This is a genomic window from Saccharopolyspora montiporae, assembly GCF_015209505.1.
In the GTDB taxonomy this organism is placed as follows: domain Bacteria; phylum Actinomycetota; class Actinomycetes; order Mycobacteriales; family Pseudonocardiaceae; genus Saccharopolyspora; species Saccharopolyspora montiporae.
Genome location: NZ_JADEYC010000019.1, coordinates 112,421 through 169,350, shown reverse-complemented (window position 1 = coordinate 169,350; position 56,930 = coordinate 112,421). Strand labels below are relative to the sequence as shown.

53 protein-coding genes and 1 CRISPR repeat array (2 of these 54 running past the window's edge) are annotated in these 56,930 nt (G+C 71.6%); of the genes, 27 read left to right on the top strand and 26 right to left on the bottom strand.

What is annotated here, in order from left to right; genetic code table 11:
* The 4 genes from IQ251_RS12885 to IQ251_RS12870 all read left to right on the top strand — a co-directional run.
* A protein-coding gene (locus tag IQ251_RS12885; protein ID WP_193928771.1) for a hypothetical protein crosses the window boundary here: on the top strand, positions 1-96 show its final stretch. Its footprint begins 2,145 nt before the window's first position; 96 of the gene's 2,241 nt are visible here — the last part of the coding sequence; its start codon lies off the left edge, out of view; the stop codon is at positions 94-96.
* Positions 93-2,051 (top strand): PIG-L family deacetylase, encoded by a 1,959-nt coding sequence (locus IQ251_RS12880; protein ID WP_193928770.1) that lies wholly within the window; start codon positions 93-95, stop codon positions 2,049-2,051. Before IQ251_RS12885 ends, IQ251_RS12880 begins: the two co-directional genes overlap by 4 nt.
* Positions 2,052-2,144: 93 nt before the next feature.
* A complete protein-coding gene (locus IQ251_RS12875) occupies positions 2,145-2,681 on the top strand; it encodes a TrmH family RNA methyltransferase (protein WP_193928769.1) in 537 nt (178 codons plus the stop codon).
* Positions 2,682-2,966: 285 nt separating this feature from the next.
* Entirely contained in the window at positions 2,967-4,256 is a 1,290-nt protein-coding gene (locus tag IQ251_RS12870) for a cytochrome P450 (RefSeq protein WP_193928768.1), read from the top strand.
* Between the two features lie 9 nt (positions 4,257-4,265).
* On the opposite strand, the gene IQ251_RS12865 is transcribed toward IQ251_RS12870, so the two are convergent.
* Positions 4,266-8,174 carry a type I polyketide synthase gene (locus IQ251_RS12865; RefSeq protein WP_193928767.1) on the bottom strand — a complete coding sequence of 1,303 codons (3,909 nt, stop codon included), beginning with the start codon at positions 8,172-8,174 and terminating at the stop codon, positions 4,266-4,268.
* An 827-nt stretch (positions 8,175-9,001) separates the two neighbouring features.
* Here IQ251_RS12865 and IQ251_RS12860 point away from each other — a divergent pair.
* Positions 9,002-9,811, top strand: a complete 810-nt coding sequence (locus tag IQ251_RS12860; protein ID WP_193928766.1) for an SAM-dependent methyltransferase — start codon at positions 9,002-9,004, stop codon at positions 9,809-9,811.
* Between the two features lie 18 nt (positions 9,812-9,829).
* Here the strand turns inward: IQ251_RS12860 and IQ251_RS12855 are convergent, their stop codons facing one another.
* The gene (locus IQ251_RS12855; protein ID WP_193928765.1) at positions 9,830-10,195 is read right to left on the bottom strand and encodes a DUF779 domain-containing protein; all 366 of its coding nucleotides are present in this window, start codon (positions 10,193-10,195) and stop codon (positions 9,830-9,832) included.
* Complete coding sequence (gene exaC, locus IQ251_RS12850; protein WP_193928764.1) at positions 10,195-11,718, bottom strand: acetaldehyde dehydrogenase ExaC; 1,524 nt, start codon at positions 11,716-11,718, stop codon at positions 10,195-10,197. The genes IQ251_RS12855 and exaC overlap by 1 nt, the downstream gene beginning before the upstream one ends.
* A 79-nt stretch (positions 11,719-11,797) precedes the next feature.
* Between exaC and IQ251_RS12845 the strand changes: the two genes are divergently transcribed.
* From IQ251_RS12845 to IQ251_RS12835, 3 genes are all read left to right on the top strand, one after another.
* Complete coding sequence (locus IQ251_RS12845; RefSeq protein ID WP_370591371.1) at positions 11,798-13,366, top strand: GAF domain-containing protein; 1,569 nt, start codon at positions 11,798-11,800, stop codon at positions 13,364-13,366.
* A gap of 104 nt (positions 13,367-13,470) precedes the next feature.
* Positions 13,471-13,812, top strand: a complete 342-nt coding sequence (locus IQ251_RS12840) for a hypothetical protein (RefSeq protein ID WP_193928763.1) — start codon at positions 13,471-13,473, stop codon at positions 13,810-13,812.
* 97 nt (positions 13,813-13,909) lie between these two features.
* Positions 13,910-15,061, top strand: a complete 1,152-nt coding sequence (locus IQ251_RS12835) for a M20 family metallopeptidase (protein WP_193928762.1) — start codon at positions 13,910-13,912, stop codon at positions 15,059-15,061.
* Positions 15,062-15,113: 52 nt separating this feature from the next.
* Here the strand turns inward: IQ251_RS12835 and IQ251_RS12830 are convergent, their stop codons facing one another.
* From IQ251_RS12830 to IQ251_RS12820, 3 genes are all read right to left on the bottom strand, one after another.
* Positions 15,114-15,632, bottom strand: a complete 519-nt coding sequence (locus IQ251_RS12830; protein WP_193928761.1) for an RICIN domain-containing protein — start codon at positions 15,630-15,632, stop codon at positions 15,114-15,116.
* A gap of 207 nt (positions 15,633-15,839) precedes the next feature.
* Complete coding sequence (locus IQ251_RS12825) at positions 15,840-16,259, bottom strand: PPOX class F420-dependent oxidoreductase (protein ID WP_193928760.1); 420 nt, start codon at positions 16,257-16,259, stop codon at positions 15,840-15,842.
* A 351-nt stretch (positions 16,260-16,610) separates the two neighbouring features.
* Entirely contained in the window at positions 16,611-17,351 is a 741-nt protein-coding gene (locus IQ251_RS12820; RefSeq protein ID WP_193928759.1) for a triose-phosphate isomerase, read from the bottom strand.
* 161 nt (positions 17,352-17,512) lie between these two features.
* Between IQ251_RS12820 and IQ251_RS12815 the strand changes: the two genes are divergently transcribed.
* The 4 genes from IQ251_RS12815 (at position 17,513) to IQ251_RS12800 (ending at position 19,896) form a co-directional block, all read left to right on the top strand.
* A complete protein-coding gene (locus IQ251_RS12815; RefSeq protein ID WP_193928758.1) occupies positions 17,513-17,863 on the top strand; it encodes a cupin domain-containing protein in 351 nt (116 codons plus the stop codon).
* Between the two features lie 37 nt (positions 17,864-17,900).
* The gene (locus IQ251_RS12810) at positions 17,901-18,587 is read left to right on the top strand and encodes a nitroreductase family protein (RefSeq protein WP_193928757.1); all 687 of its coding nucleotides are present in this window, start codon (positions 17,901-17,903) and stop codon (positions 18,585-18,587) included.
* A 48-nt stretch (positions 18,588-18,635) separates the two neighbouring features.
* Positions 18,636-19,073 (top strand): NUDIX hydrolase, encoded by a 438-nt coding sequence (locus IQ251_RS12805; RefSeq protein WP_193928756.1) that lies wholly within the window; start codon positions 18,636-18,638, stop codon positions 19,071-19,073.
* Positions 19,074-19,152: 79 nt separating this feature from the next.
* Positions 19,153-19,896 (top strand): SDR family oxidoreductase, encoded by a 744-nt coding sequence (locus tag IQ251_RS12800; RefSeq protein WP_193928755.1) that lies wholly within the window; start codon positions 19,153-19,155, stop codon positions 19,894-19,896.
* A 3-nt stretch (positions 19,897-19,899) separates the two neighbouring features.
* On the opposite strand, the gene IQ251_RS12795 is transcribed toward IQ251_RS12800, so the two are convergent.
* Both IQ251_RS12795 and IQ251_RS12790 read right to left on the bottom strand, forming a co-directional pair.
* Positions 19,900-20,370 carry an adenylyltransferase/cytidyltransferase family protein gene (locus IQ251_RS12795; RefSeq protein WP_193928754.1) on the bottom strand — a complete coding sequence of 157 codons (471 nt, stop codon included), beginning with the start codon at positions 20,368-20,370 and terminating at the stop codon, positions 19,900-19,902.
* A gap of 69 nt (positions 20,371-20,439) precedes the next feature.
* Positions 20,440-21,600: a VanZ family protein gene (locus IQ251_RS12790; RefSeq protein ID WP_193928753.1), complete on the bottom strand. Its 1,161-nt coding sequence runs from the start codon at positions 21,598-21,600 to the stop codon at positions 20,440-20,442.
* A 337-nt stretch (positions 21,601-21,937) separates the two neighbouring features.
* Here IQ251_RS12790 and IQ251_RS12785 point away from each other — a divergent pair, with 337 nt between their 5' ends.
* From IQ251_RS12785 to IQ251_RS12775, 3 genes are all read left to right on the top strand, one after another.
* Positions 21,938-22,378 (top strand): STAS domain-containing protein, encoded by a 441-nt coding sequence (locus IQ251_RS12785; protein ID WP_193928752.1) that lies wholly within the window; start codon positions 21,938-21,940, stop codon positions 22,376-22,378.
* A gap of 172 nt (positions 22,379-22,550) precedes the next feature.
* Positions 22,551-23,348: an Rv0361 family membrane protein gene (locus IQ251_RS12780; RefSeq protein WP_193928751.1), complete on the top strand. Its 798-nt coding sequence runs from the start codon at positions 22,551-22,553 to the stop codon at positions 23,346-23,348.
* Positions 23,349-23,578: 230 nt separating this feature from the next.
* Positions 23,579-23,956 carry a hypothetical protein gene (locus tag IQ251_RS12775; RefSeq protein ID WP_193928750.1) on the top strand — a complete coding sequence of 126 codons (378 nt, stop codon included), beginning with the start codon at positions 23,579-23,581 and terminating at the stop codon, positions 23,954-23,956.
* On the opposite strand, the gene IQ251_RS12770 is transcribed toward IQ251_RS12775, so the two are convergent.
* The 5 genes from IQ251_RS12770 to IQ251_RS12750 form a co-directional block, all read right to left on the bottom strand.
* Positions 23,896-24,630, bottom strand: coding sequence for a DUF427 domain-containing protein (locus tag IQ251_RS12770; RefSeq protein WP_193928749.1), 735 nt, complete (start codon positions 24,628-24,630; stop codon positions 23,896-23,898). The genes IQ251_RS12775 and IQ251_RS12770 overlap by 61 nt on opposite strands.
* 154 nt (positions 24,631-24,784) lie before the next feature.
* Positions 24,785-25,474 (bottom strand): hypothetical protein, encoded by a 690-nt coding sequence (locus tag IQ251_RS12765; RefSeq protein WP_193928748.1) that lies wholly within the window; start codon positions 25,472-25,474, stop codon positions 24,785-24,787.
* The gene (locus IQ251_RS12760) at positions 25,471-26,373 is read right to left on the bottom strand and encodes an ABC transporter ATP-binding protein (protein WP_193928747.1); all 903 of its coding nucleotides are present in this window, start codon (positions 26,371-26,373) and stop codon (positions 25,471-25,473) included. The genes IQ251_RS12765 and IQ251_RS12760 overlap by 4 nt, the downstream gene beginning before the upstream one ends.
* Positions 26,370-26,729, bottom strand: coding sequence for a GntR family transcriptional regulator (locus IQ251_RS12755; RefSeq protein ID WP_193928746.1), 360 nt, complete (start codon positions 26,727-26,729; stop codon positions 26,370-26,372). Before IQ251_RS12755 ends, IQ251_RS12760 begins: the two co-directional genes overlap by 4 nt.
* A 522-nt stretch (positions 26,730-27,251) precedes the next feature.
* Positions 27,252-27,404, bottom strand: coding sequence for a hypothetical protein (locus tag IQ251_RS12750; protein ID WP_193928745.1), 153 nt, complete (start codon positions 27,402-27,404; stop codon positions 27,252-27,254).
* 134 nt (positions 27,405-27,538) lie between these two features.
* Here IQ251_RS12750 and IQ251_RS12745 point away from each other — a divergent pair, with 134 nt between their 5' ends.
* Positions 27,539-27,922, top strand: a complete 384-nt coding sequence (locus IQ251_RS12745; protein WP_193928744.1) for a DUF5313 family protein — start codon at positions 27,539-27,541, stop codon at positions 27,920-27,922.
* Positions 27,919-29,304 (top strand): NAD(P)/FAD-dependent oxidoreductase, encoded by a 1,386-nt coding sequence (locus IQ251_RS12740; protein WP_193928743.1) that lies wholly within the window; start codon positions 27,919-27,921, stop codon positions 29,302-29,304. The genes IQ251_RS12745 and IQ251_RS12740 overlap by 4 nt, the downstream gene beginning before the upstream one ends.
* Positions 29,305-29,307: 3 nt before the next feature.
* On the opposite strand, the gene IQ251_RS12735 is transcribed toward IQ251_RS12740, so the two are convergent.
* Both IQ251_RS12735 and IQ251_RS12730 read right to left on the bottom strand, forming a co-directional pair.
* Positions 29,308-29,691 carry a hypothetical protein gene (locus tag IQ251_RS12735; protein ID WP_193928742.1) on the bottom strand — a complete coding sequence of 128 codons (384 nt, stop codon included), beginning with the start codon at positions 29,689-29,691 and terminating at the stop codon, positions 29,308-29,310.
* A 70-nt stretch (positions 29,692-29,761) separates the two neighbouring features.
* A complete protein-coding gene (locus IQ251_RS12730) occupies positions 29,762-30,553 on the bottom strand; it encodes an SDR family NAD(P)-dependent oxidoreductase (protein ID WP_193928741.1) in 792 nt (263 codons plus the stop codon).
* A 223-nt stretch (positions 30,554-30,776) separates the two neighbouring features.
* On the opposite strand from IQ251_RS12730, the gene IQ251_RS12725 reads away from it, so the two are divergent.
* The 7 genes from IQ251_RS12725 to IQ251_RS12695 all read left to right on the top strand — a co-directional run bounded on the left by IQ251_RS12725 (position 30,777) and on the right by IQ251_RS12695 (position 37,596).
* A complete protein-coding gene (locus tag IQ251_RS12725; RefSeq protein WP_193928740.1) occupies positions 30,777-31,613 on the top strand; it encodes a nitrilase-related carbon-nitrogen hydrolase in 837 nt (278 codons plus the stop codon).
* A 61-nt stretch (positions 31,614-31,674) separates the two neighbouring features.
* Positions 31,675-33,057 (top strand): dihydropyrimidinase, encoded by a 1,383-nt coding sequence (hydA, locus tag IQ251_RS12720; RefSeq protein WP_193928818.1) that lies wholly within the window; start codon positions 31,675-31,677, stop codon positions 33,055-33,057.
* 42 nt (positions 33,058-33,099) lie between these two features.
* A complete protein-coding gene (locus IQ251_RS12715; protein ID WP_193928739.1) occupies positions 33,100-34,119 on the top strand; it encodes a TIGR03842 family LLM class F420-dependent oxidoreductase in 1,020 nt (339 codons plus the stop codon).
* A gap of 87 nt (positions 34,120-34,206) precedes the next feature.
* Complete coding sequence (locus tag IQ251_RS12710) at positions 34,207-35,550, top strand: uracil-xanthine permease family protein (RefSeq protein WP_193928738.1); 1,344 nt, start codon at positions 34,207-34,209, stop codon at positions 35,548-35,550.
* Between the two features lie 51 nt (positions 35,551-35,601).
* Positions 35,602-36,408 carry an SAM-dependent methyltransferase gene (locus IQ251_RS12705; protein WP_193928737.1) on the top strand — a complete coding sequence of 269 codons (807 nt, stop codon included), beginning with the start codon at positions 35,602-35,604 and terminating at the stop codon, positions 36,406-36,408.
* Between the two features lie 212 nt (positions 36,409-36,620).
* Positions 36,621-36,770 carry a hypothetical protein gene (locus IQ251_RS12700; RefSeq protein ID WP_193928736.1) on the top strand — a complete coding sequence of 50 codons (150 nt, stop codon included), beginning with the start codon at positions 36,621-36,623 and terminating at the stop codon, positions 36,768-36,770.
* Positions 36,771-37,041: 271 nt separating this feature from the next.
* Positions 37,042-37,596, top strand: coding sequence for a class I SAM-dependent methyltransferase (locus tag IQ251_RS12695; protein ID WP_370591374.1), 555 nt, complete (start codon positions 37,042-37,044; stop codon positions 37,594-37,596).
* A gap of 6 nt (positions 37,597-37,602) precedes the next feature.
* On the opposite strand, the gene IQ251_RS12690 is transcribed toward IQ251_RS12695, so the two are convergent.
* On the bottom strand, positions 37,603-38,499 hold the full coding sequence (locus IQ251_RS12690) for an alpha/beta hydrolase (RefSeq protein ID WP_193928735.1): 897 nt from the start codon (positions 38,497-38,499) through the stop codon (positions 37,603-37,605).
* A gap of 599 nt (positions 38,500-39,098) precedes the next feature.
* Here IQ251_RS12690 and IQ251_RS12685 point away from each other — a divergent pair.
* Positions 39,099-41,264 carry a beta-glucosidase family protein gene (locus IQ251_RS12685; protein ID WP_370591370.1) on the top strand — a complete coding sequence of 722 codons (2,166 nt, stop codon included), beginning with the start codon at positions 39,099-39,101 and terminating at the stop codon, positions 41,262-41,264.
* A 1,268-nt stretch (positions 41,265-42,532) separates the two neighbouring features.
* On the opposite strand, the gene IQ251_RS12680 is transcribed toward IQ251_RS12685, so the two are convergent.
* Entirely contained in the window at positions 42,533-43,396 is an 864-nt protein-coding gene (locus IQ251_RS12680) for a DEAD/DEAH box helicase (RefSeq protein WP_193928734.1), read from the bottom strand.
* 28 nt (positions 43,397-43,424) lie between these two features.
* On the opposite strand from IQ251_RS12680, the gene IQ251_RS12675 reads away from it, so the two are divergent.
* Together IQ251_RS12675 and IQ251_RS12670 are read left to right on the top strand one after the other, a co-directional pair.
* On the top strand, positions 43,425-43,799 hold the full coding sequence (locus IQ251_RS12675) for a hypothetical protein (protein WP_193928733.1): 375 nt from the start codon (positions 43,425-43,427) through the stop codon (positions 43,797-43,799).
* A gap of 281 nt (positions 43,800-44,080) precedes the next feature.
* A CRISPR array of direct repeats spans positions 44,081-44,560; the repeat unit is 36 nt; unit sequence GCCGCAATGGGGACCGGCTCGGGGAGCCGGTGAGAC.
* Between the two features lie 757 nt (positions 44,561-45,317).
* Positions 45,318-46,544 carry a hypothetical protein gene (locus tag IQ251_RS12670; RefSeq protein WP_193928732.1) on the top strand — a complete coding sequence of 409 codons (1,227 nt, stop codon included), beginning with the start codon at positions 45,318-45,320 and terminating at the stop codon, positions 46,542-46,544.
* On the opposite strand, the gene IQ251_RS12665 is transcribed toward IQ251_RS12670, so the two are convergent.
* The 9 genes from IQ251_RS12665 to IQ251_RS12625 all read right to left on the bottom strand — a co-directional run.
* Positions 46,528-47,004 (bottom strand): hypothetical protein, encoded by a 477-nt coding sequence (locus IQ251_RS12665; protein WP_193928731.1) that lies wholly within the window; start codon positions 47,002-47,004, stop codon positions 46,528-46,530. The two genes, IQ251_RS12670 and IQ251_RS12665, sit on opposite strands and share 17 nt — an antisense overlap.
* Complete coding sequence (locus IQ251_RS12660; RefSeq protein WP_193928730.1) at positions 47,001-48,257, bottom strand: RAMP superfamily CRISPR-associated protein; 1,257 nt, start codon at positions 48,255-48,257, stop codon at positions 47,001-47,003. The genes IQ251_RS12665 and IQ251_RS12660 overlap by 4 nt, the downstream gene beginning before the upstream one ends.
* Positions 48,242-49,471, bottom strand: a complete 1,230-nt coding sequence (locus IQ251_RS12655) for a type III-B CRISPR module-associated Cmr3 family protein (protein ID WP_193928729.1) — start codon at positions 49,469-49,471, stop codon at positions 48,242-48,244. Before IQ251_RS12655 ends, IQ251_RS12660 begins: the two co-directional genes overlap by 16 nt.
* Positions 49,468-50,025, bottom strand: a complete 558-nt coding sequence (locus IQ251_RS12650; protein WP_193928728.1) for an RAMP superfamily CRISPR-associated protein — start codon at positions 50,023-50,025, stop codon at positions 49,468-49,470. The genes IQ251_RS12655 and IQ251_RS12650 overlap by 4 nt, the downstream gene beginning before the upstream one ends.
* Positions 50,022-51,425: a Cas10/Cmr2 second palm domain-containing protein gene (locus IQ251_RS12645; RefSeq protein WP_193928727.1), complete on the bottom strand. Its 1,404-nt coding sequence runs from the start codon at positions 51,423-51,425 to the stop codon at positions 50,022-50,024. Before IQ251_RS12645 ends, IQ251_RS12650 begins: the two co-directional genes overlap by 4 nt.
* On the bottom strand, positions 51,422-53,485 hold the full coding sequence (locus IQ251_RS12640; protein ID WP_193928726.1) for a TIGR03986 family type III CRISPR-associated RAMP protein: 2,064 nt from the start codon (positions 53,483-53,485) through the stop codon (positions 51,422-51,424). The genes IQ251_RS12645 and IQ251_RS12640 overlap by 4 nt, the downstream gene beginning before the upstream one ends.
* Before the next feature lie 1,521 nt (positions 53,486-55,006).
* Positions 55,007-55,648, bottom strand: coding sequence for a hypothetical protein (locus tag IQ251_RS12635; protein WP_370591369.1), 642 nt, complete (start codon positions 55,646-55,648; stop codon positions 55,007-55,009).
* Positions 55,635-56,795 (bottom strand): MAB_1171c family putative transporter, encoded by a 1,161-nt coding sequence (locus IQ251_RS12630; protein ID WP_193928725.1) that lies wholly within the window; start codon positions 56,793-56,795, stop codon positions 55,635-55,637. The genes IQ251_RS12635 and IQ251_RS12630 overlap by 14 nt, the downstream gene beginning before the upstream one ends.
* A gap of 25 nt (positions 56,796-56,820) precedes the next feature.
* Positions 56,821-56,930 carry the 3' end of a hypothetical protein gene (locus IQ251_RS12625; protein ID WP_193928724.1) on the bottom strand. Its footprint extends 430 nt past the window's final position, so only the last 110 of its 540 coding nucleotides appear in the window; its start codon lies beyond the right edge, outside the window; it ends in the stop codon at positions 56,821-56,823.

Sequence of the window (56,930 nt, the reverse complement as noted above, 5' to 3'; positions counted from 1 at the left end):
GCAGCCGCCTGCGGTGCGCTGCTGGCCGCAGGGGTGGGTCTACAGCAGATCCGGGCGCGCCGCCGGGACGGCATCGCCAGCGGGGCACCGCGATGAGCAGGGCGGTCGCGCTCGTCATCGCCGCGGTCGCGGTCCTGGCCTCCTGCCAGGCACCGCCGCCGCGCGAGCCCGTGCCGCGCCCGCCCGAACCTCCGCCGGAAGCCCGCTACGTGCAGGTGGTGGCCCATCCCGACGACGACATCCTGTTCATGAACCCCGACCTGGCCGAAGGGCTGCGCGCCGGACGGCCGAACACCGCGATCTACCTCACCGGCGGGGAGAGCGATGTGGCCGAACCCGCCCGCTACAGCGCCGAGCGCCAGGAAGGCACCCGCGCCAGCTACGCGCAGATGGCCGCGGCGCCGAACGACTGGCTGCGCAGCACGATCCCGGTGGGGGAGGGCCGGGTCGCCGAGCTGAACACGCTGCGCGCGGACCCCGAGATCAAGCTGGTGTTCCTCAACCTTCCCGACGACGCGAACACGCGGTTCGGTGAGCACGCGCTGACCCGGCTGGCCCGGGACCGGCAGGGGTCGCTCACCGTGAACAGCACCGTGCCGCTCAACGGCACCGTGCAGCACCCGCAGCCCTACGACCGCCGCGCGGTGGTCGATGCGCTCACCACGCTGTTCGACACGTTCCGGCCGACCGTGGTGCGCCTGCAGGACGACCAGCCCGACCAGCGCTACCAGCGCGACTGGGTCGGGGTGCACAACCATCCCGACCACGTGGAAGGCGCCGAGCTGACCAAGGAGGCCTTGGGCGCGCACCGCGCGGACGGTCTGCCGCCGACGGTGCTGACCTACCGCGACTACAACGTGGCCGACGTGCCCGGCGGACTGTCCGATCAGGACAAACGCACCACGCGGGACGCGTTCGCGGCGTATTCCGCGCACGACGTGCTCACCTCCACCGGGGACGTCTACGGCACCTGGAGCGATCGCAGCGCCTATCGGTGGCCGCGCCGCGGTGCCTGGGCGGTGCAGGACGCGCGCGGCGGCGTGCAGGCGTTCTCCGTGCAAGCCCGTTCCCTCGCGCACTGGACGCGCACCGCCGAAGGGGCCTGGCGCGGTCCCGAGCTGGCGCCGGTGCCCGAACCGATGCGTCCGCAGCTCTCCGTCCTGGGCGAAGGGCGCGGCCAGCCCGTGCTGGTGGGGCAGAGCGAAGACGGATCCCGGCTGCTGGTCAAGCGGCAGGACCGCATGGGCGTCTGGCCCCCGCAGTGGCAGGTCCTGGACACGCCGCCCGGGACCGATCCGACCCAGACGGGCCCGCCGGCGGGAACCGTCGACGACGACGGCCGGTTGGTGCTCGCGCTGAAGAACGCCGCCGGCGGGGTCAGCGTCCGCCGGGAGAGCACGCCGGGGACCTTGCAGTGGCAGCCGTGGACCGACCTCGGGGGCACCGACATCCAGGACGGCACTTCCGTGGTGCCCGGGCAGGACGGCGCGGTGCACGTCTTCGCCACCGACCGCGCCCGGGTGCTGCACTGGGCGGTGCCGCGCGCCGGCGCAGCCCGCGCCGAGGACGTGCCGATCGGACCGGGCAAGCCCGCCGGGGCGCCGGTGGCCGAGCAGGCCCGGGACGGCGGAGTCCGGGTGCTGGTGCGCACCGACCGCGGCGGGGAGTTCGTCGAGCGCTCGCTGACGCCGCAGGGGCGGTGGGACGCGCAGCACGCGCTGCCGGGGCCCGGCGGGATCGGCGATCCGGTGCTGACGGCGCCCGGTCCGCACACGCGGGCCGATCTGATCCGGGTGACCCGGGACGGCGCCGGGTCCGTGCACGTGGCCGAACGGATCGGTCCGCGGGCGCACTGGTCCGACCTGGGCGGTGCGGTCACCGACCAGCCGGCCGCGGTCGCCGAACCGGACGGCACGATCACGCTCATCGGGCTCGGCGACGACGGGCGGCTCCTGGTCAACACCGGCTCCCAGGGCGCGTCCGAACTGGCCTTCACCGGCTGGCACCCCGCGGTGACCGCCCCACCGGGATCCGTCGAGCAGGCCGGCTGAACCCGGCCCGGTGGCCGCCGCGGCGAAGCGGCTATCCTCGCCGACCGGGTGCGCACCCGGCGCACCGGACCGGTCAGCTGGAGGTGCGAGCGCGTGGAGCCCGACGGCGGCGAACCGGCCCGCGAGAACAGCCCGGGGCGCAGCATCGTCGTGGTGGCGCACAACATCCGTTCCACGCACAACGTGGGATCGCTGCTGCGCACCGGTTCGGTGTTCGCGATCGACCACGTGCACGTGACCGGATTCACCCCATACCCGGCCTACGAGCAGGATCCGCGCGATCCCAAGCTGCGCGACCTGCAGACCCGGCGGCTGGCCAAGGCCGCGGCGGGAGCCGAGCGCACCATGCCGTTCACCCGGCACGAGGACGTGGTCGCGCTGCTGGACGCGCTGCGCGCCGACGGGTACGCGGTCGCTGGTCTGGAGATCGACCCGGCGGCCGTGCCGCTCGGCGAGCACACACCGGGTGGCAAGGTGGCGCTGCTGCTCGGCGACGAGGTGCGCGGGATCGAACCGGAGATGCGCGAGCGCTGCGACGTGCTGCTGCAGATCCCCATGTTCGGCCACAAGGATTCGCTCAACGTCAGCGTCGCCGCGGGGATCGCGCTGTACTCGTTGCGCACGTCCTGAACCCGCGTCCATCGGACGAGTGGAGATCGTCGGCTACGTCCCGTCGACGTCCGGCCACCCGCACGGGGTTGCCGCTTGCGCGGCGGAGTGATCTGCGGTGACCGTCCGTCGTCCGTGCGGCGTGTCAGCCCGGCAAGCAGCGGGCGTTTCCGGCGACCGGGTGGGTGCGCGCACCGCGGGGTCCTATCCGGACGCCGTTGACACCCGATGCGGCCTCGGACAACCTCTCGCCGGTGTGCGGCGGGCCTGCGCCCGACCGGAACGCCGATCAGGAGGGGGACGGGCGTGCTCGCGTCCACATCGGCCATCGAGGACCTGCCGACCGCTCCCGGACGTCTTCCGGGGCTCGGGCACGCCGCGGCGCTGCTGCGGTCCCGGCTGCGGTTCCTGGACTCGCTGCACCGCTGCGGGCCGCTCGTCCGCGTGGACCTGCCCGGCCTGCGCTGCTGGGCGGTGACCAGCCCCGAGCTCGTGCACGAGATCGCCGCGGACGCGGACTCGTTCGGCAGGGGCGTGAGCCTCGCCGAGGAGGAACGCGTCGCCGGGCGGCGCGCGACCGCGGTGCACGGCCGGACCCGCACCGCCTGGTCCGACCCGGCGGCGAGCGGGTGGCTGGACGCGGTGCGCGAGGCGGGCGCGGACATCGCGCGGCGCTGGGCGGACGCACCGCGAGTGGATGTGCTGCGCGCGATGGACGAACTCGTGCTGTCCGCGATCGACCGGGCTGTGCTGGCGGGCAGGCTCGGCCAGCGCGACACCGCCGAGATCCACCGTCTGCTGCCGGACATCCGCCGGGACGCGGTGCTGCGCACCCTGCTGCCGGAGGGGCTCGCGCGGCTGCCGACCGCCACCCACCGCCGGGTCGCGCGCGCGGGCCGGGACCTGCAGTCCCTCGTGGACGATGTGCTGTGCCGCGCGCCCGCCCGGGGCTCGGCGGATCCGATCGCCGCGCTCACCCGCGGCCGGGCGCGCGGCGGTCCGGCGGACCTGCGCCGGGACATCGTGGACACCGTGTTCGCCACCACCTCCGGGACCGCGGCGACGCTGGCTTGGACGTTGCACGAGCTCGCCCGGCGTCCCGAGCTGCAGGACCGGTTGCACCGCGAGCTGGACGAGGTGCTGGACGGCGGGCCCGCGACCGCGGACGTGCTGGATTCGCTCGTGCGCACCCGCCGGATCCTCACCGAGGTGCTGCGCCTGTACGCGGTCCCGCTCGTCGCGCGCCGGTGCCGCCGCGAGGTCGTGCTCGGCGGGGTGCGCTTCCCCGAGGGCAGCGAGCTGTTGTGCAGCCCGCACGCGGTGCACCGCGACCCCGAGCACTACCTGCGTCCCGATCTGTTCGACCCCGACCGGTGGCTGGCCGGGGGAGCCCCGGTCGACGGGGCGTTCCTCCCGTTCGGCACGGGCGGGCAGCGCTGCTCCGGTGACCAGGTGGTGTACCGGGAATGTCTGGTGGCCCTGGCCGCACTGCTGGCGCGCCGACGCGTGGTTCCCGCGGCCGGTGCCCGGGTGCGCACCACGGCGGGCGGCAGCGTCGTGCCCAGCGGGCTCCGGCTCGCGGTGCTGCCCCGCTGAGCGCATCGGTCAGCGCCTGTCGGGCGCGGTGGACCGGGCGCGGATCCGGTCGGCGAGCCTGCGCAGTTGCGCGGAATTCCCGCCGGTGGCCGGGAACGAGTCCCCGAACGTTTCCCAATCGGGGCCGAGGACGGCGCGGCGGACCCGGCGGATCCGGTCGGCGGCGTGGTCGCGGCCGATGTCCTGCTCGCCGCCATCCTCGTCGTCGAGGAGCTCGCCGGTGCGCCGCACCTCGACCCGGGCGCCGAGCCGGGTGAGTTCGGCCAGTCGCCGTTCGCGCTCGGTGTGCGGCCGCGCGAGCAGCACGCTGTGCGCGCCGGAGGTCGTTCCGGTCGCAGAGCTGAACACCTCGTGGTCGGGCACCGCCTCCGCCAGGGCGCTTGCCCACCGGTTCCGCTCCGCCGAACCGGCTGCGGCGCTCGGTTCGGCGCGCAGACCCGCCAGCACGCGCAGTGCGAGCGGGATCGAGTCGGTGTGCACCGCGGTGAGCACACCGCCCGGTGTCAGCAGCCGCGTCGCGCCGCGGATCGTGGCGAGCGGGTCGGCCGCGTGCGGGAGGACGTCGCAGAGGACGACCACATCGGACAGTCGTCCTGATTCGGTTGGTGATTCCGATGTGGAGGGAAGTCCGATTCCGGAATCCCGTAGTACCCGGCCTGTCTCGGCGACCGTGCAGTGCGCACCGGGCACGCCGTGCAGGTGTGCGGCCACGGCGTCGCGGAACCGGTCGGCTCCGGTGGACATGCACAGCACGCGCAGCGGTCGCGGTGCGCGCCGCGCCAGGCCGAGCACCGCCGTCCCGAGCAGCCGCGCCGCGAAGTCCGCGCCGGCCCGGTCCAACACCGCCGCCTCGGCGCGCCCACCGGTACCGCGGGCCTCGGCCGGGCCGGGATCGTGCCCGGACAGCGATCGGTGCACCCGCTGCGCGCCGTCTTCGAGCACATCGACGATCTCCGCCTCCGCCGGGTGGTCGCGGATGATCTCGCGCGCCGCGCGGTCGATATCCTCCCGGCCTCCGGGTGCGCTGCGGAACCGCAGCGCGGAATCCGGTTCCTCGGTGAGCGTTCCTCCGGCGACGAGGAAGGCGAGAACATCGTCCACGCAGGACCGAAGTGCCGGGGTGGCGTCGAGCAGCCGGTGCGCGTCCGCCCGGTGGAACGAGTCCCCGACGGCGGTGCCGAGCCCGGCTGCGCGCAGCAGTTCGCAGACGTGCCGGACCGCGATCCCGTCGAGCGCTCGAAGCAGTGCGCGCTCCCCGCGCAGCACGGGTGCCGCCGCGGTGAGCTCACCGCAGATCTCGCGGAAGTCCTCCGGCCGCACAGCGGGTTCGGTGGGCGCCTCCTCGGCGATGGTGATCCGGCACCGGCGGCTGCGTGCGAGGCGCAGCGTCGTGGGATAGACCGCCGGGTCGAGCCCTTCGGGCACGATCCACGTCGGTTCGGGCGGCTCGGCTTCCGCGAGCCAGTGGCTCGCCGGATCCAGCGGATGCCCGGGCAGCGGGACGCGCACGGCCTCTGGCGGTTCGGGCGCGGACACGTCGGCCCCCCGGCACCACAGAGCGCCGAGCGCGGTGAGGAAGGTGGTTTCGGCCCGGTCCGGCTGCCGCGGATCGGGCGCTGCCGCCACCACGGGGACACCGGGGCCGAGCTGCGCCCGGGCGAATCCGGCGGTGCGCGGCGCGGTGGCCACGAGCACCGGTGTCCCGTCCCGGGAGAGCTCGTCGTGCGCCGTGGTCAGGCACGCGTCGAACCGGACCGGGCGGGCGCAGAGCTCGATCCAGTGCTGCGCGGTGGTGATCTCGGCACCCGCGCGCTGCGCTGTCCGCCCGGACAGCACCGGGATCTCCGGCTCGCGCAGGTGCACGCCCGCGAAGCATTCGGCGAGCTCGTCCAGCACGGGCCGCAGGACATCGGAGTGCGGTGCCGCCGAGATCGGCACCCTGCGGTGCCGCACCCCGGACGCGGCGAGCCGGTGCTCCAGGGCCACGACGTCGTCCGCACGTCCCGCGACCGTGCACGAATCCGGCGCGTTACGGCAGGACAGTGCGAGCGAACCGGTCAGCTGCCCGGTCAGCTCGTCGGGTGCCTGCGCGATCTCGACGGTGGCACCGCCGATCGCGGTGGCCAGCTCTTCGCAGCGCACCACCAGCGGCAGCACGTCGTCGAGGCTGATCACCCCGGCCAGGCAGGCTGCGGTGAACTCGCCCAGCGAATGCCCGAGCAGCAGGCGCGGACGCACTCCGCGGTCCAGCAGTGCGCGGCCGAGCGCGTACTGGGTGGCCACCGCGGCCGCGAACCGCCACGGGCGCTCGCTGTCCCCGCCTTCGTCGAGGATCCAGCGCAGGTCGGTGCCCAGGACCGGGTGCAGGATCCCGGCGGCGCGGTCCAGTTCGGCCCGGTAGGTCGGGTAGCAGCGGGACATCCCGGCGGCGATGCCTTCGTGGTGCTCGCCGGGACCGGAGAACAGCAGCGCCACCGCCGGCTCGCCGCCGCAGTGCACCGGTTCGGCGGTGTGGCGCAGCGCCGATACCGCGTCCTGCGTGCCGGCGGCCACGAGGCTGCGCCGGTACCGCATGCCGGGTCGTCCCGCGCGCAACGTGTGCGCGACATCGCCCAGGTCCGCACCCGGGTGCCGTTCGAGGTGATCGGCCAGCTCAATCCCGCTGCGGTGCAACGCATCGCCGGTGCGCGCGGAGAGCTGCAGCAGGTGCGGACCGGCTGCGGGCTCGCGCGCGGGAGTCGGTGGAGCCTGCTCGACGACGAGGTGCGCGTTCGTCCCGCCGGCGCCCGGGCAGGACACGGCGGCTCGCCGCGGGAACCCGGGCACCGGCCAGTCCACCAGCTCGTGGTTGACGAAGAACGGCCCGGCCGACGGGTCCTCCTCCGGTAGGCGCAGCCGGTTGTCCGCGGGCGGGACGGTCCCGGTGCGTACGGCGAGCACCGCCTTGATCAGGCCTGCGATTCCGGCGGCGGCTTCCAGATGGCCGGTCGGCGGGCGCGCCGTACCCAATGCGCAGTACCCGCGCAGCTCGGTTCCGTCCCGGTACGCGGCGGCCAGCGCGGCGAGCTCGCTCGGGTCGTCCGGTGCCGTTCCGCATCCGTGCGCCTCGACCAGCCCGATGCTTTCCGGCGGCACGCCCGCATCGGCCAACGCGCGCAGCACCACGTCGGACTGGCCGCGGGAGCTCGGTGCCGCGAACCCGGACTTGCGGTGGCCGTCGTTGTTGACCGCCGAACCGCCGATCACCGCCCAGATGGTGTCGCGGTCCTCCAGGGCGTCCTCCAGCCGTTTGAGCAGGATCGCACCTGCACCGCTGCCTGCCGCCGAGCGGTCTTCCCGGTGGCGACCGCGGGGCCGCGGCGGGCTCAGCGAGGCGCCCCCGGCGAGGGCGGCGTCGCAGCGGTGCTCGCGCAGGTCCTGGCAGGCGTAGTGCACGGCGACCAGTGAGGTCGACGAGCCGGTGTGCAGCGAGACGGCCGGACCGGTGAGGTCGAGCTGGTAGGCGGTGCGCGCGGCCAGGGTGGCCGGACTGCAACCCAGGACGCCCGAGAGCCCGTCGACGGGGAGGTGCCCGCTGCGCAGGCGTGGGGCCACGTGGAACGCGAGGTACTCGCTGTGCGCGGCGCCGCCGTAGACGCCGACCGCGCCCGGGAAGCGGGCCGGGTCGCAGCCGGCGTGTTCCAGCGCGCGGTAGCAGCACTCCAGGAAGCGCCGGTGCTGCGGGTCGAGCACTTCGGCTTCGGGGGGACTGATCCCGAAGAAGGCCGCGTCGAACAGCTCCGCGCCGTCATCGGCCGCGGTGTGCGGTGAGCCGCTTCCGGCCAGCAGGGTGGCCCAATAGCCCTCCGGGTCAGGTGCTCCGGGGAACCGGCACGCCATCCCCACCACGGCGATGCGGTCGCGCAGCGGGCCGGTCATCGCGGTGCCCGGCTTTCCGTTTCGGCGGCGGGCGGCGGGGCGGGGGAGCGCGGCGGCCGGTGCTGGGGATCCGCGGGTGGCCCACCCGCGCGGCGGGGACGGTCGGGCATCGGCTCCTTCTTCGTGATCCTGGCGCGGTGCCGGACGTCCGCCCGGAGGAGGGCGGACCGGCATACCTTGGCTGGATCGGCTGCGTGGCGTCAAAACCTTCACCCGGGCGAGTGGCAAGATCAACTTCACCCGCACGGAGACGCCGCAGCACCGCCGGGGGAGCGCTCGCCGGCGGATCCGTCACTCGCCGTCCGCCAATGAGACCGAAATCGCCGCCGCACGAGGGATTTTGGTTCGCGGCGGCCATCCCGGAGCGGAGTTCGGGCCAGGTCGGGGCGGTGGACGAAGCCTCCCCGGTGCGCCCTCCGGTGCTGCTAGCGTGCCGGGCCGACTCCGCACCACGACCGACGAGGAAGCCCGGCTGTGACCAGACGACCGCATGCCGCCCCCGTGCCGCGGGCGCCTGTGCCCAAGCGGCCGCCGAGCCCCGTGGTGCTGGGACGCGGCCGCGGACGGCCCGCACCGGGTCGGTCCACCGATCGCGCGCCGAACCGCAACGACGTCCGAAGTGGATGGAGACCGGTCCTGGTGCCCGCCGCGTGATCTCCGGAGCGGCCCGAACCCATCCGGCCGCTCCTCGGAATTCCCCCGCATTCCCGAACATCTCCGCGCGCCCGTCGGTCGCCGGTCGCCGGGTGGCCCCGTGCGGTCCGTCGAACCAGAGCGCCCGCCGCGCGTCCCGTTGGTGCGCCCGGCCACGTCCCGAGGAGTCCGAGTTGACCGATGAAGCCGTCGAGGGTGCCGACACCGCCGCGCATGTGCGCGTCCTGGCGACAGGGGGCCGCGCCGCGCACCACGGGTGGTTCGACGCGCCCGGCGATCCGCCGACCCTGGCCGAGGCGCAGGACCGGCTGACCGCCGAGGTCGCCCGGCGGCTCGGCATCGGACCGTCCGGGGTGCTGCTGGACGTGGGCTGCGGCGACGGCCGGCCGGCGCTGCTGGTGGCCGCCGAGACCGGCTGCACCGTGCTCGGGCTGGACCTGCGTGAATCCGCGGCGGATGCGGCCCGGGCCGCCGCTGAGGAGTCCGGGCTCAGCGGACAGGCGTCGTTCCACGCGCTGGACATCCACCGCGCGTCGTTCCCGGAATCCTGCGCCGACGCGGTCCTGCTGCTGGAAGCACTGCCCGATCTCGGGGGCGGTGCGCAGGTGCTCGCCCGGCTGCACCACGCCCTGCGCCCCGGCGGGCGGCTGGTGGTGGCCGACCTGTTCGACGATCCCGGGGCGCACGGCGCGGAGTGGTACGAGCGGTTCGCGGCGGTGCGGCCCGGTGCCGTGCCGATGGGCCTGCACGAGCTGCTCCCGCAGCTGCGCCGGTGCGGTTTCGGACTGCTCGACATCGAGGACGCCCAGGAGCGCACCGGCCCGACCCTGGCCGCGCAGGCGCGGGCGCTCGACGACCAGGCGGACCGGATCGCCGCGGAGTCCGGCCCGGCGGCCCTGGCCGATCTGCGCTCCCGGCAGCGCACGCTCGCCGAGGTGCTGGCCGGGCACATGCACTACGCGGTGGTCACCGCCGTCAAATGACCCGGCGGTCCGCGAACGTCAACCCGTCGCGCGGTCGGCTTCGGTCAGCAGCCGCGACCGCACCAGGAACCGGACGCCGTCCGGGGCTTCGAGCGAGAACCCGCCGCCGCGGCCGGGAACCAGGTCGATCGTGAGGTGCGTGTGCTCCCAGTACTCGAACTGGGCGCGCGACATCCACACCGGAACCGGTTCGTCGACGCCGTCCACTGCCAGATCGCCCAGGTGCACATCGGCGTCGCCGGTGAGGAACTCGTCGGCGGGATAGCACATCGGCGAGCTGCCGTCGCAGCACCCACCGGACTGGTGGAACATCAGCGGACCGTGCCGCTGCCGGAGGCGGCGCAGCAGCTGCGCCGCCTCCTCGGTGACCGCGACCCGACCCATCAGAACAGTCCCTGGGCGCTTTCGGAGTAGCTCACCAGCAGGTTCTTCGTCTGCTGGTAGTGGTCGAGCATCATCTTGTGCGTCTCGCGCCCGATGCCGGACTGCTTGTACCCCCCGAACGCCGCGTGCGCCGGGTAGGCGTGATAGTTGTTCACCCACACCCGGCCCGCCTGGATGTCGCGGCCCGCCTTGTGCGCGGTGTTCGCGTTGCGCGACCACACGCCCGCACCGAGGCCGTAGAGCGTGTCGTTGGCGGTCTTGATCGCGTCGGCGTAGTCGTCGAACCGTGCCACGGACACCACCGGCCCGAAGATCTCCTCCTGGAAGACCCGCTGCTTGTTGTGGCCTTCGAAGATCGTGGGTTCCACGTAGTACCCGCCGGACAGCTCGCCGCCGAGGTCGACGCGGTTGCCGCCGGTGACGACCCGCGCGCCCTCCTGCACGCCGATGTCGAGGTAGGACAGGATCTTCTCCAGCTGATCGTTGCTGGCCTGCGCCCCGACCTGGGTGGCGGTGTCCAGCGGATGCCCCTGCACCAGCTGCTGCGTGCGCTGCACCCCGGCCTGCAGGAAGTCGTCGTAGACCCCGGACTGGATCAGCGCCCGGGACGGGCAGGTGCACACTTCGCCCTGGTTGAGGGCGAACATGGTGAAGCCCTCCACGGCCTTGTCGTAGAAGCCGTCCCGTTCGGCGGCGACGTCGTCGAAGAAGATGTTCGGGCTCTTGCCGCCGAGCTCGACGGTGACCGGCACGATGTTCGCGCTGGCGTACTGCAGGATCAGCCGGCCCGTCGTGGTCTCCCCGGTGAAGGCGACCTTGCGCACCCGCGAACTCGACGCCAGCGGTTTGCCCGCCTCGGCGCCGAACCCGTTGACCACGTTGAGCACGCCCGCGGGCAGCAGGTCGGCGATCAGCTCCACGAGCACGTGGATCGACGCGGGCGTCTGCTCGGCCGGCTTGAGCACCACCGCGTTGCCGCCTGCCAGTGCGGGGGCGAGCTTCCAGGTGGCCATCAGCAGCGGGAAGTTCCACGGGATGATCTGGGCGACGACGCCGAGCGGTTCGTGGAAGTGGTAGGCGACCGTGTCCTCGTCGATCTGGGACAGGGTGCCCTCCTGCGCGCGCAGCGCCCCCGCGAAGTACCGGAAGTGGTCCACGGCCAGTGGGATGTCGGCGGCCAGCGCTTCGCGCACCGGTTTGCCGTTCTCCCAGCTCTCGGCCACGGCCAGCTTCTCCAAGTTGGCTTCCATCCGGTCGGCGATGCGCAGCAGGACGGCGGCGCGCTCGGCGGGCGGGGTGCGCCCCCAGGCCGGCGCAGCGCCCTCGGCGGCGTCCAGCGCCCGCTCGACGTCGTCGGCGGTGCCGCGCGCGATCTCGGTGAAGGTCTTGCCGGTGACCGGGGTCGGATTCTCGAAGTACTCGCCGCCGGCCGGGGCGAGGTAGTCCCCGCCGATGAAGTGGTCGTAGCGCGGGCGGTACTCGACGACCGAATCGGCTGCACCCGGCGCTGCGTACAGAGTCATCTTCGACCTCCTGGTGTGCTCGGTTCCCGTCGTGCTCGGCGGGACGGTACGCAGCCGGGGGTTGCATCCGCGTTGCACGATGGCCGGCGGACTGTTGCCCGGCGGGCACCGCGGGTTGGAGGATGTGCGCGTCGGCGTGACCACGGCGCGCACCCGGTCGGTGACGATGAGGCAGAGCCCACCCGGATCAGCGGATCCGCTCGAACAGGCCAGGATGCTGGAGCGCGTGCATGGCGCGGTGCTGTCCGGTGAACCGACGCGGCACCGCCCGCGCGCGGTCGTCTTCGAGTCCTGGCGCCGGTCGCTGCGCGCCCGTGTCGACCCGGACGGCGGCTGCCCACCGGTCTCGGTCGACGGCCGCGCGCTGGACGGGCTGCGCGACACCCATCCGCTCCGCCCGTGGGTGCCGCTGCTGCAACGCACGCTGCTGGACGCGGCCGACGGCGCTGCGCAGATCATGATCATCACCGATGCGGCGGGCAACATCCTGTGGCGGCACGGGGATCCGCACGTGTGCCGGGACGCCGACCGGGTATGCCTGGCCGAGGGGACCCGGTGGGCCGAAGAGGTGATCGGTACCAACGCGATGGGCACCGCGCTGGCCACCGGCGGTCCGGTGCAGATCCACTCGGCGGAACACCTGGTGCGCACCTACCACTCGTGGACCTGCGCGGCCTGCCCGGTGCACGATCCCGAAACCGGCGCGCTGCTGGGTACCGTCGACCTCAGCGGCCCGCTGCGCACCATGCATCCGGCGTTGCCCGCGCTGGTCGCCGCCGCGGCGCGGCTCGTCGAAGGCGAACTGCGGCTGCGCGCGGCCGAACAGGACCGGGCGCTGCGCGAACGTAGCGGCCATCACCTGTCGTCGGCAGTACCGGGAGCGCTGCTGAGCCCGTCCGGCCGCGTGGTGCAGTCGCTCCCGGGCAGTGCGCTGTCCGCCGGCGACCGGGTGGACCTGGACGACCCGGCCGCGGCCACCGGTAGCCCGGACCGCACGGAACTCGACGAGCTGCCCGGCGGATATCTGCTGCGCGTTCGCGGACCCGGGTCCGCGCGGCACGGAGCGCGGCGGCTGGAACTGGGCCTGCTCGGCGAGAATCCGCCCACCGCGCGGATCGGCGGGCGGACGCACCGGCTGAGTCTGCGGCACGCGGAGATCCTCACGGTGCTGGCGCTGCATCCCGGCGGGCTCGACGCCCGGCACCTTGCCTTGTTGCTGCACGGCGAACGGGGAAATCCGGTCACCGTCCGCGCCGAAGTGCACCGGTTGCGCGGCGTGTTGGGCGCCGACGTGCTGCGCACCCGCCCCTACCGGTTGCAGGTGGAGCTGGACAGCGATCTGGCCCGCGCGCGAGGCGCACTGGACCGCGGGCAGGTGGGCACCGCGCTGCGGCTGCGCGCGGGAGATCTGCTGCCGGACTCGGAATCCCCGGCGGTGCGCGACGAACGCGATGAGCTGCGTGCCTGCCTGCGCAGCGCGGTGCTGGACCACGACGTCGTGCAGGACCTCTGGGAGTTCGCGCACAGCACCGCCGGACATGCCGACATCGAGGTGCTGGAGCGGTTGGCCGCGCTGCTCCCGCCGGGATCCGCGCGGCTGGCCCGGGTGCGCAGCAAGCTCGACCGGCTGGTCGATGAGGACCGCTGACCTGCGGACCGGGTGCGCGGCGTGTGGCAGGCTCGGTGGCGAGAACCAGCCGGATCACCCGTCAGGCGCAGTCACTCCTGCTCTGCGGACCGTAAGCTGCTGGGGTGCACTTCGATCGCCGCGGTAACCCCATCGACGAGGACCAGTGGGAAAAGCTCGCCATGGCACCGGGGAACCAGCAGTACCGACGCGTGGCGCGCACCCGCGTCACGGATCCGCGCCGACCGGGGTGGGTGGCGCGCGTCAACACCGACTGGATAGGAATCGACTGCGGTTTCGGGGCCGCACCGCGCCCGCTGATCTTTGAGACGCAGGTCGACGAGTACGACGAGCGCGGGGTCATCGGGCACTGGCCGGACGAGGGGACGGCCGCCGCGGCGCACCGGGCCCAGGTGCAGCGGATCGCCGCGCGCATCCCCGGCGCTGTCGTTGTGGACCTGGAGTGATGCTGCCGACCGGTCCGGCGACGTTCCTGCGCGGCTGCGGCCGAAAGCGCCGGTACGGTGATCCACCGGAGCGAACGAGCGGAAGGGTCCGGGTCTGGTGAAGCCTGCCGAAGCGGTCCGCAAGAGTGCGCAGCAGCAGCTGCCGGAGGTGCTCGCCGATCTGCGGCGGCTCGTCGAATGTGAGACGCCCAGCGGGGACAAGGCCGCGTTGAGCGCCGGTCTGGCCGAGATCGAGCGGTGGCTGGGCGAGCGGCTCGGCGAACCCGCGGTCCGGCACTGCCACGACGGCGGTTCGCGGGGCGATGTGCTCGACCTGACCTACCCGGGGACCGAGCCGGGCGCGGTGCTGCTGCTGTGCCACTACGACACGGTCTGGCCGGTGGGCACGATCGCGGAGTGGCCGCTGGTCGAGGACGGCGACAGGTTGACCGGGCCGGGCTGCCTGGACATGAAACTCGGTGCGGTGCAGGGGGTGTGGGCGCTGCGCCTGCTGCGCGAGCTCGGCATCCCGCACCCGTCGGTGCGGTTGCTGCTCACCGGCGACGAGGAGACCGGCAGTCACGCCTCCCGGCAGCACATCGAACGGGCGTGTGCCGAGGTGCTGGCCACGCTGGTGCTGGAACCGAGCAGGGCGGGCATGGTCAAGACCGGGCGCAAGGGGTTGGGCCTGTTCGACCTGGTGGCGCGCGGTGTCGAGTCGCACGCGGGCCTGGATCCGGAGGCCGGTGCCAGTGCGCTGCACGCCCTGGCGGAGCTCGTCCCGCAGGTGTGCGCCCTGGCCGCGCCGGAGCGCGGGACCACGCTCAACGTCGGCGTGCTCAGCGGTGGGACCGGTCGCAATGTCGTCGCCGGGCGCGCCTCCTGCGAGGTCGACGTCCGGGTGCAGGATCCGGCCGAGATGGCGCGCGTGGAGGCCGGTCTGGCCGCACTGCGCCCCGCCGACGCCCGAGTCGGGCTGGAGTTGTCCGGATCGTGGAACCGGCCGCCGATGAATCCGGGCGGGGCTTCGCAGGTGCTGTTCGAGCGGGCTGAGGAGGTGGCCGCCGATCTCGGCCGCGAACTGGCGGAGACCTCGGTGGGCGGGGTCAGCGACGCGAACTTCGTGTCCGCGCTGGGATTCGGCGTGCTCGACGGGATCGGTGCCGTGGGCGCGGGACCGCACTCGCGCGACGAGCACGTGCTCCCCGCGGAGTCGCCCGCGCAGATCGCGCTGCTGGCGGGGCTGGTCAGCCGGCTGGGCGGCGCCTGACCGAGCCGCAGCGGGCAGAACGCGGCGGCCCGGAGGGGACCGCCGCTGCCGGTCAGCGCCCCGAGGTGAACTCGAAGACACTGTCCGGCGAGTTCTGCACCTGGCTGCGGTCCTTGAGTACCAGCCAGCTGTACCCGGCGGGGTTGAGCTCGGTGACCGTGATGGCCAGGTCCGGGTCGTTCTTGGGCGAGATGACGCCCGCCTCGCTGATGTTCCACTTCTGCATGTCGTCGTGCCGGTCGCAAGGGCGGACCTGCACGTACGCGTCCGGGTTGACCAGGTCGGGCTTGGCGCAGCGGTCGGTCTTGGCGTTCTTGATGGTGACGTAACCGTGGTCCCGGGCCGAGGCCACGATCCACCGGCTGCTGGTGTAGTGCTCGTAGGTACCCGGCCGGACGTTGTCGATGAGCGTTCCGGAGTCGCCGTCCAGCACCCAGCGGGTGTCGTCGTAGGCGTTGGAGATCTGACCGCGGAACAGGATCTTGCCCTGCGCGGCGGCGACCGGTGCTGCCACCAGACTCGTGATCGCCGCGAAAACCGCTGCGATCAGGGAGATGCGGGATGTGTTCATGTCCGTCCTCTTCTGCGAACCGCGTGCTGGGAGGTGATCGAGATCGATCCAGCGGTTTCCTACCAGAGCGAGGACGGCGCAGGACCGGCTTCCACCGCAACGGGTGATCGGGGGACCCGGGGTCAATGCCCCGTTCGCGGGGCGGACGGCGGTCCCGGCGGCGCCGTCCGCCGGGAGACCACCGTCCGCAGTAGACGGATGCGGGTGTCAGCCGGGCTGCTCGTTGTCCTTGAGCGATCCCCACCCGTGCCACCGGTCGACCTCGATCAGCGCGCTGACCCGCGCGCGATCGCGCTGCGGGTACCGGTCGCCGAGGTAGTGGTGTGCGAGCCGGTCGATGTCGGCCAGGCCCGGATCGTCGCGCAGCTCGGTCACCCGGCCGATGATGCTGATGTGCGTGTACCAGTCGCCGTCGTCCAGCACGGTGAGCGTGACGCGCGGGTCGGCCCGCACGTGCTGCACCCGCTTGCGCCCCTCGTCCATGTTGACCAGCACCCGGTCGTCCGCCCAGAGGTACCAGGTGGCCGTGGATACCGGCTGGCCGTCGGAGCGCAGCGTGGTGATGACGGCCGGATTGGGTTTGCGCAGCATCGCGCGCGCCGGCTCGGGCAGCGGTGGTTTCGACATGCGTCCTCCTCGTCGCTGGGTGTGCACGGCGCCCTGATCAGGGACGACCGCGCGGGCACGGCCGCACACTGCCACATCCGCGTCGGACGCGGCCCGGTCGGGGAGTCCACATGCGACGCGCGGAGCCGGCCGCCGGACCGCCCGAGTGCGATGTCGGTCGACATGGCACCTGTTCGGCTGATACCCGCGGCGGGCGGTTCTGCCAACCTCCGAGGCGAGAATCCCGCGCCCCCGACCCGAACCTCCCGACCGGCCGTCCCGTCGCGGGCGGCGGTCCCTGCACGGGCGACCCGGTGCTGATCCGCGGCTGCGGCCGCGCTGGGTCCGGCGCCGCACCGGCTCGCCGGACGCTCACCCCCGGTCGAGCACTTCGCGGAGCACCGCCCGCCGACCCGCGGGGTCGTGCACCACCCGGCCCAGCCCGACCCCGTCCAGCTCCGCTTCGGTGTGCAGCGGGCCGAAGACGCCGGGTGCGACGGCGCCGCCGTAGATCACGCGCAGCGATCCGGATCGTCCGCGCGCGGTGTCCCGCACCGCGCGCACCGCCGCGGCCACGCGCCCGGGATCGGCCGGAGCGCCCGCGCCGACCGTCCACGCGGGTTCGTACATGACCACCAGCGGCGCCCCCTCGTCGAGCCGCTCCAGGACGGCGGCGGTCTGCTCCGCCGCGGTCCGGGCCGCGGCGGCCGGTTCGGTGCGCTCGGCCTCACCCGCGCACAGCAGCGGGACCAGTCCGCAGGAGGCGGCGGCCGCCGCCTTCTCCGCGATGAGGGCGTCGGTCTCGCCGAACAGCGCGCGCCGCTCCTGATGGCCGATCATGACGTGCGTGCAGCCGATCTCGGCGAGCACCTGCGCGGAGGTCTCCCCGGTCGCGTGCCCGCGCGCGACCGGCCAGACATCCTGGGCGCCGAGCGCGATCCCCGTCCCGCGCAGCATCCGCGCCGACCGCTCCAGCAGCGCGGTGGGCAGGAATGCGACGAAACCGGCGCGTGCGGCCAGATCCGCGTCCGCGGCGAGCTCGCGCAGCAGGACCGACAGCTCCTCGGTGCCCAGCTGCGTCTTCGTGTTGGTGCACGTGATGGTCCCGTTCATCGTTTCGCCCTTCTGTCGGCAGTGGTCTTGGTATAAGACAATGCCGGTCATGACAGCGGATTGGCCGATGGTCTTCCGAAAGCTGTTACCGTGTAGGTAGTTTCGAGTTCGAGTCAACTGGAGGCAAGCACGGCGGCGTTGTCGGAGGGGGAACCGTGCACGTGACCAGAGCAGCCGAGGTCGATCGGGAACAGCGGCCCAACGGCCGCGTGGTGACCCCGCTGTCCGACCGGCAGGTGCCGGGCCTGGGTCGGGTCGCCCACCTGCTGGCCACCCACCACCCGCATTTCGCGGAGGACCGGCACTTCCACCGCTGGATGTGCGAGACCTTCTACTTCCTCGACGACGCCGCGTACTGGATCGACGGTCGGACCGAGCACGTCGCGGCCGGTGACCTGGTGGTGATCGAGCCGGGCGAACCGCACGGCGCGCTGCCCGTCCCGCACCAGGTGCGGATCCTCGTGCACCAACTCCCCAAGGTCGACGGGGACAAGCACCCCTGGTCCGGCTGACGCGGGCCGCACCCGATTCGCGGAGGAGCTCACCACCATGGACGGACCGGCGCCCGCAGACGGCGGCGGGTTGACCTGCCGGCAGCTGCTGACCACCACGCGCTCCGTGCGCCGCCGGCTCGACCTGCGGACCCCGGTGGACCTGGATCTGGTGCGGGACAGCCTGCGGATCAGCGCGCAGGCCCCGAACGGCTCCAACGATCAGCCCTGGCACTGGGTGCTGGTCACCGATCCGGACACCCGCCGTGCCCTCGCCGAGTGCTACCGCTCGGCCGCGCGCCCGTACCTGGACGTCATGGCCGAGCAGGCGCGGTCCGATCCCGCCCGCACCGGCGTGTGGCAGGCGTCCGAGCACCTGGCCGAGCACCTGCACGAGGTTCCGGTGCTGCTGGTCCCGTGCTTGGTGGTCGCGCCGGAGGACTTCGCGGATCGCTTCCGCGCCCTCGGCTATCCCGAGCCGGTCGAGCACGCGGCGCACTCGGTGTACTACGGCTCGATCTGGCCGGCGATCTGGAGCGCGATGCTCGCGCTGCGCAGCAACGGCCTGGCCTCGTCGGTGACCTCGTTGCACCTCAACCGCAGCGACGAGGCCGCCGAGGTGCTCGGTCTGCCCGACCACGTGCGCCAAGCCGCCCTGCTGGCCGTGGCCCACCCGCTGGGCAGCCGGTTCCACCCGGCGCCGCGGCGGCCGATCGAGGACGTGCTGCACCACGACCGCTGGTGAGGCGCACCGCGTCCACTCGGTAACCTGCCCTCGGCCGAAGGGGGACGGGTGATCGACCGGCACATCGTCGACGTGCACGTGCTGCTGCTCCGCGACGGGCAGGTGCTGCTGAGCATGCGCCGCGGTGACGCCTACGACGGGATGTGGCACCTGCCGTCCGGCAAGCTCGACGCGGGCGAGGACCTACCCGCGGCCGCGGTGCGCGAAGCCCGCGAGGAGATCGGCGTGCAGCTCGCACCGGACGCGCTGACCCACTGCCACGTGGTGCACGCGGTGGCCCCCGGTGTTCCGGCCCGGATCGGGCACTTCTTCACCGCCCGGCATTGGACCGGCACCCCGGTCAACCGCGAACCGGGCAAGTGCTACCGGCTGGCGTGGTTCCCGCTGGACCGGCTGCCCGCGGGCACGATCGAGTACGCGGCGGCCGGGATCACGGCCTACCGCGCCGGTGACACCGGGCTGACCGCGCTGGGCTGGCCCGGGTGAGCAGGCGGGATCGCGACGGCACCGCGCCGTGCGAAGGTGGGGCAGAGGTCGCCGACGCGAAGACGCAACGGGAGGACGGATGGACGACCGGGGCATCGCCGTGGTCACCGGTGCCGGATCCGGCATCGGCCGGGAAATCAGCCGCGCGCTGCTCGACGAGGGCTACCGGGTGACGCTGGTCGGCAGGCGGGAGCGACCGCTGCGCGACACCGCGGGGCAGCGATCCGGGGCGCTGGTGCTGCCCGGGGATGTCGGCGATCCGCGGTCGGTGGGCGAGGTGTTCGACGCGGTCCGCGACCGGTGGGGCCGGGTGGACCTGCTGGTGAACAACGCGGGCAGCTTCGGGGCGCCCGGCTCGGTCGGCGACCTGGACGCCGCGGACTGGGACGAGGTGGTGCGGGTGAACCTGACCGGCGCGTTCCTGTGCGCCCAGCAGGCTTTCCGGACCATGCGCGACCAGGAACCCCGCGGTGGCCGGATCATCAACAACGGGTCGATCTCCGCGCACAGCCCGCGGCCCGGCACCGTCGGCTACACCGCGACCAAGCACGCGATCAGCGGATTGACGAAATCCGTCGCCCTGGACGGGCGCGCGCACGACATCGCTTGCGGGCAGATCGACATCGGCAACGCGGCCACCGAGATGACCTCCGGCATCGCCACGGGTGCCCCGCAGGCCGACGGGACGGTGCGCCCGGAACCCACGTTCGACGCGCGGCACGTGGCCGAAGCCGTGCTGTACATGGCGGGGCTGCCGCTGTCGGCCACCGTGCAGTCCATGACGGTCACCGCTACCGCGATGCCGTTCCTCGGCCGCGGCTGACCGTCACGGCCCGGTGGCGCGCAGCCGGGCCAGCAGGTGGCTCGTGGAGCGCTCGGGCAGCAGCCGCAGCTCGACGACCTCGGCACCGAGCAGGTCTGCGCCGCGGATCTTGGCCGCGCGGTGGGGATCGCCTTCGGTGAACCCCAGGACCGCGGGAGCCAGCGGTGCCAGTAGCCGCGCGTAGTCCTCCGCCCCGCTGATCCGCGCGGGGCCGCTGATCGCGAACACGGCCGCGACGCTGCGCAGTTCGGCGAGCACCGCTGCGCGGTCGGCGACCGGGTTGATCGGGCGCCCGGGTCCCTTGCCGGCGCGCACCCGCTCGTCGGACTCCACGCCGACCAGCACCGGGCGCCCGGTGCCGGCCAGTCCGCGCAGGAAGTCGACGTGCCCGCGGTGCAGCAGGTCGAACACGCCGGTGGTCACGACCGCGCCGGCCGTGCGCGGCCCGGCCAACCACCCGAGTTCGAGGTCCATGCCGCTCCTCGCGCCGCCATCCGTCCGCCCGATCGCATTGTCCGCGTCCGGCCGCCGCTGCGCGCGCTCTCAGGCGGGGACCGGTTCGGTGGGCTGGGCGACAGGCCCGCGCACCGCGCGGTTGTCGGTCACCCGCAGCCCGGAGAGCGCACCGGAGAGACCGTGGCGGGTCAGCATGATGCCCACCGCCGAGACCACCAGCACGATCCCGGTCGCAGTGGGCAGCGCCGGGGCGGATTCCTCCAGCGCCCCGGTGACCAGGAACAGCAGCCAGAACCCGCCGATGCCCAGTGCGCTGCGCAGCAGTCGGGCCGCCCGGCGCGGGCGCGCACCCGCCCGGGTGCGAAAGGTCAACCGGACCGCCCGCTGTCCCGGACTTGCCCCGCTGCCCACCAGCGGTGCCAGCACGCACAGCAGCACCCACGGCAGCCAGTACTCGACGAATCCGATGAGTTCGTGCCCGGGCACCGATTCGACCGGATTCGCCTGCGCGGCGAACAGCCCGCCGTCCGCGGCGAGGATGCCGAGCCGGTAGACCGTGCCGAGCAGCACGCCGGTGAGGTTGATCAGCAGCAGGTCGCAGACCGCGCCGAGCAGGCGCCGTGCGGCGGTGACCGGTCGGGCGCGGGACGGATCGGGATCGGAGACGCGCTGGCCCGGGACGAGGCGCAGCAGCGGCGCCAGCAGGGCGCCCAGCAGCGCACCGGAGCCGTTGGCGAGCAGGTCGTCCACGTCGAACAGCCGGTACGGGCAGGGGTACAGGAACCAGATCCCGGTGCCCTGCGTGCTTTCCACGAACAACGACACGCCCGCGCCCAGCAGTGCGGCGGCGGGCACCGAGCGGCCGCCGAGGTGCCGCACGAGCATGCCGAACGGGACGAACAGGGCGACGTTGAGCAGGATTTGGGTCAGCGCGGGGTCGCGCAGCACGGCCGCCAGCCCGTCGGAGGCGGGTGAGCGCACCATGTCGTCGAGGAACCGCAGCGGTGCCCACTGCGGAGTGGTGCCGTGCCGAGCGCAGAATCCCGGCGACACCTGGGGGAAGGGCACCAGCACGTACGCGGCCAGCGCGAGCGCGTAGAGCAGTGCGACGCCGGCCAGCCCTACGTGGCCCGCGCCGAGCTCGCCGCGGCGCCGGTGCTGGCGTGCCACGTAGGGCACGAACAGCACGACGGCCGCGACGGCGGCGACCGCTGCGGCCAGCAGCGCCGGGAGCAGCTGGGGGTGCACGGGATCCTCCTGGTCGCGAACGCGCGCGGGTGCGCGGTTCCGAGCGGGGTGGGGCGGAGCGGGCGGCGTCGCAGCTCCACCCGGATCTTCTCATCGACGTTCCGGCGGCCGGATCGGGCCGCCCTGCACCGGTCCGGTCGGTTGGTTGCGCAGCGCGACCGGGTTCGTCACCCGCCCGGGCGACTCTGTCGAGCAGGGGTCCGCCATGCGCACGGTTCGTGTTGTGACCGTTATTAAAGGTCATATTCGCAGGTCAGCGCCATATCTGTCGTAGCGTGGAGGACGTCCTCGGCGGCGGAGGTTCGCCGGGGCCAGGTGATCGGTGTGGAGGTATTGGATGTTCGACGAGCAGGCTGCCGACGGTCGGATTCCCGCGCCGCGAGCGGCGATCGTTCCCGGTGGCGGGACGCTCAGGCTGCGCGCGCACAGCCCGGCGCCCGGGGTGCTGGCCATCGAGGCCGACGGCGTGCTGGACATCAACGCCGCGACCGGGTTCGGCGAGTGGCTGCGGGCGCGCATGGTGCCCGGGGCGCAGACCGTCGTGCTGGACCTGTCCGGCCTGACGTTCCTGTCCACGCACGGGGTCGTGGCCCTGTTGGAGGCCGGGCACCGGTCGCTGATGTGCGGGGTGCGGCTCGTGCTGGTCACCGGCAACCGGGTCGTCGACCAGCTGCTGGGGCTGCTCGATGTCGCCGACCGGTTCGACTACGCGTCCGATGTGGCCGAGTTCGCCGTTTCCGAGCGGCCTTCCGGCGCCCCGGCCCCGGGTCCGGCGTGATCTCGGGGGTCGCTCGTGCGGGCGAGGTCGTGCCCGAGATCGGGTCCGTGCCCAGGCGGTGCGGCCCGGGCGGTGGGAAATCGGTGATCGCGAATCCGCGTGCCGGTGGAAATTGCAGTGCTGTGTCAAGTACACATGGGAGTGGGACAACACCAACCCAAGAAAGGCCAGCATGACCTCTCCACCCCAGGGACCCGGCCAGGAAGGCTCGGACGAGCCTCGGGAGCCGCGGGACGACCAGCCGCAGGCGGGTGCGTCCGGTGAACCGCAGGACGGGTCCGCAGCGGCCGCCGGCGACGGCGCCGGTGAGTCCAGCGCGGAGGATGCCGGCGCCGCGGACCGGACATCTTCGGAGGACTCTTCTGCCGAGACCGCCGGGCGGTCCGGCGAGCACGTAGCCGGTGCCGAGGAACCGACCACCGTGCACGACCTCTCGGCGACGCAGAAATTCTCCGCGCAGCACGGCAACGGACCGGGCGACCAGGCGGGACACCCCGCAGCCCAGGATCCGGCCACCAGTGGGGAACCCGGGCGCAAGAAGAGCAAGAAGCCCGCGGTGATCATCGGCGTGGTCGCGGCCGCCGTGATCATCCTCGGCGGTGCCGGTGCGGCGGCCTACGTGTTCCTCGGCGGCAATTCCGCGCAGGAAGCGGCCGAGCGCTACGTGGAACTGTCCTCCCGCGAGACCCAGGACCCGAAGAGCGTGCACGCCGAGGACTACCGCGCCGTGGTGTGCTCGCAGGCGATGCCGCAGATCGAGCAGGTCCAGCAGGAGAAGGACCAGTTCCTGCAGCAGGCGGGCCCGGAGGAGCTCGAACAGCTCAAGCAGGTCAAGACGACCCTCAAGGGCGTCGAGGAGAACGGCGACACCGGGACGGCCAAGATCGAGACCTCCATGCCGGAGGTCGAGCCGCAGTCCGTCGACCTGAAGCTCGTCAAGGAAGAGGGCGACTGGAAGCTCTGCGGCTGACCGCCGCTTCCGGACGCCGCGACCGGCCCGCATCTCGAACCGGGGTGTGGGCCGGACGTGTGCCGCGCGGCGGGAGTCTCCCCGCCCGCCGGATTTTCAGCATCTGAACGATCCCCCGTGGACGGGCTCCGCAGCGGGGCGCAGGCTCGTACTCGGGCGGTGCTGCGACCCGCCCGGTGCGGGAGGTGCGGGTGCGGACTGCGGTGCGGGCGCGCGGAGCCCATCGGCGCGTGCGCCGGCCGGTGGGAGCGGGGAACGGCTTGTGGCCGTACCCGGAGGTGCTCGGGCTGCGCAGCCTGGCCAACCAGGGCTGGGTGCTGCGCGAGCTCGGCGGCGAGCGGGGCCTGCTCGGGGGCTTCCGGTGGCGCTGCGCCGAGGACCTGCTGTGGGTGCCGGGGCGCGACCACGCGTTCGCCTGCCGCGTGGTGCGCAGCACCGGTGCGGTCGTCTGGGAGGTTCCGGGCACGCTGGCCCGGGTGCTCGCCGAGCTGCACGCGCTGCCCTTCCCCGGGCACCCGCGCGCTCCGCACTGCTGCGGGGTCGCCGATCAGGACCGCGGGTGTTCCTGCGGCATCCCGTCCACGGACAGGTCGATCCGTTCGTCGTAGAAGCAGACGAGCCCGGCGATCTTCTGCGATTCCGGTAGCGGTGTCCGGTAGCACCACGCCGCGTCGCGGTGCTCGGCCCCGTCGACCACCAGGTCCCAGTAGGTCGCCGCGCCCTTGTACGGGCAGTGCGTCCGGGTGTCCGACGGACGCAGCAGATCGGTGCGCACGTCCGTCTGCGGCAGGTAGTAGCGCGGGGGCAGCCCCGTCTCGTGCAGCACGTGGGGCCGGACCGAATCGGCCACGACGACGTCCTCGGCGCGGACCACCACGTGCCGCGAGGAAGCGAGCACGTCCACCCGCTTGTACGGATCGCGCGGATGCGTGTAGACGGGCTCGTCCTCCTCGAACCACTGCTGCATCGCGGCCCATTCCAGCCGCACCAGTGGATCGCGCCCACCGGAGGGCGCCTCGAAGCGCACCGCTGCGCCCGGCGCCGTCGCCCCGCGCACCGACACGTCGCACACGGTTCCGCCGCCCATCCCCGGTACCCGCTGCGTCGCGCCGGTCGGTTCCAGTTGGGCGCGCACCGATTCGGCGGGCAGGTAGTACGTCGGGTAGTAGGGGTGTTCCCACACCAGCAGCGGGTTCCTGCTGTCGGCGACGACCTGGCCGGCCAGATGCGCGCGGACCCGCTTGGCCGAACCCTCCACCCGGACCTGCCCGGTGTCGTCCATCGCCGCTCCTCCCGATCACCGCCGCGGGTTCGCGTCCGAAAACCGCGGCGATCACGATGGTTTCGATGCTCGCGCGCTTCTCGGCTCTCGGTGCGACCGATTGTCGTGGCGCGGCGGGCGTGGTGCAGGGCGGGACGTGCCCGCCCTGCACCGGTCAGGGTGTGGTGCGACGCAGCACGAGGTACCCGCCACCGGCCAGCAGCGCGGCCAGCAGCACCGGGTAACCGATGGTCAGCGTGGCGACCGGCTGCGCGAGGATCCAGGTCCCGAACGGCCCCCACCACTGCTGCAGCGTCATCAGCACCGAGCCCCCACCGAGCACGATCAGCGCCGCGGCGGTGACGGTGAACATGCCGGTGTTGCCCCAGCGCTTGGTGAGCGTGCCGATGAAGATGCCCAGGAACGACATGAGCAGCAGCGGTCCCGCGTAGCTCAGCAGTCGCAGCACCGGGCCGAGCTCCTGCAGGTACGGCAGGTCGAAGAAGGTCATCTGCACGCCCCAGCCGCCGGTGGCGCGTTCGATCAGCGCCAGGACGAGCAGCACCGCGCCGTAGACCAGCGCCTCGGCCACGGCGCGGCCGGCGGTCGCCGCGAAGAACATGCGGCGGGTGACGCTGAGCCCCAGGGAGAACGGGAAGTGCTCGCGGACGATCATCAGCGCGGCGACGAACACGAATATGTACAATGTGGACAATCCGCCCGTGGTTGCCGACTCCTCGTCCCGAAGCAGCGCGAAGATCGCGAGGTTGATCGCCATCGACAGCGCCAGGATCAGCCATGGCAGCGCGATCGAGCTGACCGGGGTCAGCAGTTGGACGCGGGCGATGTTGAGCACGCGGTTCATGAGCGGGTCCCCTCGGAAGCCGTGCCGCCCGGCGACGGCGCGGTGGTGTGCACGATGAGTTGCTGCAGCGAGACCGGTTCGAAGTCGAGCCCGCGCGATTCGGCCGCCTCCCGTTCGGCCGGCGGAACCTCGCCGCGCACCGTCGCCCGCGCGGTCCCCCCGAGCTGCTCGCGGCGCAGAACCGTCCGGCCGCCGGCTAGCTCGTCGACCAGCGTCGCCGGGCCGCTGAACGTCACCGCGTCGCCGCGCAACCGGTCGGTGGCGTCGTCGAGCACGACCCTGCCCGCGTCGATCGCCACCACGTGCTCGATCAGGTCGGCGGCCTCGTCGATGAGGTGCGTGGAAAGCAGTACGGTGCGCGGGTTCTCGGCGTAGTCGGCCAGCAGTCGGTCGTAGAACAGCTGCCGGGACACCGCGTCCAGCCCGAGGTAGGGTTCGTCGAAGAACGTCAGCGGAGCCCTGGAGGCCAGTCCGATGACTACGCCCAGCGCGGAGAACATCCCGCGGGACAGCTTCTTGATGGGCCGGTCGGTGGGCAGCTGGAAATCGGCCAGCAGGGCCTCGGCGTAGGGGCCGTCCCAGCGCGGGAACAGCATCGCCGCCGCGCGCAGGGCGTGCCGCACCTTGAAGTTGTCCGGGTACTTCTGGCCTTCGCGGATGAAGCACATCTGCCGCAGCACGCGCTCGTTCTCGAACGGGTGCTCGCCGAACACCTCGGCGGTGCCGCTGTCCGCGATGATCTGGCCGGAGAGCACCTGCATGAGCGTCGTCTTGCCCGCGCCGTTGCGCCCGAGCAACCCGGTGATCGTGTGTTCCGGTACGCGGACGTCCACGTCCTGCAGCGCGGCGGTACCGCCGAAGTGCTTGGTGACGCCCCGTGTGCGCAGTGCGGTACTCATGATCCGTGCCCCCAGTCGTCGATCATCTTCTTGAGCTCGTCCGCGGACAGGCCGAGCTTGCGGGCTTCGGCCATCAGCGGGCGCAGGTACTCCTGCGCGAATTGCTCGCGGTGCTTGTAGCGCAGCTTCTCGGTGGAGCCCGCGGCGATGAACATCCCGATCCCCCGCCTCTTGTAAACGATCCCGTCGGCGACCAGCTGGTTGATCCCCTTGGCCGCGGTGGCCGGGTTGATCCGGTGGAAGGCCGCCAGCTCGTTGGTGGACGGCACCTGCTGCTCCTCCTGCAGCGAGCCGTCCAGGATCGAGTTCTCGATCTGCTCGGCGATCTGCAGGAACAGCGGCCGCCCCTCGTCCATCACGTCGACCCCGCCGCTGCGCTGCGGTACCGGCCGGGTCGATGCGACCGCGCACACCCCCGGTCGGCGCGCGGACGATCGGCTCGTCGGTAAGCTGGTTCATTACTCATGTAATGAACTATCCAACCAGCTGCGCCGTGCGTCAAGCCCCGGGGAGCCGGGGAACGGACGTCCGGGTCTCTGCGCTGGGAAATCGGGAAGGCTGGGGGTTCGCGAGGTTGACGAGCGTCGACTCCCGGGAGGCGCGCAGCGGCGCACGCGGTGGATGAGCGCGCACGAGCTCCGGTGCGGTTCGGCCGGTACCGACTCGGTACACCGGGCGGGCCTGCCGCCGGGCGCGGAGAGCTATCGCGCGGCGGAGCTCGTCCCGTTCACCGTGCGGAGGCGCCGAGCTCCAGGAATCCGCAGGGGGTGATCACTCCGGGAGGTCTCGTGTCCTGCGGCCGCACGAACCGCGGTTCGCGTGCGGAATGGCGGGTGCGTCGGCCTCTGGCGAGCAGAGGCCGGGCTCCACTTCGGACGTCACCGCCCCGTCGGTCGGAGGCCGCGGGACACCAGGTGCACCACGGTCGACTTCAGGTTCTTGCCCCCATCGTCGACGACATCGGTGAACATCACCAGCCCCATGGCCAACACCATCAGAAACGCCACGATCACCACGAACACGGTTCTCACACCCCTTTCGTTGAGGTGATCGCCGGTAGCGCCGATCCCGTTACGCAGCCCCGCCGAACGGGTGATGCACCTCGGTCTGCGTGCGCCCCGACTGCACGTACCGGTGCCCGGAACGCGGCCGATATCCTGGACCGGTGGTGATGAACCGACCCAATCCCGCGCAGTGGGTCTGGTACGCCTTCGGCGGCCGGCTCCCGCAGCACTGCGCCGAATGGGTGCTGCACGACGTCACCTGCCGGACGTGGATGCTGCGGCACCTCGGACGCGCGCTGACCCAGCTCGCGCCGTTCTGCCTGCTCGTGCTGCTGCCCGGCCCGCTGTGGATCCGGTTGAACGCCATCCTGCTCGGGCTGCTGGTCGGGCTGTTCTACTCGATCTGCTACTCGGGCGAGACCGCCGAGCACCGCGCGATCAAGCACGGCTACGCACCGGGCACGGCCCGCGAGACGCGCCAGATCGCGCGCGATGTGCGCCGGCTCGGCAAACACGGACCGGGATACCGCCCGTGGTGGGAATGAGCGAACCGCTGCGCGACGCCGAACCCGTGCCGTACTGGACCGGCGGTGCCCGCGCGCAGCGGCGGGAGCCCGCGCGGGCGGGCGACCGCGCCGATCTCGTCGTCGTCGGCGGTGGGCTGACCGGGCTGTGGACCGCCGTGCTGGCGCGCGAGCAGAACCCGGACCTGGACGTGCTGCTGCTCGAAGCGGATGCGGTGGCCTGCGGCGGGACCGGGTTCAGCGGTGGTTTCCTGTCCGAATCGCTCACGCACGGGCTGCACAACGGGCACGCTCGGTGGCCGCAGCAGAACAAGCGCCTGGCCTCCTACGGGCTGCAGAACCAGGCGGCCATCGCCGAGTTCGCCGCCGAGCACGGCATCGACGCGGACCTGCGGATGTGCGGCAAGACGAGCGTGGCCACCGCGCCGCACCAGGTCGGCGAGGTGCGCGATGAGGCGGATCTGTACCGGGAATACGGCATGGCCGCTCGTTTCCAAGGCGCGGGCGGGATCCGAGCCGATATCGCCTCGCCCGGATACCTGGCCGCGGTGCGGCTGCCCGAGGCCGGGGGACTGGTCGATCCGGTGCGGCTGGCCGACGGGCTGGCCGCAGTGGCCGAACGGGCCGGCGTGCGCATCCGCGAGGGCAGCCCGGTCCGCGGCGTGCGCGGCGATCCCGGCCGGATCCGGGTGCGCACGCCGAGCGCGACGGTGATCGCGCAGCGCGTCGTGCTCGCCACCAACGCCTACCGCGCGCCGCTGCGCGCCCTGCGCCGCAGGGTGCTGCCGGTGTGGGACTACGCCCTGGTCACCGAACCGTTGTCCGACCAGCAGTGGCGGGAGCTGGGCTGGCGCGAGCGCCAGGGTGTCACCGACAGCGCGCGCCGGTTCCACTACTACCGCCCGACACCGGACGGGCGGATCCTGTGGGGCGGCTACGACAGCGCCTACTTCTACGGCGGGCGCACCGCCGCGCGGCTCGGCGACCGGCCGACCGCGCACCGCGCGCTGGCCGCCACCTTCGCCGCGACGTTCCCGCAGCTGGACGGCGTCCGGTTCACCCACCGCTGGGGCGGCCCGGTCGACACGACCAGCACGCTGACCCCCGCGTTCGCCACCGCGCTGGACGGCGGGCTGGCCGGGGTGGCGGGTTTCAGCGGACTGGGGCTGGCGTCGTCCCGGTTCGCCGCGCTCGTGGCCCTGGACCTGGTCTTCGGTCGGGACACCCCGCTGACCCGGCTGCGGATGGTCCGCGACCTGCCCCGCCCGTTCCCGCCGGAACCGCTGCGCTGGCCGCTGGTGCTGCTCACCCACCGGGCCGTGGCCAGCGCCGACCGCGCGGAGGGCGAACCGGGTCGCTGGCTGCGGTCGCTGGAACGCCGCGGCATCGGCGTGGGCAGCTGACGGTCAGCTGCGGTAGCCCCACCGCTCGCGCGGCGTGGGCGGATCGGCGATGCCGTCCGCGGTCCAGTAGGACTCGTTCCCGCCGCGCAGCAGCGCTCTGGAGAACCGCCCGCCTTCGCGGCGCCACATGCGAACGTGCAGCGCGGCGAACACCGCCAGGACCAGCAGCAGCACCGCCGGCACCACCGACCGCACCCGGACATCGTCGGCCAGCCACTGGACGCCCCCGTGCACCAGCAACAGCGGCGGCGCCGCCGTCCGGAACGCCCAGTCCAGCCGCAGCCGGTTCGGCGCGCCGCGCCAGGCCCGGCGCATGCGGGTCGTCAGCGTGGGCTGCCCGTTCCGGCGATACCGGTCGTCTGCGCGCGCTCCGGGGGGATCCTGCACGGGGTCACCATGGCGCATCCGGCCGGAATCCGGGACCACCACCTGGTTCACGTGTGACGGGATCGACCGCTCACGCGTGCGTGCCGCCGTCGATGCGCACCTCGGTGCCGGTGACGAACGCGCCGTCCTCGGACGCCAGCATCGCCACCACGCCGGCGACCGCCTCCGGCCCGGCCATCGTCGCACCGCCCACCGAGCTGTCCGTGGACAGCACCGGTGCCAGCTTGGTGAACAGCGACCAATCGGAGTCCTCGGGCAGGTAGCCGGGTGTGGCATCGGTGATCCCGCTCTTGATGCTGCCCGGCGCCACGCAGGTCGCCCGCAGTCCCCGGCTGCCGTACTCCAGCGCCAGGGTGTGCGTGAACGACTGGATCCCACCCTTGCTCGCGGCGTAGGCGGCCATGTACGGGTGCGCGTTCGAGGCCGACGTCGAGCTGAAGTTGACCACCACGCCGCTGCCGCCTTCCAGCAGCGCGGGCAGGGCTTCCCGGGTGACCAGGAACGTTCCGGTGAGGTTCACCGACAGGATCCGGTTCCACTGCTGCAGCGTGGTCTCGTGCGTGTGCGTGGCGCGCAGCATCCCGGCGGCGTTGACCAGCACGTCCAGCCCGCCCAGGGTGCGCACCGCTCGGCCGAGGGCGCCGGTCACCGACTCCTCGTCCGCGACGTCGACCTCCTCGGTCGTCAACCGGTCCGCGGTGCCCTCCTGTTCGGCGAGCTTGGTCGTGCCCGCGAGCCCGTCGGCGGAGAGGTCGGCCGCGACCACGTCGCCGCCCTCGCTCAGCAGCCGCAGCACGGTCGCCCGGCCGATGCCCGAGGCCGCTCCGGTGACGACGATGCGGCGGTCCTGGAAACGTTGCATGGGCGTGCTCCCTCTCCTCAGCTCGATGACCGGCACGACGCTAGGTTTCCCGATCTGCGCTGGGCAACGGACCGTCCCGCTAGGTGGCTCCGGTCACCTCGGCCGGGGAACCGGAACGACCACGACGCGTAACGGGCCGGTCATTGCGCGTGCCGGGAGCGGGTCCTATGTTCGGTTCCCTCCGCACCGGCTGCGGCCGGTCCGAGCTGGAAGGGGCCGCACCATGCCGACGAACGTCCGCGCAGCACTGGTCCAGGCGAAGTGGACCGGCGACAGCGCCTCGATGGTGGATCTGCACGAGCAGTACGCGCGCGCGGCCGCGGTCCAGGGCGCGCAGATCATCGGGTTCCAGGAAGTGTTCAACGCGCCCTACTTCTGCCAGGTGCAGGAGGCGCAGCACTACCGGTGGGCCGAACCCGTGCCCGGTCCGACGACCGAGCGGATGCAGGCGCTGGCCGGCGAACTGGGCATGGTGATCGTGGTGCCCGTCTTCGAGCAGGACGGGCCCGGCTTCTACTACAACACCGCCGCGGTGCTCGACGCCGACGGCAGCTACCTGGGCAAGTACCGCAAGCACCACCTGCCGCACCTGCCCGGGTTCTGGGAGAAGTACTACTTCCGCCCGGGCAACCTCGGCTGGCCGGTCTTCGACACCGCGGTGGGCAGGGTCGGCGTCTACATCTGCTACGACCGGCACTTCCCGGAGGGCTGGCGGGCGCTGGGCCTGGCCGGCGCGCAGCTCGTCTACAACCCCTCGGCGACCAGCCGCGGGCTGTCGGCCTACCTCTGGCAGCTGGAGCAGCCCGCCGCCGCGGTGGCCAACGAGTACTTCGTGGCCGCGATCAACCGGGTCGGCGTGGAGGAGTACGGGGACAACGACTTCTACGGCACCAGCTACTTCGTCGACCCCTACGGCCGCTTCGTGGGCGACCCGGCCGGCGACGGCGAAGAACTCGTGGTCCGCGACCTGGACCTGGACCTGGTCGACGAGGTCCGGCGCACCTGGGCGTTCTACCGGGACCGGCGCCCGGACGCCTACGGGCCGCTGACCGAACCGTGACCGGCAGCAGCGACACCGGCGCGCGGGCGCCGGGGGAAGCGGGGAGTTCGTGGCAACCACGATGATCCGCGGTGGTCTGGTCATCACCGCGGGTGAGGAGATCCGTGCCGATGTGCTCGTCGACGGCGAGCACATCGCCGCCGTAGGCGCTCCGGGCACCGCCGAGCACTGGCACGCGGACGAGGTCATCGACGCGACCGGGCACTACGTCATCCCCGGCGGCGTCGATGCGCACACGCACATGGAGATGCCGTTCGGCGGGACGCACGCCTCGGACACCTTCGAGACCGGCACCCGCGCCGCGGCCTGGGGCGGGACCACGACGATCATCGACTTCGCCATCCAGCCGCGCGGCGGTGCGCTGCGCGAGGGGCTGGACGCCTGGCACGCCAAGGCCGACGGCGTCTGCGCGATCGACTACGGCTTCCACATGATCGTCTCGGACGCCGGCGAGCAGGCCGTCGCCGAGCTCGACGCGCTCGTCGACGAGGGCGTGACCAGCTTCAAGATGTTCATGGCCTATCCCGGCGTGTTCTACAGCGACGACGGGCAGATCCTGCGCGTGATGCAGCGGGCGGCGGGCAACGGGGCGCTGGCGATGATGCACGCCGAGAACGGCATCGCCATCGACGTGCTGGTGCAGCAGGCGCTCGCGGCGGGCAAGACCGACCCGCGCTACCACGGTGAGGTGCGGCAATCGCTGCTGGAGGCCGAGGCCACGCACCGGGCCATCCAACTGTCCAGAGTGGCCGGTGCTCCGCTGTACGTGGTGCACGTCGCGGCGACCGAAGCCGTCGCGCAGATCCAGCAGGCCCGCGACGACGGGCTGGCCGTGTTCGCCGAAACCTGCCCGCAATACCTGTTCCTGACCGCGGACTCGCTGGCAGAACCGGATTTCGGCGGCGCGAAGTACGTCTGCTCGACCCCGCTGCGCTCGGCCGACCACCAGGCGTCGCTGTGGAAGGCGCTACGCACCGACGACCTGTCCGTGGTCTCCACCGACCACTGCCCGTTCTGCTTCAAGGGGCAGAAGGAACTCGGCGCCGACGACTTCTCCAAGATCCCCAACGGGATCCCCGGCGTGGAGAACCGGCTGGACCTGCTGCACCAGGCGGTGCTCGACGGGCGAATCTCGCGCAGGCGCTGGGTGGAGCTGGCCAGCACCGCGCCCGCGCGCATGTTCGGCCTGCACCCGCGCAAGGGCACCATCGCCCCCGGCGCGGACGCCGACCTCGTCATCTACGACCCCTCAGCCCGGCACGTGCTGTCCGCGGAAACCCACCACATGAACGTCGACTACAACGCCTACGAAGGCCGTGCGGTGACCGGGCGGGCGCGCACCGTGCTGTCCCGCGGCGAAGTCCTCGTCGACGGCGGGCAGTACCGCGGCCGCGCCGGGCACGGCAGGTTCGTACCGCGCGGCACCTGCCAGTACCTCGACTGACCGTTCCCGGCGCGTGGCGCCGACGACCCCGGGGAGGCCGCCGTGCAGTTCGGACTCGTGCTGCAGACCGATCCGCCCGCCTGGTCCGTCGTGGACCGGATGCGGCGCGCCGAGCGGTTCGGCTTCAGCCACGGCTGGACGTTCGATTCGACCGTGCTGTGGCAGGAGCCCTACGTCATCCACAGCCAGATCCTGTCCGCCACCGACCACCTGGTGGTCGGTCCGATGGTGACGAACCCGGTGTCGCGGGACTGGACGGTCAGCGCGTCCACCTTCGCCACCCTCATCGACATGTTCGGCCCGCGTTCGGTGTGCGGGATCGGCCGCGGCGACTCGGCGGTGCGCGTCATCGGCGGCCGCCCGACCACGCTGGCGCAGCTGGAACGGGCGATGCGCGCGATCAAGGACCTCGCCGAGGGTCGGGAGACCGAGATCTCCGGCAGTCCGGTGCAGCTGCCCTGGGTGCGCGGCGGGCGGCTCCCGGTGTGGATGGGCGCCTACGGGCCGAAGGCGCTGGAGCTGGCCGGGCGCTGTGCCGACGGGTTCATCCTGCAACTGGCCGATCCGTACCTGGCGCGGTGGATGGTCGAGCACGTCCGCGACGCCGCCCGGGCCGCCGGACGCGATCCGGATTCGCTGACGATCTGCGCGGCGGCCCCGGCCTACGTCGGTTCCGACCTCGCGCACGCGCGCGAGCAGTGCCGCTGGTTCGGCGGGATGGTCGGCAACCACGTCGCCGACCTGGTGTCCCGCTACGGCGATGCCGGTTCCGCGGTGCCCGCGGCGCTGACCGACTACGTCCGCGCCCGCACCGGTTACGACTACGCCCACCACGGCCGGGCGGGCACCAGCAGCGCCGACTTCGTGCCCGATGAGATCGTCGACCGGTTCTGCCTGCTGGGCGGCCCGGACGACCACGTGCGCAAGCTCGGCGAGCTGCGCGAGGCCGGGGTGGACCAGTTCGCGCTGTACGCGATGCACGACGCCATCGATTCCACAGTGGACAACTACGGCCGGGAGATCATCCCCCGGGTGAGCGGGATGCCGGCCCGCACCGGTTGAGGTGTCCGCGGGCACACCCGCCGGCCTTTGTAGAGTCCCCCGGCGGACGTGACGGCGCCGCGGGCGCGGAGCAGGGGAGGGGACGCCATGCGGCGGGGGATCGCGGGCAAGCTGGGCATCGGCTGGACGGTGCACGGCGACGGCAGCACACCGGCGCCGGGCGAGCCGGTGGCCCCGGACGAGCGGCTGTCCTGGCCGCGCACGATCGGGCTCGGTGCCCAGCACGTGGTGGCCATGTTCGGCGCGACCTTCGTGTTCCCGGTGCTCATGGGACTGGACCCGAACCTGGCCATCATGGTCTCCGGGGTCGCCACGATCTTGTTCCTGCTGATCGTGCAGGGAAAGGTGCCCAGCTACCTGGGCAGCAGCGCCTCGTTCGTGGGTGCGGTGGCGATCATCCGCGCCGGCGGCGGCGACAGCTCCACCGTCACCGGCGCGATCCTGGTCTGCGCGCTGGTGCTGTCCGTGCTCGGCCTGGTGATCCACTTCGTCGGCGCGCGCGTCGTGCACCGGCTGCTGCCGCCCGCCGTGTCCGGCGCGGTGGTCATGCTCATCGGGTTCAACCTCGCGCCGGTGGTCGCCGAGACCTACTGGCCGCAGGACCAGTGGGTCGCGTTGGCGACGCTGGTCGTGGTGCTGGCGGCCAGCCTGCTGTTGCCCGGGCTGTGGTCGCGGATCGCGGTGTTCCTCGGCCTGGTGTTCGGCTACGCGCTGTCCTGGTTGCTGGACCTGGGGCTGGGTCCGATCACCGCACCGGACGCGGACGGTCAGGTCGGCACGCACCCGCGGGTGGATCTCAGCGCCGTCGGCGACGCCGCCTGGTTCGGGCTGCCGACGCTGCACGCGCCCTCCTTCGACGCCGCGGCGATCGTCGTCGTGCTGCCCGCGGTGATCGCGCTCATCGCCGAGAACACCGGGCACATCAAGGCCGTCGAGGAGATGACCGGGCGGAACCTGGACGGCAGCCTGGGCCGCGCGGTGTTCGCCGACGGGTTCGCCAGCACGCTGTCCAGCGCGGTCGGCGGTCCGGCGACCACCACCTACGCGGAGAACATCGGCGTGATGGCCGCCACCCGGGTGTATTCCACCGCGGCCTACTGGGTCGCGGCGGCGGTGGCGATCGTGTTCGGGCTCTGCCCCAAGTTCGGTGCGGTCATCGCCGCCACCCCCGGCGGTGTGCTGGGCGGGATCACCGTCGTGCTCTACGGGATGATCGCGCTGCTCGGCGCCAAGATCTGGGTGGAGAACCGGGTGGATTTCGGTGATCCGGTCAACCTGCTGCCGCTGGCGGCAGGGCTGGTCATCGGCATCGGCGACGTGAGCCTGGACGTCACCCCCGAGTTCAGCATCAGCGGTATCTCGCTGGGCACGCTGGTGGTCTTGCTCGGCTACCACGTGCTGCAGCGGCTCGTGCCGCAGCGCAGCGGCTGATCGCCGCGGTCGGGATTCCGGCCGCCCCGCCAGCGGGATACGCTGCCGATCATGGTCGCCGAACTCCCCGTGGACACCAGCACCCCCAGCGTCGCCCGGATGTACAACTACGCCCTGGGCGGCAAGGACAACTTCGAGGTGGACCGGCAGGCGGTCGGCGCGGCGGAGTCGCTGGCGCCCGGTGCGGTGGCGCTGGCGGTGGAGAACCGCGCCTTGCTGATCCGGATGACCAGGTTCCTGGTCACCAACGCAGGAGTGGACCAGTTCCTGGACCTGGGTTCCGGGCTACCGACGGCGGAGAACACCCACCAGGTCGTGCAGCGCACCGACCCGCGCGCCCGCGTCGTGTATTCGGACAACGATCCGAGCGTGGCCGCGCACGGGCGCGCCCTGCTCGACGATGACGAGCGCACCACGTTCGCGGTCGCCGACTTGACCGACCCGGACCAGGTGCTCGGCAACGAGACCGTGCGCCGCCACCTCGACTGGCGGCGGCCCATCGCGCTCTACCAGCTCGCCACGCTGCACCACCAGCCCGATTCGCTGGATCTGCCCGGCCTGATGCGGACCTACGTCGACGCGCTGCCCGCCGGTTCGTTCGTCGCGTTCAGCCACTTCCACGATCCGGGCGGTGTTCCCGGGCAGCAGGTGGAACGGATCCGGCAGTCCATGCTCGACCACGGCACGGATGCCGACCACTTCCGCAGCAGGGCGGAGATCGAGCGGATGCTGCCCGGGCTCGACCTGGTGGAACCGGGTCTCGTCCCGGCCATGGACTGGTGGCCGGACGGCCCGCGCCTGGCCGATCCGCAGCCGGTGCAGCACTGCATCCTGGCGGCCGTCGGCCGCAAGCGGTGACGTCCGCCGCACCCGGTCGGGTGCCGCCGGTCCGGTGCGACGCAGGACACGTTCGGCCTCGCTTTAACACACCCGAAACCCGCCCCTACCATTGCGCACGCAGGTATCGGTTCCCCAAACCTTCTCCCGTCGGCCGAGCGGACCTCGTGCGTCCGCCGGTCGCGTGCGCGCGCGGACGGGAGTCGGGGCGGTTCGCAGGAGGGAGGCAGGAAGTGGCAACGGTGTGGACGGTGCTGGCAGCCGAGACGGTCGTTGCGCTGGCGATGGCGAGCGCGGCGGCGATCTGGGCGAACAAGTTCCAGCGGAAGACCGTTGACCAGGTCGTTCCGGACGTCGTTCCGGTGGCCGGCCAAACCGTCTGACGGACGCGCGCGACGGGCTTGCCCCGCTCCGGAGCAAGCCCGCCAAGCCCCACCCGGGGCGATTTCCCGCATCGCAATTCCGCGAATTGTTTCCTCCGTTCGCGACGCATGCGATTTCCCCGCCGATCGGCGCCTGCGGTGCCGCCGACCGGCGTACCGATAGGGTGGCGGTGGTTCGGGTCCCGGCGACGGAAGGGCAGCAGTGACCACGGAGCGCACCAGCCATCCCCAGCAGGCCCCCGCCGGTTACCGCGCGTTCCTGCACCGCGCAGTGCGCAACCCGGGCAAAGTGGGCGCTGTGGCGCCGAGTTCGAGCTGGCTGGCCCGGGAGATGGCCGCGGTCGTGCCCAGCGGTGACGCGCCGGTGGTCGTGGAGCTCGGGCCCGGGACCGGATCGTTGAGCCGCGCCGTCTCCGCCCGCATGCCCAGCGCAGGCCGGCACATCGCGGTGGAACTGGATCCGGGCATGGCCGACTACCTGCGCACCCGGCTGCCGTGGCTGGAAGTCGTGGAAGGCGACGCGGCCGAACTGGATCAGCTGCTGGCCAACGCCGGGGTCGGGTCGGTCGACGCGGTGATCAGCGGACTGCCCTGGTCGATCTTCCCGGCCGACGCGCAGCACGCCATCCTGCACCAGGTGGGCGGCATGCTCGCCCCCGGTGCGGCGTTCACCACCTTCGCTTACCTGCACGCGCTGGGCATGTCCGGGGCGCGCGGGTTCCGGCGCAGGCTCGACGAGAACTTCGACGAGGTATTGACCTCGCGCACGGTCTGGCGCAACGCCCCGCCGGCCCGGATCTACACCTGCCGCAGGCCGCACCGCTGACGACGGTCAGCCGTCGCGCAGGCGCGCCGCGATGAGCGAGTAGACCTCGCGGGCCCGGTCCACGTCGGCCATGTCGTACCCGTGGTCGGCCCCGGCGACCTCGTGCAGCTCCACCAGCGCACCGGCGGCGCGCAGCCGCTCGGCGTAGCGCACCCCTTCTTCGCGCAGCAGGTCGTATTCGGCGGTGATGACCAGCGCGGGCGCGATCCCGTGCAGCGCCGCGGTGTCCGCCGGGTGCGCGGGTGAGGCCAACCGGTCGGTGAACCGCTGGGACGGCGGAACGTAGCTGGCGTTGAAGATCTCGCCCATCCACGGGCGCAGCGCGGGCCGGGCCAGCGGTGTCGGCTTGTCGGCGGTGGGCGTGACCAGGTCCAGCGGCGGGTAGTGCAGCACCTGCAGCGCGATGTCCGGCCCGCCGCGCTCCAACGCAAGCCGAGCGGCCGCCGCGGCGAGGTTGGCCCCGGCGCTCTGCCCGCCCACCGTGATCCGCGCGCCGTCCCACCCCTGCTCGGCGCCGTGCCGGGCGATCCAGCCGAGGATCTCGAAGATCTGCTGCGGCGGCTGCGGGAACGGGTGTCGCGGTGCCAACGCGTAGTCCACGTTGACGACGGCGACCCCGGCTTCGGCCGCCACCAGCCGGCACAACGCGTCGTCCCACCGCGGATCACCGAGCACGAACCCGCCCCCGTGCAGGTTGACGTGCACCGGCGGCGGTGCGGAGGTGTCGGCGGGCAGGTAGGCCACGGCCGGCGCGGCGGCGACGGAGTTCGGGACGGTCAGCGCCCGCACCCGCCGCGGGAACTCCGGGAACCGGTGCAACGGCGCGCGATCGGCCAGGCGCGTGGCGCGCTGCATCGCACGGGCGGCCAACCGGGCGACCGGCGGGCGGGACAGCACGGACATCGGTGACTCCGGGTGGTCGGGGGCGGCGGTGGCTCGATCTTCGCAGGTCCGGGTCCGGCGTACCGCGGTCGATCGGCCGGGCGCAGCACCTTGCCGGGACGTTTTCATGATTCGGAACCGCGGTCGTTGCCCCGCTTTTCGCCGATGGGTCGGGTTTCTGGCACTGGCATCGACCGAGCACCTGCTGGCCGCAATGGGGACCGGCTCGGGGAGCCGGTGAGACCGTTGACGGTGTTCGGGGCAGGTGACCTGCGATGTCAAAGATCGTCGTGAGCGGTTGCCGGTGGAGATCACGCCCAGTGCGGCTGTCGATCTTACCAGCTCGCTGTGGCCCGCTGACCAGGGACGATGTCATGCGAGCGGTGCGTGCTCGGTGCATCGAGAGCTGGTCGGCCGGAGTCGATGCCGTGTGTCGACGACAACACGCCGTCGTTGCGCGTTCGTTTTCGCAAGGGGTGTTCCCCCGCAGGGGTGCCGCCGGTAGTCTGCCGCGAAATCGATCACGCGACTCCATCCGGCGGGGAGCGAAACCGCGCTGTGCGGCGGTGTTCGTGCGGCTCGTCGCGTGGAGATTCGCCTGCACCGGAAGAGGAGCCGACGTGGCGCGTGATTTCGGTCGCCGCACCTTCTTGACCACTGCCGCGGTGGCCGCGGGAGCGGCCGCCGGGATGCCGGGGCAAGCCATGGCCGCACCGGAGCCGCGCGGCCCGTGGAGTGATCCGACCCTCCCGCCGGATCGACGGGCAGGCTTGCTGCTGCGCGAACTCACGCTCGACGAGAAGATCTCGCTGCTCGGCGGCGACGAGGTCGACGGGGTCCTCGGAGGTCCGGATTCGCACATCGGCACCGGGCACGGGATCGAGCGCCTCGGCGTGCCCACGGTGCGCTACGGCGACGGGCCGATCGGGGCCCGGCAGGGCGAGGGCACCGCATTACCGGCCACGATCTCGCTGGCCGCTTCCTTCGACACCGAATTGGCCGAGCGCTACGCGGCGGTCGTCGGCAACGAGATCCGCTGCAAGGGCAACGATGTGTTGTTCGGGCCGACGATCGATGTGCTGCGCACCCCCTTGTCGGGGCGCGGGTTCGAAGGGTTCGGTGAGGACCCGTACCTGACCAGCGGGCTCGCGGTCCCGTGGATCGTCGCGGCGCGTCGGGAAGGGCTGATCGTGTGCGCGAAGCACCTCGGCGCCTACGTGCAGGAGGGCGCTTTCGGTCTCGCGGGGTCGCGCCTGCAGTACGACGCGATGGTGGACGAACGGACGCTCCGCGAGATCTACCTGCCCCCGTTCGAAGCGGCGGTGCGCGAGGCCGATGTCGGCTCGGTGATGGGCGCCTACAACAAGCTCAACGGTCAGTACTGCTGCGAGAACCAGTGGTTGCTGAACGACCTGCTCAAGCAGGAGTGGGGTTTCCCCGGATACACCCTCGCCGACTACGGAGCCGTGCACAGCACCGCCGCCTCGTTGAACAACGGGTTGGACTTCGAACCCTGGCCCGCTCTGTTCTTGTCGCCGGGTTCGGTCTCGACGGCCGTGCACACCGGGAAGGTCAGCACCGCCGACATCGATGACCACGTGCGCCGCATCCTGCGCACGATGTTCGCGCACGGGCTGTTCGAGCGCACCCCGCAGCCGCCGGACGACGACCTCATCGACCGCCCGGGCCATCTGGCCGAAGCGACGCGCATCGCTGAGCAGGGGATGACCCTGCTGGCCAATGACGGGATGCTGCCGCTCGACGAGGCGACGTTGGCGGGCGGCCGGATCGCGGTGATCGGTGAGGCGGCCGATCGTTTCGTGCAGGGCGGCGGATCCTCGTCGATGACGCCGTTCAGCTTCGTCTCGGCCGAGCAGGGGCTTGCGGAGCGCGCCGGCTCGGCGATCACCGTGGAGTACGACAAGGGTCGGATTCCGGAGAAGGCGGCGGAAGCCGCCCGGGGAGCCGACGTGGCGGTCGTGGTCGTGGCGGATCTGCAGTCGGAGTTCACCGACAAGCCCGACCTGGACGTCGACGCGGGCCTGTACTCGTTCCCGAACGTCGAGGTGGGCGATCCGTTCGTCGACCAGGATGCGGTGATCGAGGCGGTCCTCGACGCCAACCCGAACACGGTGGTCGTGCTGCACACCGGCGGCCCGGTGCTCATGCCGTGGCGGCATCGGGCGCGGGCGGTGCTGCAAGCCTGGTACGCGGGATCGGGTGCGGGCACGGCGGTGGCACGCGTGCTGTTCGGCGATGTCGATCCGGGCGGGCGGCTCCCGGTCACGTTCCCGGAGCACGAGGAGGACCTGCCGACCGCGGGGGATCCGCAGCGGTACCCGGGCGTGGGCGGAAAGGTGCACTTCGACGAGGGCGTGTTCGTCGGCTATCGGCACTTCGACCAGCAGGACATCGAACCCGCCTACCCGTTCGGCCACGGACTGTCCTACACCGAGTTCGACTACCGCGACCTGCAGGTGGAGCACCGAGCGGTGCACGTCTCGGTCACGAACACGGGCGCGCGCCCGGGCTCGACCGCCCCGCAGCTCTACCTCGGCCTGCCCGCCCCGAACGAGACGACGCCGCAACCACCCAAGCAGCTCAAGGGGTTCGCGAAGCTCCACCTGGAACCGGGCGAGACGAGACGCGTGACGTTCCCGCTCACCGATCGCGATCTGTCCTATTGGGACGGTGTGACCGGTCAGTGGCGCATCGCCCCGGGAACCTGCGAGATCATGGTCGGTGAATCCTCCCGCGACATCCGCTTGACGGGCCGGTCGAGCTGACCGGTCCGCGGCCGCGAGCGGAACGCTCTCGCGGGACGCGAGCACGACATCCCCGCTCACGGCTGCGTCCAGGCCACCACCGCACGCCCGATGACCTTGGGCACGGGCGTGGTTTAACGGCTCACGGCCCGCGATGATCCGATCGCGTCGATCAGTGCGGTCAACGACCAGAAGGTGGCGGAGCAGGCCGCGGACGGAATGACGACGGCGCTACCGCCAGTGGTGTACATGGAAAGCTTCCACCGCCCAGGTGCGGAGTTGGCGCGCCCGCGGATCGGCGCCGCAACGAGGACCGGCTCTGGGAGCCGGTGAGACGTGAGACACCCCACCACGCAGGCACACCCCACGATGCATCGCACGCCGCAATGGGGACCGGCTCTGGGAGCCGGTGAGACGGGCCAGCTCCGGGACAACGGGTTCGTTGCGCTGGAGGCCGCAATGGGGACCGGCTCTGGGAGCCGGTGAGACGGGCCAGCTCCGGGACAACGGGTTCGTTGCGCTGGAGGCCGCAATGGGGACCGGCTCTGGGAGCCGGTGAGACGGGCCAGCTCCGGGACAACGGGTTCGTTGCGCTGGAGGCCGCAATGGGGACCGGCTCTGGGAGCCGGTGAGACGGGCCAGCTCCGGGACAACGGGTTCGTTGCGCTGGAGGCCGCAATGGGGACCGGCTCTGGGAGCCGGTGAGACGGGCCAGCTCCGGGACAACGGGTTCGTTGCGCTGGAGGCCGCAATGGGGACCGGCTCTGGGAGCCGGTGAGACCGTTCTCGGTTTTTGGGGCGTCTGACCTGGCGTTTCAAAGATCGTTTCGAGCGGTCCTCGATGGAGATCGCTGCGGGCAGCCTACCTGATCTTGTTCGGCTTCGGTAGAGCTTTGACCTGCGGTGATGGTGTTCGAGCGGTTCCGCCTGGGAGTGGGGGAGCCGAACCGCTCGCGCTGCCGGGCGGACGGGCCGTGCGTCTCGCTCGACAGTCCGGTGAATCGGTTGAGGTGTTGGGCAGGCTGACCTTCTGCCGGCCCGCAGCGGCACGAGAAGCTGGACCGCTGAGCCGGCGGAACCTGCGCCGGGAACCGGTGGGAGAACGCAGCCGAAACGCGGTTGCCGGGACTCGGTTCCCGGATCGTCGAACGCGCTCGTGGGGATCGCTCGGTGCGCACACCTTCGTTGATCTCACCACGCGAACGTGCGGTGGCTGAACGTGGATGGCGGGTGCGAGCGGTCCGGGCGCGGTGGATCGCCATCGGGCCGCTCGCGGAGTGGCGCGGCGGTCAACCGGCGTCCGTCGGCGGTGGGCGATGACGCAACCCGAGGGCCACCCGTGGCGCGTAGACGGTGGGCACGTGGATCGTCTCGCACAGCGAGATGGCATCCGCCAGTTCGGTGGGGCCGACCTCGCTGTCGGGCTGGTCGAGCACGTCGACGGATTCCAGGTGCGGATCGTCCGACCCCAACAACTCGTAGCGCGGCATACGCGGTTCCTGCGGTCCTTCCGCGCGCTGCTCCTCATCGGACGGTTCGTCGTCGGCGAGCGGGATCGCGTCCTGGATGGCCGACACGAACGCTGCGCGCAGCACCGGGTGGTCGGGGATGAGGATCTTCGCCGGAAGCACCTTGCCGGACGAGCGTTCCGTCTCAGTGCGTCGCATGGCACGGGCCATCATCTGCGAGACGAACAACGGGGCCACGATGTTCGTCGCGTAGGCGATCGTGGCCACGTGTGGACAGTCGAAACCCTCCGTCACCATGCGCACCGTCACGATCGCGCAGGACCGCGGTTCTTCGGCCGCGATGCGAAGATTGCTGAGCGCGTATGGCTCCTCGGACGTCACCAGGTAGGCGTACTGGGTGCCCGTGATCCTGTCGAGCGCCCGCGCGGCCCGCCGAGCTGCGATGAGCGTCGGTGCCACGAACAGCAACTTCAACGGCTCAGTGTGATCGATGGCCGACAGCTTGGGATTTGATCGGAACAGGGTTCCGGTCATGTTCAGCACCGCACGTGCGTGGATCTCACCGGACACGACATCGCCGATCATGCGGCGCACCGCGGTGCCCCAACTGGCTTCGGCCGCGACGTGGTGCACCTCGTCGAGCACGACGAGGGTTGCGCGCTGGTTCTGTTGCACAGCGTGCACGCCCGCGGATGACGGGAGGGAGTGGTAGGTGACGACGACACCCGCCAGCCCGGTCGCCTCGATCGACCGCTGGTCGGCTGGGTATCCAGATGAATTCCCAGGAGCGCGAGTTCGGTTTGCCACGGCGGAATTCCACGGGATGCGCAGTCCCAGAGCTTACTTCGACCACATCGCATACGGCCGTCATGCAGAGCTCGGTGGAATGCAGCTGTGCGGACCGGGCCGGCCAATCGACGTTGGTGAGGCGATGACTGGGTCGTTTCCGCGTGCCGGGCAGGTCGACGACTGCGTGGACGTGCCGACCCAGCCGGATCTCGTCGTTATCCGCCGCATGTCCGTCGGCATATTCGAGGTGGAACAGCCGGGGACAATACGTCAGATCGCTGAGCGCGCGGGCGCCTAATGGTGCTTGTGGATCCATGGGCTGACCTCCCCATGGAGTAGTGGGTCTTGCCCCCTATGGTGCGCCTCCCGGCGTGGCATGTGGGTTCGCTCGATAGGGCCACGTTGGTAAACCGGTGCGCGTGATCGGCCCATGGCAAAGAGCGCGTGGCATCGGACTGCTGCTGGCTCGTCGATGATCTCGGGCGAACGCTCCGATCCGAACGCCGGCCGAGAAGACGGCCGCCCCGGAGCGCTGCCGGGACAGGATTCGATGCACGTGCCGTTCCGGGTCGTCTACGTACCGCAATGGGGACCGGCTCGGGGAGCCGGTGAGACCGGAACCGACGGTTGGGGCAAATACCCGGAGGCCATGCTGCCGCAATGGGGACCGGCTCGGGGAGCCGGTGAGACGGGGGCTGGGATCGGTGTGTGCCAGCCCGTGCCGGGTGCCGCAATGGGGACCGGCTCGGGGAGCCGGTGAGACGCGGTCGGCGTGCGCGACACGAAGAACCGGTCGGCCGGGGCCGCAATGGGGACCGGCTCGGGGAGCCGGTGAGACCGCGGTGGCCGCAGCAGCGCCGCCTGCACGTCTACGTGAGCCGCAATGGGGACCGGCTCGGGGAGCCGGTGAGACATGGAATGCCGCGAGATGCTCGTCGCCGAGCCGACGCCGCAATGGGGACCGGCTCGGGGAGCCGGTGAGACCAAGGCCACGGGCACGGTGTACGGAGCGAGCTGGGCGATGCCGCAATGGGGACCGGCTCGGGGAGCCGGTGAGACCGTTCTCGGTTTTCGGGGTGTGTGACCTGGGGTTTCAAAGATCGTTGCGAGCGGTTGCTCGTGGAGATCGCTGCGGGCAGCCTACCTGATCTTGTTTGGCTTCGGTAGAGCTTTGACCTGCGGTGATGGTGTTCGAGCGGTTCCGCCTGGGAGTGGGGGAGCCGAACCGCTCGCGCGTCGCTGCTGGAGCGGTCCGGGTTTCCCTTCGCCCGACCGGACAGTGATCCGGTGGGTTTGAGCAGGGCCGGTCTTCGGATGCTGATCCGCAGCGGAACAAGAAGCGCGGGTCCGTGTCGCCGCATTGGTGACCGGCTCGGGGAGCCGGTGAGATGGCGGTTCTTGGGGTTGTTGATCTGGGGTTTCAAAGATCGTTGCGAGCGGTTGGGTCTTGGAGGTCGTTCCGTAGCTGGTTGTTGATCCTATTGCCCTGCTGCACCTATCTTGACCAGGGGTGATGGTGTTCGAGCGGTTCGTGCCTGCGGGGTGTGCGCCGCTCGCATGGTTGCCCGGGGAGCGGGACGTCCGCCTTGCGAGTCGTCTTCGCCGGAGCTCAGGACCTGTTGGTCGGTGACGCGCCGCGATGTTTGGCGGAGTGTTCAACCAGCGGGGGAGCAGCACGAGCGGGTCGGGGTCGTGCCGTGGGACGCACGCGAGCGGGATCTGTCGGATCCGGATCGTCGTCGGGTGGAGGTTCCACGCGTCCGGTGGGCGTGATCGAATCGTGGGGCAGCTCGGACGAACGTCGTGGAGGAGAACGGTGCGGTTCCTGCGGTCGGTGTGGCGGTCGGTAGGCGGCTATGTGCGGGTTCTCCGGCAGCGGCCGGTGATCGCGGCCGATTTCGCCATCGTCGTCTGCGCGGCGGTGATCACCGCATGCCTGTCGCTCTTGGTCGAGGACGTGTTGCCCGCGGAAGGCGATGCGCGCCAGTTCGTCCTGTCGCGGTGGCTGGTGTTCGGCGGCGCGTTCTTGGCCCTGCTCGTGTTCCTGATCGTGCGGTCGAGGCTGCGGGAGACGAGGGGAACCCTGTTCTACGTGCAGGTTCTGGACGAAGGTATGAGGAACACGCATCACGACGCGGTCCGAGCGGCAACGCGCACGCGGATGGGAACGCGGTCGCTGACCCGGTGGGTCGATATGCGGACCACCGCTGACGACAGCGTGCTCGACCTGGTGGAAACCAGCGAAGCGGTGGGCAGGGATCTGGAGGACGCGATCAACAGTGATCGCGAGGACACCGGGTACGCGCTCGCATCGAACCTCTTCTGGTTCATGGGGTTGTCCGTCGGAGCGGCACTCCCGCACGACAAGGGAATCGTGCTGGTTGAGCTGTTGCCACAGCCGAAACGACCTGCTGCAAACGGAGAAACTCCCGCGGGGAATCGGATCACCCGACGACTGCGCCGCAAACGGAGGCGTGGGAGCGAAAGTGTCCCGACGGAGACATCGTTCCCACTTGAATCGGGAGAGGGCACGGGCGCGATCCAGCGTGCGGAGAAGCCGCTGGCCAACCCGACCGGGGATCGGGTCGGCATCTGGGTGGCGCTCACCAAGGCCGCGGGCAAATTCTCCGTCGACAAGTTCGAGCAGTTCGGGGTCAGCACAGTGCACCAGGTGACCTACAACGGCGTGCTCCCCGGCCTCGATGCCCCCGCACCGGACTACTCCGCCGCGGACATGAGCCTCATGGGTCGGGATATCGCCGAGGCTCTCGCCGCGATCAAAACAGACAGCGGCGATCGGGAACTCGTGGTGGTGGCGATGATGCCCAAGGCGGTGGCGCTGAGCGCGGGGTGGCACCTGGCGCAGCGAGCGGTGCCGTTCTTCCGGGGCACATACCTGATGCATTGCGACACGGTTCATCGGAACGCGGAGTACGTCCCGGCGCGCGTGCGCGCATCCCAGCCGACCGGTGTCCCGAGTCGGATGCACGCCGCCCACCGCGAATCCGAGCCCGGTGCGGCCGTCGTCAACGGCGAGGTGTGACCGCGGACGTGCGCAGGTCGCGCAGGTGCTGCAGCGCCTGCGGCAGCGATGCGATCGCACCGAGGAACGGTGCGGCGGACGGACACTCGATCTGCAGCTGGAGGGACTCCTCCGGGGTGGCTTTCTGTGCTGCCACCCGCGAGTCGCCCTTCTGCCAGTGCAGCACCGTGTCCACTCGCGGCGGTGCAACGGAGGTCGGCGTCCACCCCGGACCCGTGTCGAGCGGGTCGGTGCTGAGGAGGGCCGCCCACCAGTGCGGGACGTCGAGCCGGGCGCGCAGCCAGCGGCCGGTGGTCCAGGCCCAGAGGTGGGTCGCGTTGGGCGCGCCGACGGGCATGGCTTCCCAGTGGAAGCCCGTGTTGTCCGCCCACGCCGCGGTCCAGTCGCTGGTGAGGGCGTGCAGGTCGGCCCAGTCGTCGTGTGCGCGTCGGCCGCTGCCAAACAAGATCCAGTCGGTCATGCTGCTTCCCGGGTGAGGTGGGTGGCCAGGCGGGAAATCGGTTCGGCGGGCTGCGACCGCTCGGCGACGATGCGGACCGTGCCCTGCCCGGCCGTGGTCCGGGCGCCGATGCCGATGAGGCCGGCGTCCAGATCCGCCAGCGCGGCCTTCAGCAACAGGCGTTCGTGCTCGGCGATATTCGGTTCCAGCGCGTCGATGCGCAGTGTGAAGCGGCCCGCGGTGATGACTTCGTCCGCGTAGAGCAGCGCGGTCGCCGCGCCGCCGGTCACCCGGTCGATCGCCACGTGCTGGCGCTGTTCGACCACCGCATCGGTGACAGCGGCGTCGTGCACCGCGATCTTGCTGCGTTGCGCGGTGCGGTTCTTGCCCGTGTAGCCGAAAAGGCGGCACGGCACGCACTCCCCGCACCGCTCGTCCGCGCACAGCTCGACACCGAGGACCCGGCAGATGTAGGCGGAGCGGGACCGCAGCACGCCCTTCAGACTCGAACCCGGCACGATCGGCGTCCCGGCATCGTCGCGGACCATCGCGCCGTACGTGCCCAGCGCGTCCTCGGCCAGTGTTCCCGTTCCGACGTGCAGGGCGTCGACGATGGCCAGGTCGACATCGAGCAGCGCTTCCGGCCGGTCGTCGTCCGCGACGGGTTCCGGTGCCGGGTAGTCAGCGGGGGAGGCCAGCTGCAGCCACGCGTGCAGCCCTTCGGTGGTGCCGAGGTCGTACACCTGGTAGCCGAATCCGGCGACGCGGCACTGACCGGCGCCGCTGCTCACACCGCGCCCGAGCTGCGGCCGCCACCGGCGGAGCCGATCGAGCACGGTGGACAACCGATCGTCGGGATCGTCCCATCGCAGGTGCACGTCGAACTGTGTTCCCGCGGGCAGCTGCTCGATGGTGTGCAGGGTGTAGGTGTCGGCGGCGCCGCGCTCGCGGTTGATGGCGGTGCGGGTGCGCCGCTGCACCTCGCCCGCGCCGCGCCAGATCGTGCCGAGAACCTGGATCGGGGAGGCGGTGCGCCCCTGATCGCCGGGGTTGCTGCCGAACAGCCGACCGCGCTGCTCGTCGGCGGCGAGTGCGGGATCGGTAGCGCAATAGGCGCGGAGATTGCCCGCCACGCTGGTGCCGGGCAGGTGCGGCCGCCCGGTGGTGTCCCGGCGGATCGGCAACGTCTGGTTGGGACCGTTCCCGGTTTCCGCGGCCGCGACACCGCCCGCGGTCTCCATGTGCAGCCGGAGCGTGATCAGCGCGGTTTGCACAAGTTCTCCAACGTGGTGAGCAGGTTTTCGTAGGTCGCGGCGTCCGGGATTTCCAGCATGGTGCGCAGGGCATCCTTGACATAGTCGGTGAGCCGATCGGAGCGGAGGTCGTCCTCGAACGGCGTGTTGTCCGGTTGCCCGAGCCGCAAGCTCCAAGTTCGGGCGTGCAGCTTGTCGAGAAGGTCCGCGTCGCCGTTGACCCCGGCGACCTTCCCGACCAGCGCTGCGGGCGGCAGCGGGACGGAGGGCACGTGGAGCGCGCCGAAGCCTTCCCGGCGCCGCAGCCCGACCCCGCGAGCGGTCAGCGAGCGCCGCGCGGCCTCCGCGGGCGGCTCGGCGCACTGCACGCGGAACGTGGAGCCCGGGGCCACGGCGCGTTCCGTCGGCTTCGGCAGCCCGCTGGCTGCGTGCCAGCCGCCCGCCTCTGTCCATCGGATCCAGGGCCGCACATCGATGACCTGCACGCCCAACACCTCGGACAGCTCGTCGAGATCCGGTGTCGCGCGCGGCATCCCGAACTCGTCGACGAAGATCCCGGGCGCGGCCAGCCGGAGGATCACGTCGTTGCCCACCGCCTCCACCGGGTCGGGAACGGCGGTGCGGTCGACCTCGACCGTGGCGCTGCCGCGCAGGCTGCGCCGCGACCCCAGGTACAGCGTGTCCAGCGGAACGTCGGCCGACTCCAGGGCGCGGAGGGCGTCGCCGTGCAACCAGCCGGACAGCCGCATTCCCCCGGTGAGCGCGGTTTCGCTGAACAGGTTGCCGTCCTTCGCCACGCCGTCGGTGCGCAGCGCGCTCATCGTCCGGGAATGCATCGCGACGGGGCCGGCCGGCTGCCCCTTGCTGGCCACCAGCGGATATTTGCACTTCTCGCACATGTCCCCGGCCGCGGTTTCGTCCAGCGCCGCATCCCACCACAGCTTCCGGCACTTGTCGGTGTGCCCGTACTTGTGCACGAACACGGACAGCGGGACCGGGTAGCTCGCCACGCTGTGCAGTGGGCCGAAACTTCCTTGCCCGTCGAAGATCTCGCCGAACTCGCGGGTCCGGGTGATGTCCACCCCCAGCCACTGGATCCAGGCGGCGGCGAGCGCACCGCGCAGCACCGAACCGGGCACGTGGTCGTGGATGTCCCGGCGGAAATCGCTGCGCAGGTTGCGGCCTGCGGCTACCGGCTCGTCGAGCGTGACGACGAGCCGCGCGTACTCGGTCATCGGGTCACTCCCAGCGCGAGGAAGTCCCGGACGGACTGCTGATCGAGGGTGACGTCGGTGCACCTGATGCTCACCCAGCCCAGCCCGCGGCGGCGTTCGGCTCCGAGCGAGCGGGTCGCCTGCCCCGCCACGGCCAGGACGGTTCGATGGTGCGGCAGTTTTTCGGCGGGTATCCCGAGGCGCTGGGTGATGCGGAACGTGGCGCTGCGGGCGCCGATCTGCTCGCTGATCCCGAGCATGTCCGGTGTCGCCGTGTGCGTGCCCGGATCGATGCTCACCCGGGCGGCCGGCTGCGGCGCATGCCAACTGCCGTCGTCCGGCTCCGCGTTGGTCCACCGCCACGGGCATTCGACACCGGGCGCGCCGAAGACCTCGTTCACGATCTGCGCGTCACCGAGCAGTTGCGTGGCGGTCGCGCGGAGCAGACCTTTCAGGCTCGTGTTCGGCAGCGGGTTCTCGGTGTCCACTCCCGCGTCGAGTCCGGGTTTCGCGTGCCCGGTGGACACCCGGAACGGCGTGTGGAACGTGATCTGGAAATGCAGCGCGGACCTCACCGCGCATCCCCCCTCCACCAGCGGACCATGCCCAGTTCGTTCGCCAGGTTCAACGGGTTCTCCCGGTTCAGCAGGTCGGTGACCTGCCGATGCACGACCTCCGTGAGACCGAGCCGCTTGATCTGGTCGGCTAGGCGTTGCCCGTCCTCGGTTCGCGCGATCGCGGCTAGGTTCTTCCTCGTGGACTGCGGCAGCCCGGCCAGCGCGTTGAGCTCGGCCCAGTGCGCTCCGACCTGGTCCAGCCGAATGCTGGGCCTGCCGGACGGTTGTGGTCCTTCGTGCGTGCGGTCGTGCCAGGCCAGCGCGGGCGCGCTCCCGAAGTGTTCCTTCTTGGCCGCGGACAGGAGCTCGTCGGCGAGGTCGGCATTGGCGGACAGCGGATGCGTGTAGTGGTGGAACGCGATCGCCGCCGAGATGCTGGGTGCCGGGACCTTCGTCAGCCCCGCCGCGGTCAGGGATTCGGTGAGGTAGTTGCTGAAACCGCGTTGCAGCTCCACCACGAATGTCCAGGCCCGGTGCGCGGGCAGGCTCAGCAGCACGTCGTCCCCGCCCACCAGGTGCGCGATCACCGGCAGGATGTCCGCGTCGGGGTCGGTGGCCGCCTGCAGTCCGTCGAGCAGCGCGGACCAGGTGGCGTGCTGGATCGCGCCGGGCAGGTCGAAGTCCAGCCGAGCGTCCTTGCGCAGCGCCCGGTGTGTCTCGTACCGGAACTGGCCGATGGCGTTTCCGTCGGCGTGGATCGTCGCGAGGTGGGTGGCATCGTCGGTTTCGCCGAGCCGGGCGAGCTCGGGAAAGTCGTCCGGAACCCGCATCGGACGGTCGGGGAAGCGCTCGGTCCAGCGGTCCAACAGGTCCCGCTCGGTGCCGGGTTGCAGATCGGCGTGCCCGCTGGTGGCGTAACCGGCGTGCGCGGTGCGCTGCCGGCAGTCGATGCACAGCGCCTTTTTGCCGTCGGAACCGACCGGAACCTGCTCGTTCGCCGACCACTCGGCGCACCAGTCGCACCGCTTGCCCAGTGGCCATTCCGCGGTGGGCGCGGGCCATTCGGTGCGCACCGGTGTCCGCAGCTGCGCGTCGAGCCAGCTCGTCCCGCTGCGCCGCTTCGATTCGAACGAGGCCGCCGGCATCAGGGCCCGCAGATGGGCCACGAGCTGCTTTTCCAGCTGCGCGATGCGCTCCTCGTCGTCGGTGTTCAGCCGCAGCGGGATCACGCCGTCGATCTGACCGGCTTCGGTGCAGCGCTCGGCCACCTCTTCCCACCCGACCAGCAACGGCGCCACTTCTCCCGCAGCGGTGGCCTTGCGGATCAAGGTCGAGGCGCCGCGGCGTCCGCGCAGGTGCGGGGCACGGCTGAGCCAGCGCTGGATCCGCACCACGGCGATGTCCAGGAAGTCGGTCATCGACCGTGCCCTCCATTCGGCTTGTTCGAGCCGTTCGGCCGGTGGGGAACGCCCGGTGGCTGCGACCGCGACACTGTCCTGGGGTTGGCTTTCGGGGTGTAGCGCAGGGTTTGGTCCTCGGAAGTCGCCTCGGGCAGCGGGATCAACGGATGACCGGTTCGCGGGCCGCGCTTCTTTGTCTTCGCCTGCTCGCCGCTGGTCTGCTTCCAGAACTCGAAACCGTCGTCGTACTCCTTCGTGCCGCGCGTCGCCCGGGACGCGCCGGGCGGATACCAGACCGCGTCCGGGTCCACGGCTTTCGGATCGAGCGCGCTGGTCAGCGCCGGCCAGGTCTCGTGCACGGCGGGCAGCTCGCGCTGCACCCACTCCTGGAACACGCCGGTGAAGTGCGCGATGTCCAGCGATACGTCGGTACCGCCGCCGTATCGGGCGCCGGACCGCCACACGGCGCTGGCGGCGGTGTCGACCGCGAGCGTGCACGACCCGAAACCGAGTGGCCGACCACCGCCGATGTGCTGCCACACCTGCTCGTTCAGCAGCTCGCCGGGCTGCAGCGTCGCCAGCAGACTGCCCAGCTGCACCTCGTCGAGATCGGTGAACGAAATCGTCATGGTCAGCTCGGTACCGCGAGGGATCGCGACGGCCCTGCGCGCCAGCTGCGATTCTTTCTGGTGCTCGCGCGCCTGCCCGCGGGCGGGGAGGCGCTCCTCGCCGAGCTCGGTGTGCCAGTACTTCTTGCGCCCACGCAGCTTGCGGGGCTTTTCGCCGCGATCAGCACTCGATCCCCATTCGCGCAGGGGCGGATCGCCGACGTTGCCGACGGCGTCGGGTTGGTTGACCAGGTAGAACTGGCCGGCTCCCGGGTTCGGGGATCCGAGTGGTGCGAGTTCGAACGCGAGCTCGGGGACCTCGCCGTCCGCGAGGGCATCGCCGAACCGGATGTGTCCCGCGTAGGACCGCTGTTCGGCCTTCTGCTGCTCGGTGGTTCGGTCCGCGGCCGGTGTGCCCCGCGGTGTGGCCTCGGTGTCCGCGGAGCCGAACATCCGGCAACTCGGGCACAGCTCCCTGTCATTCCGGCAGGGACCGAATTTCGCCGGTATCCGACCGCCGCTCGGGGTGTCGCCGCCGCGGTGCCGCCATAACATCCCGTGCTGCACCGAGATGATCCGGCCACCGGCGATGCGCACCCACATCGGTTGCCCGCGCCGCAGGTGCTTCGTGACCCGGTAGCGGCGTCCGAGGGTGACGCGCTCTCCATCCGGTTTGTTGGCGCGGTGCGGATGTTCGACCGGGAGGTAGTGCTCGTCCGCGCCCTGGGCGATGCTCTGCTCGCGCAGTTCATCGGCATCGTCAGCCTCCGCCAAGTACCGTTCCCAGCCCGCCGCGCTGACCTGCATGGTCTCCGAGGTGAGTTTGCGGACGTGCGCGCGGTACTCCGCGGAGGGTTGGCGGGCCCGGCTCTCGCTGAGCAGCACCATCCAGGCTCCTTCAGCGTTGTGCTCGGCCGTGTCCGGCTTGCCGTCCTCGTCGAACGTGATGTCCAGCCGAGCGCCCGAGGTGAGCGGAACCTGCCCCTGGTTCAGGGATTCCAACTGCTTCTGGCTGAGCCGGTGCGTCGCGGGTGTGCCGGATTCGCACAGCTGCAGCACCGGTGGCTGGTCCGCGCCCGCGTGCTCGTGCACCACGGCCATGCGCAGCTCGCCGGGCGGGGACGAACTCGCCGCATCGCGGTAGGTCGGCAGGAAATCCGGATCGAAGATGCGCAGGCAACTCCCGGTCAGCGTCTCGTGCAGCGAACGCAGTGCACCCTTCCAGGAAGACCCGGGAATCAACACCGTCCCGTCCGGACGCCGCGGCAAGCGGGGCTCGGCATCGCCAGCCTGCCGGGAAATATCGCGCACCAGCAGCGGAGTCTGCGCGGTGACGCGCACCTGCAGCGTCCCGGACAGCAGGTCGGGATGACCGAGATGCCCGTGCGGTGCGCAGCGCTGCGGCGGAGATTCCGGGAAGGGAACGAAGGTATACGGGTTCACGAACTCGACTTCGCCTGTTCCGCTCACGCACCGCCTCCCAGCAGGCTCTCCCGACGACCGACCGCACCGATCGGTGCGCGACCACTGGACGTTAACGCACGACCGCGGACGGTGAGGCCGGTTCCGACGAAGAAGATCAATTGGGCGAGAGCGCTCACCGCTGGTGAGCGGGCCAGACGTCGTACGTGTGGTGATCATCACGACGTCGGCAGGCATGCCTTGGCCGCGAAGGCAAGCGAGCGGGGATGGGGATGGGCTCGGGGCCGATGAGGCACGACACCGGTGCTGACATGCAGTGGTGGGTGGATTAGCCGCAATGAGGACCGGCTCGGGGAGCCGGTGAGACCTGACCGGCTGACCACGCAGGCATCTGACCTCGAAGCCCCACTGAGGACCGGCTCGGGGCGCCGCTGAGACCACAGCAGCCCCGAGAAGGAGACGCCAGGAGCACAAGCCGCAATGAGGACCGGCTCGGGGAGCCGGTGAGACCTGACCGGCTGACCACGCAGGCATCTGACCTCGATGCCGCAATGAGGACCGGCTCGGGGAGCCGGTGAGACCACAGCAGCCCCGAGAAGGAGACGCCATGAGCACAAGCCGCAATGAGGACCGGCTCGGGGAGCCGGTGAGACAGATCCCGAAGCCGACCGGGCACCGGCGGATCACCTCGCCGCAATGAGGACCGGCTCGGGGAGCCGGTGAGACCACAGCAGCCCCGAGACGGAGACGCCATGAGCACAAGCCGCAAGGAGGACCGGCTCGGGGAGCCGGTGAGACAGATCCCGCCGCCGACCGGGCACCGGCGGATCACCGCGCCGCAATGAGGACCGGCGCGGGGAGCCGGTGAGACCGTTCTCGGTTTTCGGGGCGTCTGACCTGGCGTTTCAAAGATCGTTGCGAGCGGTCCTCGATGGAGATCGCTGCAGGGAGCCTACCTGATCTTGGTCGACTCCGGTAGAGCTTTGACCTGCGGCGATGGTGTTCGAGCGGTTCCGCCTGCGAGTGGGGGAGCCGAACCGCTCGCACGTCCCGGCGTCGAAACGCACTGATGTTTCCGTTCGTCTGACGGGCCGGTGAGTCGGTTGAGGTTGTCGGTGAGACAACGAAGCAGACGTCGATCCGATCGCGGGTGAGCTAGCGCCGCGCTGAGGACCGCTCGGTCGAACCGGAGGGACTGGGGCGGCATCCATGGCCGACAACCCCGAGCACGCCGAGCCGCAATAGAGCCCCTGCACTATGCCCGCGACGAGCCGCAATGAGGACCGGCTTGGGGAGCCGGTGAGACCGTTCTCGGTTTTCGGGGTGGGTGACGTGGGGTTTCAAAGATCGTTGCGAGCGGTTGCCGGTGGAGATCGTTCCGCGTCGGGTGACTGGCGGATGGTTGCCGGAACGCTCGCAGCGGCGACGTGCGTCAGCAGTGGAAGCGGCACTGCGGGCATGAGGGGCCGATGGATCGGATGGGAAGTGCGCACCTACGTGGTGGGAGGTCGCTGCAGCGCCGAGCCACGCCAGGTGCAGATCAGCTCCACCGAAGGCGGCGGGCCGGGATCACAGCACGCCGGACAGGGGTGCGTACAGGCCGCCACCGCTGATCGCGCCGACGATCGCGCCGCCGATGGTTTGCGCAGTCGTGTGGTCGTGGATCTTGACCCGGGACCAGCCGATCGCGGCGACCAGCACGGCCAGCAGCCAGAAGACGGGGGAGTAGGTCGCGGCGAGAATGACGACGGCGCCGCCGGCGACAGCGGTGTGCATCGAGATCTTCCAGCGGCTCGTGATCGCGCCGGTGACGATGAGCGTGCTGATCATGCTGATGTCCAAGGCGATCACCAGCCACGGTGCGCGAGCGAGGATCAGCGCGGCGAGCCCGCCGAGGCTGAAGACGAGCAACGCGACGAAGGGGATCAGCCGTCCCTCGCGGTTGCGGACGTGGTGCCCGTCCCACCGTCCGGTCCGGGCGCCCCACACGATGATGCCCATCGGCAAGATGCTGCTGGTGACCGCGACGAGCAATCCCCAGAGCAGGGTCGGCAGCAGCGCGTGGGTGGCTTGCCAGGCCACGGCCAGCGGCAGCAGCAGCACGATCACCCACGGCGCGAGGACCTCGGTGAGCAGCCGGGCGACGGCTGTGCCGCGGGTGCGCAGCGGTTCGGCCCGGCCCTGGTCGTGCTCGGATTCAGCGCTGGTCACGGAACTCCTGCTCCTCGGTGCGGTGGGCGATGGCCGGTACGCGACAGTACGCACGCGCCACGCGCCGCAACCAAGCGGCCTCGGCGTCCAGGTCGCCCGCTTCGCGCTGCGGTGCCGGCACGGGCGGCTCGGCGACCGGCGGGGTCCGTCCCCGGGCGACGTCGTGCAGCGCGTCCCGGATTTCGACGGCCTCCCAGACGGCTTCCGGATCTCCCGTTCGCGGTGAGGTGCGCTCCTGCGGTGTGCGGTACGGGGCGAGCAGCAGGAGTCCGTCCTCGATCTCGACGACGCGACGGGCCAATCGCCAGGCGATCGCGGTGGACTGGCCGGGGTGGGTGCGGGCGATCTCGGGGAAGGCGGTGTGCAACACCGACCACAGTGGACGAAGTGCCCGGTGGGTGCGGTAGTGCCGCACCCACCGGACGGGGGCGGCGATCACCGGTCCCCACGCCGGCATGGTGACGCCGATGCCGACCAGGGACACGCAGGTCGCGGAGAGGATGGCCGAAGCCAGGGTCTCCCAGCCTCCGGAACCCCCGGCGAGCACGGTCATCGCGGCCAGGACCTTGAGCACGGCCCAACCGATCCCGACGGCGGCACCGGCGCGGACCACGCCGAGTCCGCGGCGCAGCCAGGGCCGCGTCGACAGCCGCGCGTAGTAGGCCATCAACCGGATGAAGTTCGCCAGGCTGTAGGCGACGTATCCGCAGAACACGGTGACGTAGACCGTGATCTGCCACCGGTGGCCGGCCGCCGCCACGAAATCCGGGGCCGAGGGGATTCCCGCACCGAGCAGCAGCCCCGACATCGCCGCCAGCGCTCCGGCGAGGACCACGACCTGGCGGCGTACCGAAGGCCGGGCGTGCTCCGGCGCGTACACCAGGTGCAGCAGCAGCGCGTGCACCGACCACGCGGCGACCATCGCCAGCCCGTTGGCGAGCCACCGGGTGAAGTTGTCGAACGGCTCCACCGGCATCAACAGCTCCACCGTCAGCGGTGCCGCCAACACAGCCGAACACCCCACGGCGGCCACAGCCGCGCAGAGGTAGACCACTCCAGCGGTCGGGTATCGCCGCGCGCGGTAGAGGCGCAGTCCGGCGGACGACACGGCGAGCGCACCGGCGAACCACATCACAACGCTGCCCATGGTCGGAAGTATCCCGCGGCGGGATCTACCGGTCGTCGAAGGCCGCGGCCACCCGGTTGAGCGCCGCCGATGTGCGCGGGTCGAGCGTGCGCCCACGCCGCGTCCGACCACGGCGGCTCTGCCGGGCGATGCGCG

Bases quoted from the DNA above. Each gene is read 5' to 3' on its own strand.
- IQ251_RS12880 (WP_193928770.1), top strand. From the start codon at position 93: ATGAGCAGGGCGGTCGCGCTCGTCATCGCCGCGGTCGCGGTCCTGGCC.
- IQ251_RS12865 (WP_193928767.1), bottom strand. From the start codon at position 8,174: ATGACCGGCCCGCTGCGCGACCGCATCGCCGTGGTGGGGATGGCGTGC.
- IQ251_RS12855 (WP_193928765.1), bottom strand. From the start codon at position 10,195: ATGGGTCGGGTCGCGGTCACCGAGGAGGCGGCGCAGCTGCTGCGCCGC.
- exaC (WP_193928764.1), bottom strand. From the start codon at position 11,718: ATGACTCTGTACGCAGCGCCGGGTGCAGCCGATTCGGTCGTCGAGTAC.
- IQ251_RS12845 (WP_370591371.1), top strand. From the start codon at position 11,798: ATGGCCGGCGGACTGTTGCCCGGCGGGCACCGCGGGTTGGAGGATGTG.
- IQ251_RS12830 (WP_193928761.1), bottom strand. From the start codon at position 15,632: ATGAACACATCCCGCATCTCCCTGATCGCAGCGGTTTTCGCGGCGATC.
- IQ251_RS12825 (WP_193928760.1), bottom strand. From the start codon at position 16,259: ATGTCGAAACCACCGCTGCCCGAGCCGGCGCGCGCGATGCTGCGCAAA.
- IQ251_RS12820 (WP_193928759.1), bottom strand. From the start codon at position 17,351: ATGAACGGGACCATCACGTGCACCAACACGAAGACGCAGCTGGGCACC.
- IQ251_RS12810 (WP_193928757.1), top strand. From the start codon at position 17,901: ATGGACGGACCGGCGCCCGCAGACGGCGGCGGGTTGACCTGCCGGCAG.
- IQ251_RS12800 (WP_193928755.1), top strand. From the start codon at position 19,153: ATGGACGACCGGGGCATCGCCGTGGTCACCGGTGCCGGATCCGGCATC.
- IQ251_RS12795 (WP_193928754.1), bottom strand. From the start codon at position 20,370: ATGGACCTCGAACTCGGGTGGTTGGCCGGGCCGCGCACGGCCGGCGCG.
- IQ251_RS12785 (WP_193928752.1), top strand. From the start codon at position 21,938: ATGTTCGACGAGCAGGCTGCCGACGGTCGGATTCCCGCGCCGCGAGCG.
- IQ251_RS12780 (WP_193928751.1), top strand. From the start codon at position 22,551: ATGACCTCTCCACCCCAGGGACCCGGCCAGGAAGGCTCGGACGAGCCT.
- IQ251_RS12770 (WP_193928749.1), bottom strand. From the start codon at position 24,630: ATGGACGACACCGGGCAGGTCCGGGTGGAGGGTTCGGCCAAGCGGGTC.
- IQ251_RS12765 (WP_193928748.1), bottom strand. From the start codon at position 25,474: ATGAACCGCGTGCTCAACATCGCCCGCGTCCAACTGCTGACCCCGGTC.
- IQ251_RS12760 (WP_193928747.1), bottom strand. From the start codon at position 26,373: ATGAGTACCGCACTGCGCACACGGGGCGTCACCAAGCACTTCGGCGGT.
- IQ251_RS12755 (WP_193928746.1), bottom strand. From the start codon at position 26,729: ATGGACGAGGGGCGGCCGCTGTTCCTGCAGATCGCCGAGCAGATCGAG.
- IQ251_RS12740 (WP_193928743.1), top strand. From the start codon at position 27,919: ATGAGCGAACCGCTGCGCGACGCCGAACCCGTGCCGTACTGGACCGGC.
- IQ251_RS12730 (WP_193928741.1), bottom strand. From the start codon at position 30,553: ATGCAACGTTTCCAGGACCGCCGCATCGTCGTCACCGGAGCGGCCTCG.
- IQ251_RS12725 (WP_193928740.1), top strand. From the start codon at position 30,777: ATGCCGACGAACGTCCGCGCAGCACTGGTCCAGGCGAAGTGGACCGGC.
- hydA (WP_193928818.1), top strand. From the start codon at position 31,675: ATGATCCGCGGTGGTCTGGTCATCACCGCGGGTGAGGAGATCCGTGCC.
- IQ251_RS12710 (WP_193928738.1), top strand. From the start codon at position 34,207: ATGCGGCGGGGGATCGCGGGCAAGCTGGGCATCGGCTGGACGGTGCAC.
- IQ251_RS12705 (WP_193928737.1), top strand. From the start codon at position 35,602: ATGGTCGCCGAACTCCCCGTGGACACCAGCACCCCCAGCGTCGCCCGG.
- IQ251_RS12690 (WP_193928735.1), bottom strand. From the start codon at position 38,499: ATGTCCGTGCTGTCCCGCCCGCCGGTCGCCCGGTTGGCCGCCCGTGCG.
- IQ251_RS12665 (WP_193928731.1), bottom strand. From the start codon at position 47,004: ATGACCGACTGGATCTTGTTTGGCAGCGGCCGACGCGCACACGACGAC.
- IQ251_RS12655 (WP_193928729.1), bottom strand. From the start codon at position 49,471: ATGACCGAGTACGCGCGGCTCGTCGTCACGCTCGACGAGCCGGTAGCC.
- IQ251_RS12645 (WP_193928727.1), bottom strand. From the start codon at position 51,425: ATGACCGACTTCCTGGACATCGCCGTGGTGCGGATCCAGCGCTGGCTC.
- IQ251_RS12630 (WP_193928725.1), bottom strand. From the start codon at position 56,795: ATGGGCAGCGTTGTGATGTGGTTCGCCGGTGCGCTCGCCGTGTCGTCC.